We start from the raw sequence: 56,957 nt of genomic DNA on the forward strand, positions 1-56,957 counted from the left end.
TGCGACCGATTGCGTCCTGGAGCTCAACGTCATGGTGGTCCTCGGCCCAGTCATCGCCAATCAGTAGCAACTCTTCCTCCTGGTCAGGTACTTCACTGGTCGTGCAGCCTGCGGAAGACACGGCACGCGGCCTAATGGATCCAGTGCTCACGCCTTGCTCGGCGGGCACGCCACCCCATCAGCGGTCAGGGCCTTCCGGCCAACCAGCAGGGGCACGGTCTGACCACAGAACTCGCAGTGGTTCCGGCGATGAAAGTGCTCACCTGCTGGCGGCTACGGCACCGAGTCTCTACGACCCGACAGCTCCCATTAGGCGATGAGCGCGCGGGTCACCGCGGCGAGCCGGGCCCGGGCCGCCGGGTCGTAGGCCTGCTCATGGGCCCTGGCGTCCGTGAACCGGTCGAAGTACCGCCCCGTCACGGTGGCCAGAGCCGGATCGGTGATCAGCCGCACGACGGGCCGTACGCCCTCGTCGACCGGGACGGCGGGCGTGAACCCGTACTCACGCACTGCCCGGGTGTCCATCAGGTGCGCAGGGTGCAGGGCGTTGACGGTGACACCGGTGCCCGCGCCCTCGGCCAGCTCGGCCGCCAGGTCGAAGGTCGACATGATCATCGCGAGCTTGCTGCGGCAGTACGCGTCGAGCCCCTCGTAGTCACGCTCCACCATGACGTCATCGAAGTCGACAGGCGCCTGCCCCATCGAGGCGACGTTGACCACCCGCGCGGGTGCGGACGCGGTCAGCAGGGGCAGCAGCTCACGGGTCAGCAGATACGGCGCCACATGGTTCACCGCGAACCGCAGTTCGTACCCCTGCCGGCTCACCTCGCGCCGGTCCGGGGTGGCCCCGCCGCCGACCGCGGCGTTGTTGACCAGGACGTCGAGCCGGGGTTCGGTGTCGAGGATCCGGGCGGCCATGGCCCGGACCTGGTCGAGGTCGGCAAGATCGGCGAGCTGGGTCCGTACCTCCGTGCCCGGCGCCGCCGACCGTACTTCCGCGGCGACGTCGTCCAGCCGCCCGCCGTCCCGCCCATGCAGCAACAGGGTGGCCGCGGCTCCCCGGACGGCGAGATCGAGGACGAGACGGCGACCGAGCCCCTGAGTGGCACCGGTGACAAGGATCGTGCCGCCGAGTGCCGAGTCCGACGAAGAGATATCCATGGGCTGAGTTATATCAAGACCCTGATATGTCTTCCATGTGTGACAGATGTCCGTGGCTGTACGCTCACCGGCATGGGAATGACCGCCGACGAACGCCTCGGCGCGGACATCAAGCGCGCAGAGCAGGCCCTCATGACGGCCAAGAGTGCCGCGCTCAAAGGGGCGGGCCTCACGGTCGCGCAGTACGCGGCGCTGTTCGCCCTCGCCGACAACCCCGGTATATCGGGGGCCGCGCTGGCGCGCGCCTGTCTGGTCACCCCGCAGGCGATGGCAGCGGTGCTGAAACACCTCGAAGAACGGGGTCTGGTGGCCCGGTCGGCACACCAGTGGCATCAGAAGATGCTGGAGACCCGGCTCACCGAAGCGGGCCGGGAAGCGCTGCAACTCGCCGACGAGCAGGCGGTACGGATCGAACGCCGGCTCGCCGACGCGTTCACCCCGGAGGAACGCGACGCCCTGCGAGACCTGCTCGCACGCTGCGTCACCGCCATCCGGAACGATTGAGCGGCAGCGGCTACGCCACCCGATGCAGCACCAGGCAGAACGGGTGCCCGGCCGGATCGGCATAGATCCGCCACGGCCGCTCCGACCACTCCGCGTCCGCCGCCCCGGTCCCGCTCGCGCTCCCGTCGTCGAGCACGGTCGCGCCCGCCGCGACGACCTCCGTCTGCGCCGCGTCCAGATCCGGCACACCGAAGTCCAGATGGAACTGCTGGGGCCGCTCCGGGTCCGGCCAGTGCGGCGGCCGGTGGTCCGCCACCCGCTGGAACGCCAGGACGAGACCGGCGTCGGTGTGCAGCGTCGCCCAGTTCTCGTCGAGCGCCCACCGCCGGTCCGGCTCGTCGACCCGGCCGCCGAGGACCGACCGGTAGAATTCGGCCAGGCGTACGGGATCGGGGCAGTCGAGCACCACGCACTGAAGTTCGGCGATCATGCCGGGATCCTAAACCGGGCCCGGTGCCCTGCAGAGACCCTTTTCACCCGACCACCGCCCGCACGTCGCGCACCACGGACGCCGCCGTTTCCACCGCGGCCGTGTCCAGGCCGCGCAGCGCCCCACCGACCCGCTCGGTGAAGTCCGCCGGAGTCTCCGGCAGCAGCGCGGCCGCGGCCAGTGCCCCCTTCTCGTTCAGGCACCAGGTGCGGTGGTGGGCGTGGAGGGCCTGCGTCAGAATGCCGAACGCCCGCGACAGACAGAGCGCGACATGGAGCGTGTCCCCGGAGGAAGCCGACTTGCCTGCCGCCGCGACGGAGAAGTCCGCCTCCCACGCGGCGTCGCAGAGCGCCCTGCGCAGGGGCTCCGGATAGTCGCGCGTCTGCTGCTGAAGTTCCGTCAATTCGCGGTAGGGATCAGCCAGTACGCGACTGAGAGCGACCTCGCCCGGATAGCAGGGCGACCAGAAACCCAGCGGATGGCCGGGCTGGACGCCCACCTCGAAGCGGCCCTCGCGGCAGTCGGACCAGACGCTCTCGACCCGGTCCAGATCGCGCAGGATCCAGTCCACCGCCGTGCCGTCCACCCGCAGCCAGGCGCCGCCGTTGACCCAGGGACCCCAGCCGCCCGGGCCGGCCACCTCCACCCGGGAGCCCTGAGCCTGAGAGGCGAGTGCGGTGAGGGCGACCAGGTCGAGTGCCCCGCGGTAGTAGACGCCGAGATCCCAGTCGGAGTCCGGGCGATGCGTGGAGCGGGCGCGGCTGCCGCCGAGGGCGACGGCCCGGACGCCGGGCACCGCGGCCAGCCCGGCCGCCATGTCGGCGACCATCGATGCGTGAACCCGTTCTGCTGCCGATTCCGTATTCATCGGCCCGGACGGTACCCGCGGTCCGGCTGTCGGCGCAGCGGAATATCCTGGAGCTTCTTGCCATCGGCTGACGAAGGAGTCCGAAGGTGCCATCGATGCTCGATGCCGTCGTCGTGGGGGCGGGCCCCAACGGACTGACCGCCGCAGCCGAACTGGCCCGCCGTGGCTTCTCCGTTGAGGTGTTCGAGGCGCAGGAGGCGGTCGGGGGCGGTGCCCGTACCGAGGAGCTCACACTTCCCGGCTTCCGTCACGACCCGTGTTCCGCCGTTCACCCGCTCGGCATCGGCTCGCCGGCGTTCGCCGGGATGCCGCTCGCCCGGCACGGCCTGGAGTGGCTCCAGCCCGAGCTGTCGCTCGCTCACCCCTTCCCGGACGGCTCGGCCGCCGTGCTCACCGGTTCGGTGGGGGAGAGCGCCATGTCGCTCGGACCGCAGGACGCGGGGGCATACCGCAGGCTGCTCGCCCCGTACCTCGGGCACTGGGACACGCTCGCGGAGGACTTCCTGCGTACCCCATGGATCGGGCTGCCGCGCGATCCGTACCGCTGGGTCCGGTTCGGGCTGGACGCGATCCAGCCCGCCACGCTTCTCGCCCGCAGGTTCCGGGGCGCGAAGGCGCGCGGCCTGTTCGCCGGACTCGCCGCCCACGCCATAGCCCCCACCAGCGGCCTTGCGACCGGCGGCATCGCGCTGCTCTTCGCCGTCGCGGCCCACGAGAACGGGTGGCCGGTGCCGCGCGGCGGCTCACAGGCCATCTCCGACGCCCTCGCCTCGTACGTGCGTGAACTGGGCGGCACGATCCGTACCGGCATGGAGGTCAAACGCCTCGACGAGCTCCCGCCCGCCCGCGCCTATGTCTTCGACACCTCGCCGACCGCCCTCGCACGGATCGCCGGTCTGGGCCAGGCCTACCACGGCTACCGGTACGGCGCCTCCTGCTTCAAGATCGACTATGCGCTGTCGGGCCCCGTCCCCTGGACCGCGAAGGAGGCCCGGCGGGCCGGCACGGTCCATATCGGGCCCACGGCGGGCGAGATCGACAGCGCGATGCGGGCAGCCGTGGCGGGCCGCGACCCGAGCGTGCCGTTTCTGATCACCGCACAGCCCAGCCTGGTCGACCCGTCCCGCGCACCCGAGGGCCGTCATGTCTTCTGGGTGTACGGACATGTCCCGGCGGGCTGGGAGGGCGATGCCACGGAGGTCATCGAGAGGCAGCTGGAGCGGTTCGCCCCCGGCTTCCGCGATCTGGTGCTCGCCCGCGCCGTCGCGGGCCCGCCGCAACTCGCCGCGCGCAACGCCAATTACGTCGGCGGGGACATCGCGTGCGGTGCGTTCGCCGGTCTGCAGACGGTGATCCGGCCCAAGCTCGCCCGTGTGCCGTACGCGACGGCGCACCCGGCGGTGTTCCTGTGCTCGTCGGCCACGCCTCCCGGGCCCGGGGTGCACGGCATGTCCGGCCACCATGCGGCGAAGGCGGTGTGGCGGAGGCTGCGCGCCGAGTGAGACGGCGGGAGGGGGGCAGCCCCGGGCCGCCGTTGCGGTGTGCGGCAATCTTCAAGCGGTACCGTTCGTCGTCCGGCGAGAGCCTGAACTCGCACGTCTCGCGACGGCTCCGGGCGGTTCGAGACCACCGGGCCGCCCGGTCGCGGCATGATGGCCGACATGCGCACACCTTCGGCCGTCACCGTCACGCTGGTCCGCGGTGACATCACCCAGCAGTCCGTCGACGCCATCGTCAATGCCGCGAACTCCTCACTGCTCGGCGGCGGCGGGGTCGACGGCGCGATCCATCGGCGCGGTGGTCCGGAGATCCTCGCCGCCTGCCGCGAGCTGCGCGCCTCGCAGTACGGAAAAGGGCTACGGACCGGTCAGGCGGTAGCGACCACAGCCGGGAAGCTCGACGCCCAGTGGGTGATCCATACGGTCGGGCCGGTGTGGAGCAGCACCGAGGACCGTTCCGCGCTGCTGGCCTCCTGCTACCGGGAATCACTGCGGGTGGCCGCCGAGCTGGGTGCGCGGACCGTCGCCTTCCCCGCCATCTCGACCGGTATCTACGGCTGGCCCCTGGACGACGGCGCGCGGATCGCCGTTCGCACGGTTCTGGCCGAGGCCGGAGCTCCGGTGGAGGAGGTGCGTTTCGTGCTGTTCGACGCACATGCGTACGCGGAGTTCGAAGAGGCCCTGGCAGCGCAAGGCTGATGTCGGATTTCCGCCAGCCCGGCGTGCGCCGGGTGGCTCATGCTTGAGCCATGTACACCGACACCGAGCGCTGCGTACGGGCCGTTCAGTCCAAGGACGCCCGCTTCGACGGCTGGTTCTTCACGGCGGTCCTGACCACCCGGATCTACTGCCGTCCGAGCTGCCCCGTCGTGCCGCCCAAGGTCGAGAACATGACCTTCTACCCCAGTGCCGCCGCCTGCCAGCAGGCCGGTTTCCGGGCGTGCAAGCGGTGCCGGCCGGACACCAGCCCCGGCTCCCCGGAGTGGAACGCCCGCGCCGACTCCGTCGCCCGGGCGATGCGGCTCATCGGGGACGGGGTCGTCGACCGCGAGGGTGTGCCGGGGCTGGCCGCGCGGCTCGGCTACTCCGCCCGGCAGCTCGAGCGGCAGTTGCTCGCCGAGCTGGGTGCCGGTCCGCTCGCCCTGGCCCGCGCCCAGCGCGCCCAGACCGCCCGGCTGCTCATCGAGACGACCGAACTCCCCATGGCCGACGTGGCGTTCGCGGCCGGGTTCTCGTCCATCCGTACCTTCAACGACACCGTCCGTGAGGTTTTCGCGCTCGCACCGAGCGAGCTGCGCACCCGGGCCGCGCGGTCCGCGAAACCGCCGGCGACGCCGGGGGTGATCACGCTTCGGCTGCCGTACCGGGCCCCACTCAATCCCTCCAACCTCTTCGGTCATCTCGCCGCGACCGCGGTCCCCGGCGTCGAGGAGTGGCGCGACGGCGCCTACCGCCGGACGCTCACCCTCCCGTACGGGCACGGCATCGTCGCCCTCACCCCGCGCCCCGACCACATCGCGTGCCGGCTCTCGCTCACCGACCCGCGCGATCTCACCCTCGCCATCAGCCGCTGCCGCTGGCTGCTCGACCTGGACGCCGACCCGGTGGCCGTCGACGACCAGCTGCGGGCCGATCCGCTGCTCGCCCCGCTGGTCGACAAGGCGCCGGGGCGGCGGGTGCCGCGTACCGTCGACGGCGCGGAGTTCGCCGTACGGGCGGTGCTCGGCCAGCAGGTCTCGACCGCTGCCGCCCGCACCCACGCCGCCCGCCTGGTCACCGCCCACGGCGTCCCCGTCGACGACCCCGAGGGCGGTCTCACCCACCTCTTCCCGGCCCCGGAAGCGCTCGCCGGGCTCGACCCCGAGCAGCTCGCGCTGCCGCGCAGCCGTCGCACCACCCTCACGACCCTCGTCGGCGCGCTCGCCGACGGCTCGCTGCAACTCGGCACCGACACCGACTGGGAGAGGACCCGGGCCGAACTGATCACCCTGCCCGGCTTCGGCCCCTGGACCGTCGAGGTCATCGCGATGCGGGCGCTCGGCGACCCGGACGCCTTCCTCCCCACCGACCTCGGCATCCGGCGGGCGGCGGAGGAACTCGGCCTTCCGTCGACCCCCGCGGCGCTCACCGCACGCGCGGCGGCCTGGCGTCCCTGGCGGGCGTACGCGGTCCAGTATCTGTGGACCGTCGACGACCACCCCATCAACCACCTTCCCGTATAAGGTAGTTCACTCATGAATGCGACATGCACGCCGATCCGGCAGCATACGGTCGTCGACAGCCCGTACGGTCCGTTGACCCTCGTCGCCACCGACGGCGTCCTCTCGGGCCTCTATATGACCGGGCAGCGGCACCGCCCGCCGGAGGAAACCTTCGGCGACCCCGACCCGCGCCCCTTCACGGAGACGATCCGCCAGCTGGACGCCTACTTCGCGGGCGAGCTGCGGGAGTTCGACCTGCCCCTGCACCTGGACGGCACCCCGTTCCAGCGCAGCGTCTGGGAACAGCTCCAGGCGATCCCGTACGGCGAGACGCGGTCGTACGGGGAACTCGCCGAAAACCTGGGCAAGCCGGGTGCCTCACGAGCTGTGGGCCTCGCCAACGGCAAGAACCCGGTCGGGATCATCGTCCCCTGCCACCGGGTCATCGGAGCGTCGGGAGGCCTCACCGGCTACGGCGGCGGACTCGACCGCAAGCAGCGGCTGCTGGCCTTCGAGAACGGCACGGAGGGCGACACGCCGGCGCTCTTCTAGGGCATGTTTCGGGAGCCGGGGGAGTGTCGGTTCTGAAGGGAGGCTTTCGTCGCAGGGTGAGAGGCGGCCGAAGGCGGCCAACGGCCAAGGGGGCCCATGTATGACGCGGTACCTGATCTCGTTCGATGACGGCGCGATGACCTTCCCCGAGGAGGAGTTGCCCGAGGTCCCGGGTTCCTCGACGCCTTCGGCCACGTCTCCGACCGACGCACACGCATGGAGGACCTGCCTGGGCCGCTACCTGTTCAACATCAAGGCCAGCGGCCCCGGTCAGGGCCTGCGCCCCTTCCGGGACCCGGAGGCCATCGAGGACGACGCCGACGACGAAGGCTGAGCTCCTCCAAGACCGCCCAACGGCTTTCGAGCTCTTGGGGGTGCTGGGCGGCCGGGAGCTTCACCTATGTGTCATCGAGGTACCGGTCGGCTCTCTGCCTCGGTGCCGCCGTCGGCGAATGGATCGTCCGGAGCCAGGGAGCGGATGCGCGGTATGGGTGAGGGGAGCAGCCAGAGCAGCGACAGTACTCCTCCGACGGCGGCCGTGATCAGGGTGGTCCTGAGTCCGATGAGGGGGGCGAGCATGCCTCCGACGATGGCGCCGATGGGGCGTATGCCGTAGTTCACCGTGCTGTAGGCGCCCGCCACGCGACTGCGCATGCCGTCCGGTATCACCGCAGCTTGCAGGGAGTTGAGGTTGACATCGAACAGCATCACGCCGATTCCGGCGAGGAACTCTGCAACGCCCAGGGCCCCTGCGCGGGCCCATGTGGGACCGCTCGCGGTAGCGGCGATGGCGATGGGGGCCGGGAAAAGTACGGCGCCTGCCGCAATGCTGCGTCCCACGCCGATCCATCGCGAGATCTTCGGGGCTATCACCGCGCCCGCGAGAGCTCCGGTTGATCCGATTCCGAATGCCAGCCCGATGGTCCCTGCGGAAAGGCCGAGCACCCGGTCGGCGAACAGAACGGTCAAGCCGGTGCTCGACACGAAGGTGAAGAAGTTGAGGGTCGTCGCGCAGCCGAGGCTCGCCCGCAGTACCGGGTGACGAACTACGAAGACCAGCCCCTCTCCGGCCCGCCGCAGCAGCGAAGGTCCTGCCGTCCCACCGGCAGCGATGGCTGGTTCGTCGACCCGGATCGGCCCGAGCAGAGCAGCCGAGGCGAGGAAGGACAGGGCATCGGCGATCACAGCGACGGGCGCCGTCAGGGCCTGAACGAGGGCACCGCCTACGGCAGGGCCGACGACGGAGGAAGCGGATCGGCTGGCGCTGAGCTTGCTGTTCGCGTCGACGTAGGACGAGCGTGGCACGAGGTGGGCGAAGAAGGGCGGATAGGCGGTGTTGAACAGCACCGCCGCGGCGCCGGTCAGCAGCGCCACGGCATACAACTGGAGAAGTGTCACGGTGCCCAACAGGTATGCGGCGGGCAGGGTGAGCAGCACGCACGCGCGTATCAGATCGGCGAGGACCATCAGGCGGCGCTTGCGGACGCGGTGGTCGACCCAGGCGCCCAGCACGATGGCGAGGAGATTCGGGGCCCAGGCAAGCGCGGTCAGCCATGCGACCTCGCCGGCCGAGGCGTGCAGCGCCGCCACGGCGATCAGGGGTAACGCCAGTTCGGAGATCCGGTCGCCGAACTGCGAAACCGACTGCCCGGCCCAGAAGCGAACGAAGCGCCGATCCCGCCACAGTGATATCGAGGGGGTCGTGTCCTGTGGGGAGTTCATGCCGTGTCGCCCGCCCGCTCCTCGACGGCCTCCGGTAGGACGTAGCGCAGCAGCCGGACGCCGCGGCTGCCGCTCGGCCGCTGCTTCGGGTCGCGCGTCACATAGGGCGCGAGGACGCCTTCGATCGCGTCCTCGATGGCCGCGAGTTCCTCGGGGGACACCACTACGCGGGTGTTTGCCAGCCCCGCGGGCTTGCGCCACACCTGATCGAGTCCAGGTTCGGTCTCGGTCACCCACCGATGCGGCAGGCCGGCGGAGAGGGCGAACATCTCCCGGGACAGCACCCGGGCGGCGGACTGGCCCTCTTCGTCCTCCGGCATCTCGAATCGGAAGCCCCGTGCCGCAGCCTCCCACCGCCGCTCCCGGCGATCCGTTCCGGCCTCGGCGTCGCGGACCAGCCCAAAGCCCGCCAGGTGGCGTAGATGCCAGCTGGTCACGGACGGGGTGGCTCCGACATCCGGTGACAACTGCGTCGCCGTCGCCGACCCGTGCCGTTGCAGACGCTCGAGGATCGCAAGCCGTACTGGATGCGCCAACGCCCGCATGGCTTTCGGGTCAGTGATCTCGATATCGCCCAAGCGATTCCCATGCTCCATGTTGTGAGAGTATTCTCTCATAAAGTGTGAGAGTCAACTCTCATGCTTTGTCCGATGCCGGTGCTGGGCGGTTGAGCTGCGCGAGCCCCCTGGAGGCCTTGGCTGCCGCCCCACGGTTCGGGGCTCGTGGGCGCGGGCTGAGCGGCGACCGGCGGTACGCGGCTTGCCGGGTGGTGCGTCGACTGCCGGAGGGTAGGCCCGGGTGTCGACCGGCGGGCAAAAACCGGGGCGGCAGGTCGACGCGCTCACCACCCCCGGCGGCCGGCTCGTCTTCCACGTCGTCGCCGACCGGACACGGCGAAGCCCGGCGGACGCACGGGCGGCCGTCGGGCTTCGTGGTGGCTGCGTTACGGAACTGTCTCAGGCCGTGAAGATCTCGACGACCGACCAGATCGCCAGCCCCAGCATGCACAGCCCACCGATGCGCTGCACCGTCTTGAGCGGCACCCGCTTGGCGATGAAGCGTCCGGCGATCAGCGCCAGCGCCGAGACGGACATCAGAGCGGCTGCGGATCCGATGGCCGTGGACCAGGTGCCGTTGCTGGCGGCCAGGTTGGCCGTGGTGATCTGGGTGAGGTCACCCCATTCGCTGATGAACACCGCCATGAACGCGGTCGAGTAGACCGGCCAGAAGCCGGTCACGGTCCTGGTTTCGCTCTCCTCGTCGCCGTCGTCACCCCCGGCGCGCAGCAGCATGAACGCGCCGAACGCGAAGAGGGCCGCCGAGACGAGCTTGACGATCCAGTCGGGCAGCAGCCCGATCAGACCGCCGGCGCCGACGGCGATCGCGACATGCACGAGGAATGCGGATGAGGTGCCGAACCAGACGTAGAGCGGTCGCATGCGCGTGCCCATGGCCAGCGAGGCGAACATGGTCTTGTCGGGGAGCTCCGCGAGGAAGATCAGCCCGAAGGCGGTGACGATCGCCAGGGGGTCGAGATGCATTCCGGGTGGCTTTCTGTGAGAGCCGGGCCCGGGCCTTTCCGCGAAGCGCCACTCGGGCTTTTCGGAGGACCACTCGGCCCGGCATGACTGCAGCGCCCACAGGGTGCGGGCGCGTCATACCTGACCGAAGGTCTCGCCCGCCCGTAATGCTCTACGAGCCCGGCCACCGGGAACCCGGGGGCTCCAGTGTGTCGACGACCGGTTTGCGGGGCTACTCCCCTTCGCAGCCACCCACCTTACCTCACCGGTTCACTCGGTCGACGCAAAAGGGGTGCAGGTGTTCGATTGTGGAGGGTGTCAGGGTCGTAACCGGGCAATGCTTGCCCCATGGGGAGCGTCGTCCGGTGCGTGCGATCCCAAGGCGGATTCGGCCAACGCGGCGAGCGGGCGTGCTGGGCGGTGCGACCGGGCAAAGCCTGCCGGGAGGGGCGCTGGATAGAGTCCCACGGTGATCATCCGCGCCATCACCTGGAGCGTTCCCGCATGAGCCGCCGCACGCGCAAGGCCGCCGCACCCGCCCGGGGCGCGCCCCGCCCCACCGTGAGCGTCTGCCGCGGCTGCTGCTGCGGTACGCCGAAGATCCCGGACGTGGACCATGCCGGACAGCTCGCCGTGCTGCGCCGGTCACTCGGTGAGATCGCCACAGTACGCGCCGTCGAGTGTCTGGACGCGTGCGAGCAGGCCAATGTGATCGTCGTGCAGCCGTCGGCCGAGGGCAGGAGGGCGGGCGGCCGCCCACTCTGGCTCGGCCTGGTCAACGACCCGGACGCCGTCGCCGACATCGTCACCTGGGTCGAGGAGGGCGGCCCCGGCCTCGCGGACGCCCCCGACATTCTCGACCTCTACACGTTCCGGCCCTCGCGCCGCATCGCGCAGGAACTGGATCAGCCGTAGGGCTGTCCGAGCCCAGCCACATGAACCATCGGACACACCTCAGGGGGCGGTTCAGTGGCACAGGGTTGTGTCCACGACACTCTCGAGATGCTTCGTGGCTGCCCCGCCGGTTGTGCGTCCGTCAGGGATCACGGGGCAGCCCTCAGGCCTCGTTCTCCCAGGCGCGGTCGAGGAAGTCCGCCACGAGCGGGGCGATTTCCGGGAGGTGGTCCTCCAGTGCGAAGTGCCCGGTGTCGAAGAGGTGCAGTTCGGCGTCGGGCAGATCGCGCAGATAGGCGCGGGCGCCTGGTTCGGGGAAGAACATGTCGTTACGGCCCCAGACGATGAGCGTCGGTGGTGTGTGCTTGCGCAGCCAGGCCTGCCACCGCGGGTACAGCGTCACATTGGAGTGGTAGTCGAAGGCCAGGTCGAGCTGCGGCCGGGTACGACCGGGCAGATCCAGGAAGTGCTGGTCGAGGGTCCAGCCGTCCGGGGCGACGAGCTCCGGGTCGCCGGTGCCGCCCTCGTACTGGGCGCGGGTGGACGCGGGCGTGAGCAGCCCCCGGACGGTGTCCTCGGCTCCTTCGGCGTCCGGGCGCAATGCGATGAACTCCCGCGCGTTCTCCGACAGACCCTCGGCGTAGGCGTTGCCGTTCTGGACGACGAGACCGGCGATCCACTCGGGGTGGCGGACGGCCAGCCGGAACCCGACGGGTGCGCCGAAGTCGAAGACGTACATCACGAAGCGTGACAGTCCCAGCCGCTGGATGAAGCCCTCGGTGATATCGGCCAGCCGGTCGAAGGTGTAGGTGAAGCTGCCCCCGGTGGTGGTGGATGCGGGCGCTTCACTGTGGCCGAAGCCCGGGTAGTCGGGGGCGATGAGGCGGTAGTGGGCGCCGAGGGCGTCCATCAGCCGACGGAACTGGTGCGACGCCGACGGGAAGCCGTGCAGGAGCAACAGCACGGGCGCGTCCTCGGCAGGCGTCGCGGCAGGCACGGACTCTCGGTAGAAGACACGGACACCGTCGACCTCGACGTGCCGGTGACGTATGCGGGGGACAGCCTGAATCGTCACGTTCACATGCCTCCTCGTCAACCTGATGCATTAGTTCTAGGGTGCAGACCACTAATGCGTCAAGTGGATGAGATAGCATTAGATGTATGAATGGTCCTGAGCCTCTGACCGGTGAGCCACTCGCCCTGGACCTGGTCAATACGTTGCCGCACACGGTGGACGGCCCCCCGGTCGACCATCTGGCCGACGCCGCGGGCCTGCGGGTGTGGCTGGCGCTGCAGGCCGGCCGGCTGCCGGAGTCCGGGCGGATCGCGGAAGCCGACCTGGCGGCGATCCACCAGGTCCGCACGTACGCGGTCGAGGCGATCGGCCGGGCCCGCCAGGGCGAGCGGCCACCGCAGGACGCCCTGCGCGGTCTCAACGAGGCACAGCTCGCCGCCCCCGCCGTCCGGTACGCGGAATGGCGCGACGACCGCATGACGGTGGAGTCGCGCCGTTCCGGCGCCTTCGGGGCCCAGGTGGCCGCGGCGCTCGCCGAATCGGTGGTCGACCTGCTGGCTGACCCGGCCTTCGGTTCGGTCCGGGAGTGCGAGGCTGCCGACTGCACGATGCTGTTCCTGCCCGCCCACCCGCGCCGACGCTGGTGCTCGGCCTCGCGCTGTGGAAACAGGGCGCGCGTGGCCCGCTACTACCAGCGGCACAAGACCACGTGACCGTGACGGAGGTGAGGCGGCGCAGGCCGAACGGATGCTGCGCGCCCGGCGGTTCGGCCCGCTCCACGGGGTCGGCCGAGGCGCGCCGCAGGGCGCCGTCGACCGGCCGCGCGCGCGTCCCGCACACCATGCCCCGAGCGTCGTGTGCGACGTGAACGAGCGGTCTCAGGGCGAGACCTGTGCGCACAGCTTCGGTGAGCGCGACGCGTGGACGGCGGCGGTCCTCAGGGTCGCGCTCGCGCCGGATCGGGCCGTCGGTGGCGGCTCAGCCGCCGGCCCGCGTGCCCGCCTCGGCGGTCAGCCGCGCGAGCAGCGACGGCAGCGCGGTCCCGATGGGCTCGCGGATCGTCTCCTGCGCCAGTTCGTCGTACGCCGTCGGCTCGGCGTTCACCACGATCAGCCGTGCCCCGTGCTCGGCCGCGATCCCGGCCAGCGACGCGGCGGGCTGCACCTGCAGCGTCGTTCCGACCGCGATGAACACCTCGCACGCCTTCGCGATCGACATCGCCTCGCCCAGCACCACCGGATCGAGCCGTTCACCGAACATGACGGTCGCCGACTTCAGGATGCCGCCGCAGACCGTGCACGCCGGGTCCGCCTCACCCGCCTCCACCCGGGTCAGCGCCGCCGCCATCGGTGAGCGGGCGTGGCAGCGGGTGCAGACCACCTGACGTGCGGTGCCGTGCAGTTCGAGGACCTTGCGGGCGGAGAGGCCTGCCAGCTGGTGCAGCCCGTCGACGTTCTGAGTGATCACCCGCACGGGGACCCCGGACCGCTCCAGATCCGCCACGGCACGGTGGGCGGCGTTCGGCTCGGCGCGCCAGGTCGCGCTGGTGCGGCGCATCTGCCAGGAGCGGCGGCGGATTTCCGGATCGGCCATGTAGAAGTCGTACGTGACGAGCTTCTCGGCCTCCGGGTCCTTCCGCCAGAGCCCGTTCGGCCCGCGGTAGTCGGGGATGCCGGAATCCGTGGAGATCCCGGCGCCGCTGAGGATCGCGACGAGAGTCATACGACGAGCGTACGCAGCGGCGTCCGCCGCCCGCGAGGTGATATCGGCCGTGTCAGGTGGGAGTACTTCCTTGCCGCCCCGGGCGAGGAGGATCCGTCCCTGGGAGACCTGGTGTCGAACCGGTGTCGTCCACGACCCACACCTACGGACGTACGACGGTCTCCGCCCGGCAGGCTGGGACGGACCGTGTCCACCGGCCGGGCCGACGGCGTCAGCCCTCCAACCGTCCACGACACGCGGCAAGTTCCTCCGCCTTCATGCCGGCAGGAAACCACCGGACCCACCGCCTGCCCGATGACGTGACAAAGCCCTACCGGGCGGTGGGGAGGTTGAGCCCGGTGTAGACCTGGTTGAGGACGGTGGGCAGCAGGGCGTTGGCCGTGGTCCGGCCGTCGGGCGACAGGGTCAGGTTCGTCCAGATCACGAGCGTGACGTCGTTGTCCGGGTCGTGGCCCATGAAGGAGTTGAAGCCCGGGAGTTCACCGCCGTGGTAGTACATCGACGCGTTCGGGCCGAAGCGCTGGTAGGAGATGCCGTAGCCGTACTTCTGGCCGCCGGGCGCGGCCGGGTCCTCGGCCTGCGGGCTGTGGAGCCACCGCTGTTGGGATGCGGCGTTCAGGACCTTGCCCGTCACCAGTGAACGGATCCATGTGGACAGGTCCTCCGCGGTCGAGATCACTCCTCCGGCGGCGGCGGCGTAGGAGGGGTTCAGGTGGGTGTAGTCGATGGGCTGGAGCTTCCCTGTTCGTGCCGCTTCGCGCATCTCGGCGGGGTAGGGCTTGTCGGTCAGCGCGTAGGCCGCTCCGCCGTACATGTAGCCGTGTGCGTAGGGATCGGGGAGGGACCGGTCGTGGGAGTCCGGCAGTGACGTCCCCTTCATTCCGAGCGGGACGAACAGCCGGTCCCGCAACTGCTGGGCCAAGGGGCGGCCGCCGGCCTTTTCCGCGACCAGGCCCAGCAGGGCGTAGTTGGTGTTGTTGTATTCGTAGGATGCGCCGGGTGCGAAGTTCGGCGGGTGGCGGAACGCGATGGCCAGGACTTCCTGCGGGGTCCAGGCCTTCCCCGGGTCGGCGTCCAGAGCTGCCGCGAATTCGGGTGCACCGGTGTAGTCGTAGAGCCCGCTGCGCATCTTCAGCAGCTGGGCGATGGTGATGTTCCCGCCGTTGGGCACCCCCGCGACGTAGGCGGACACCGGATCGCTCAACCGGAGCCTGCCGTCCTGGGCGAGGAGGGTGATCAGCGCTGCCGTCATGGTCTTGGTGTTGGAGGCGATCCGGAAGTGGTCGCCCGTATCCGGAGGCTTGGTCGTGCCCAGCTCCGTCGTGCCGGCGATCGCGCGGAAGGTCCCCTGCGGGGTGCGGAGCAGGACCACCGCGCCGGGCACCATGAGCGTTTTCGCGGCGCGGTCCACGGCGGCCTGGAAAGCGGCCGGATCGATCGGCTTCAGGGCTGACGGAACGGGGGAAGGGGCGGTCACTGTCGCGGCGGGATTGGTCGACGGGTCCGCAGGCGCCATGGCGGTCGAGCCGGAGGGAAGGGTACCCCCCGCGATCAAGAGGGCTACGCACGGTGCCAGCAAAGCCGTGCGGCATGCGGGGCGCGAGGTTCTGGGACGAACTCCTCCCAGGCGCGTGCCGTTCGAAGTGTCGTCAACCGCTCGGGAGGTCCTCATGCACTCATCACAGCCGTTGTGTTCTGCGGCCCAGTGCCGCTGCCAGGCGTGATGCGGCAGGACCCAACAACCCCACCATGTGGGCGGAATCACCCAATTTTAGCAGTTTCGTCCAGAGTTCGCCCGCGAGCGGCAGCGGCACGGAAGCCGGATGCGAGGCCGGGGTCGGCCTTGCGGCCGCGCTTCCGGCGGTGCCGACAGCTTCCCCAAGGGCGTGACTCACCGTCAGAACAACGGGATGCAGGGGCACATGCTGCTGATAGGGATGACTGACCGTAGTTCAGGAAGTCAGGAAGCGACGGGCCTGCCGTCCTCCAGCTCCACGGCGCCCGCCCCCGAGTCGAGCACCTCCAGCGCCGCCCGGACCCGGTGTCCGAGCGAACTGGGAAGATACCGGTCGAGTGCGCCGCGTTCCACCAGCTTCCAGGAGAGGAGCTCCTCCTCCTGCAGCCGGATCGCCGTCAAGTGCGCCTCGTCCAGGACCCCGCCGTCGTACAGATAGGCGGCGATCGGGGGCCGCTCGGGGCTGCGCGCCCAGTCGATCGCGAGCAGCCGCCCCGGTTCCAGATCGAGCCCGATCTCCTCGACCGTCTCGCGGCGCGCGGCCTGCCGCGGGGTCTCGCCCTCGTCGGACTCGATCGTGCCACCGGGCAGGGCCCAGCCGTCCCGGTAGTTCGGCTCGACGAGCAGCACTCGTCCTGCACCGTCCCGGAAGACAGTTGCCGCGGCGGCCAGCACCTTGGGGAGCCCTGCGATGTACGTGGCGTAGTCAGTGGTGGTCACGTGCGCAGCGTAATGGGGGCGACGCGTCCGCCGTTCCGCAGGTCCAGGGCCCGGACACCCATGGGCAGAAGGTCGGTGCTCCGGATAGGGTCGGGGCGGCGCGACTGCCTGTTCGAAAGCAAGGGATGCAAGGTGACGGACGGAGCAGTGATGGAGACCGCCCGCGTGCTCGTCGCGGCGGACAAGTTCAAGGGCTCGCTCACAGCGGTACAGGTCGCGGAGCGGGTGACGGCCGGGCTGCGGCGCGTCGTACCCCAGGTGCAGGTCGAGACCCTGCCCGTGGCGGACGGCGGCGACGGCACGGTGGCGGCGGCGGTGGCCGCCGGATTCGAGCGACGCGAGGCGCGGGTGACCGGGCCGCGCGGGGAGACCGTGACCGCGGCGTACGCCCTGCGGGGCACCACCGCGGTGGTGGAGATGGCCGAGGCCTCCGGCCTCCAGCACCTTCCGGCGGGCGTGTTCGCCCCCCTGACGGCCACGACGTACGGCTCCGGCGAGCTGCTGGCCGCGGCGTTGGACGCGGGCGCCCGGACCATTGTGTTCGGGGTCGGCGGCAGTGCCACCACGGACGGCGGCGCGGGCATGCTCGCCGCACTCGGCGCCCGCTTCCTCGACGCGGACGGCAAGCCCGTCGGCCCCGGGGGCGGTGGCCTTGCGGCGCTGGCCGAGGCGGATCTGTCCGGCCTCGACCCGCGGCTGGCCGACGTGGACCTGATCCTCGCCAGCGACGTGGACAACCCGCTGACCGGCCCCAAGGGTGCCCCGGAGGTCTACGGGCGGCAGAAGGGCGCGACCGAGGACGACATCGCGACCCTCGACGCGGCCCTCACCCACTACGCGTCCGTGCTGGGCCCGGACCACGCGAAACTGCCCGGGGCGGGTGCGGCAGGCGGTATCGGTTACGGGGCGCTGGTCGCTCTCGGCGCCCGGTTCCGCCCCGGCATCGAGGTCATGCTCGACGTCCTCGGCTTCGCCCCGGCGCTGGCCCGCGCCACGCTGGTGATCACGGGGGAGGGCTCCCTCGACGAGCAGACCCTGCACGGCAAGGCTCCGGCGGGCGTCGCGGCGGCGGCTCGCGCGGCGGGCCTGGAGGTGGTGGCGGTCTGCGGCCGCCTCGCGCTGCCCCCGGAGGCGCTGGGACACGCGGGCATCCGACGCGCGTACGCGCTCACGGACCTGGAGCCGGACCCTGCCGTGTGCATGGCGCAGGCGGGACCACTGCTGGAGCGGGTGGCGGAGGGGATCGCGCGCGACTTCCTGTCGTGAGCAGAGCCCCTGTCGAGCTGAGGTGAGTCGAGCTGATCGGGCGGGGCGGGCCGCCGCGGGCGGGCCGCCCCGGGTGCTGATTGCGGAGGCGACGGCTGTCACCTCGCCGCGTTGTCGGAACGCCGGAATACACCCAGTACGAGGACGCCCCCCGCCTTGCGATGCACCACATCCGACGCCGCGCGCCGATCCACCAGGGATGACGGGACAGCCCTCAGCCGATCAAGTCGTAGGCCGTGGGTTCGAGTCCCACCCGTCCGGCGGCCCCCGCCTCGCGCGTCCTTCCCGCTCGGGGCACCGAGGTGCGCCGCAGGTCGGCCGGGGCGCATCCTGGCTGTGTGACCTCGTACGGCCTGCCCCCGTACCCTCCGCCCGAGAACGTGGCGGCGACGGGGAGGGCGAGCGGCGGCGGGGTGCCGGACGAATTGTCCCTGGTGCTCGCGCAGGCCGCAGTGAGCGCGATCGAGTCCGCCGGTGGATATGCCGGTGGCGTATATCTGCGCTCCGGTTACCCCGAGCTGCTGCGCCTCTCCGTGCTCGCCGGGCTGCCGACCCAGCTGTTCCACCCCTGGTGGCGCATGCATGTGAACCGGCCCTTCCCCGTGGCCGAGGTGTACCGCTCGGGGAAGCCGGTCCACCTCGCCGACGTCGAGGAGGGCATGCGCCGGTTCCCGCAGCTGATGGCGGGCATGCCGTTCCCGTTCGGTTCGCTGTACGTGCCCGTCTTCGGTGGCCCGGAGAAGTTCGGCGTCCTCGTGGTGCTGCGCCCGGCCACCCCTGGCAAATCCGTCTCGCACGCCGACCGGCGCGCGCTCCGCGACGTCGCCCAGCGGCTCGGCGCGGAGCTCGCCGGACTGGCGGCCGGGGGCACCAAGGTCGTATGGGACGGCGAGCCGGTCCCCGTGCAGCTACCCTCCGTCACCGTGCCACCGGTACGGATCGGACACTTCGACTGGGACCTCGAAACCGGTGCCGTCGACGCCGACGCGGAGCTGTGCGGGATCCTCGGCACCGAGCCCGCGCGGTTCCCGGGCACCATCGACGCCCTGACGGCACTGCTGGCACCGGAGGACGTGTACGGACTGTGGACCCTCGCCCGCCGGGCGGCGAGCACGGGTGGACCGGTCGTACGCAGGATGCGGTTGCGCGGCCCCGACGGCCGGACCAACCTCCTGGAACTCTCCAGCCGCTGGGCCCGGCCACCGCGCAGCGGCGCGGCCGGGACGCTGACCGGATTCCTGGTGGACCTCGGGGCCGGACCGGTCATCGCCGAGGCCGCCGACCGGCTCCCGCGCGGCATCTTCTCGCTCGACCGGCTCGGACGGATCACCTACGTCAACCACCTGGCGGAGGAACTGCTCGGCCGGCAGCGGGGCGAGCTGGTCGGAAGCCTCCTGTGGGAGGCCCTGCCGTGGTTCGGGCATCCCGCGTACGACGACCACCACCGAGCCGCACTGCTGTCCCACGAGCCCGTGCACTTCCTCGCGCGCCGCACCGAGCGGGACTGGCTGGCGGTGTCCCTGTACCCGGGCCACGACGGCGTGACCGCCGCACTCTCCGCCACGGAGGAGCCCTCCTTCCCACCGGACGCCGCCGGACCGGGCGAGGTCCTGGGTTCCCCGCTGGAGTCCTCGGCCGGGGTGTACCGTCCCGTCGCCCTCGCAATCGCGCTGACGGAGGCCGTCACCGCCCGCCAGGTGTCCGCGGTGGTCACCCAGGAACTGCTCCCCGCGTTCGGCGGCAGGCAGCTGGCGATCTACCTGCTGCACGAACGCCACCTCTACCTGGCCTGGGAGACCGGTTTCCCGCACGGCTTCCTGAACAGCTTCGACGGCGTCGCGCTCGACGCCCATCTGCCCGGCGTCGAGACGCTCACTTCCGGCCACCCCATCTTCTTCGAATCCATGCAGCGCCTGGCCTCCGCCTACCCCGGCATACCCCTGGACGCGAGCGTCGGCGCCCGCGCCTTCCTGCCGCTCATCGCCTCCGGGCGGCCCGTCGGCTCCTGCATCCTCGGCTTCGACCAGTCGCGCGGCTTCAGCCCCGAGGAACGCACGGTTCTCACCGCGCTCGCCGGACTCATCGCCCAGGCCCTCAAACGAGCCCAGCGGTACGACACCGAGTCCGCCGTGGCCCGCGGCCTGCAGAACGCCCTGCTGCCGCACCGCCTGCCCGTACTCGACCAGGTCGACACCGCGGGGCGGTACCTCCCCGGCACCCAGGGCATGGACATCGGCGGCGACTGGTACGACGTCATCGAGACCGACCGGGGTCTGGCCCTGGTCATCGGGGACGTCCAGGGGCACGGCGTCGCCGCTGCGGCGACGATGGGCCAACTCCGCAGCGCCGTACGCGCCTTCGCGCTCAGCGGGCACGAACCGCAGGAAGTGATGAGCGGCACCAACCGACTGCTCATCGACCTCGACCCGGGCCAGATCGCCAGCTGCTGCTACATCGTCCTCGACCCCGCCACCGGTCGGACGCAGTTCGTCCGGGCCGGGCACCCGTATCCCCTGCTCCGCCACCCCGATGGCACGACCGAGGTCCTGGAGCTCCCCGGCGGCGTGGTGCTCGGCGTCACCCCCGACGCCACCTATCCCGTCAGCAGCCTGCGGCTGCTCCCGGGCGCGATCCTGGCGCTCTACACCGACGGACTGGTCGAGCAGGCGGGGGCCGACATCGACGACGGAGTCGAGCGGCTGCGCGGCATCATCGAGGCAGCCGATGCGCCGTCCCTCGTCGGCATGGCGGACCTGGTGATCAGGGAGGCGAGACGGGAGCCCGACCGTCCCGACGACATCGCCGTCCTGCTCGCCGCCCGCTGGGTCCGCGCGCAGCGCGCGTAACGGGTGCCCGGCCGGACATGCGAGAGGGCCCGGGTGCTGGGGAAGCACCCGGGCCCTCGTCGTACGTTCTGTGCGGCTTCGCCGCGCGGCCCTAGGGCAGCTGAGCCGCCCGGGCCTCGCGCCGGTTGTCGCGGAAGGTGTTCACCCGTCGCGCCGTCGCGAAGAGCGGGATGACCGCTCCCAGGACCACCTGCAGGGCGCAGCCGGTCTGCAGGAGCAGGTGACCACCGGGGGCGTCGAACGCCCATGCGGCGAGCAGACCCATCGCGGCCACGATCCAGCTGAGCATCGCCACCGCGAGGACTCCCCGCGGCTTCGGGTACTCGACCCGGCTGACCATCAGCCACGCCACCCCGATGATCGCGAGCAGCGTCGGTACGAAGGGCAGCTCCAGGAGCACGATCGAGACGACCGTGAGCGCTCCGAAGGGGCTCGGCATGCCCTGGAACATGCCGTCCTTCATGGTCACGCACGAGAATCTGGCCAGTCTCAGCACCACGGCCAGCAGGACGACGATCGCCGCGAGCGCCGACACCCGCTGGTATGCGTCGTCCGCGACCATGCCGTACACCAGCACGAAGTACGCCGGGGCCAGGCCGAAGCTGATCAGGTCCGAGAGGTTGTCCAGCTCCGCGCCCATCGGCGAGGAGCGGAGCTTGCGCGCCACCAGCCCGTCGAAGAGGTCGAAGACCGCGGCGAGGAGCATCAGGATCACGGCGGTGGCCGCGGAGTGCCGGGCCATGCCGCTCTCGTCGCTGCCCGTGAGGTGCGGGATGAGGATCCCCGTGGTGGTGAAGTACACCGCCATGAAACCGCACGTGGCGTTACCGAGAGTAAGGGTGTCCGCTATCGACAGCCGCAGAGAGAGCGGCATGTCCTCGGCGTCGTCCTCGCACTCGCTCTCCGGCACCCAGCCGGCCTGTGTGTCGGGATCAATCACGGTCAATTCGAGTCACCCCCGCGGTGGTGGCCTGGCCGACCTCGACCGCGACATCGATACCTTCCGGAAGGTAGATGTCGACCCGGGAACCGAAGCGGATCAGGCCGATGCGCTCGCCCTGCTCCACCTTGGTGCCCTGCGGGAGGTACGGGACGATGCGACGGGCAACCGCACCCGCGATCTGCACCATCTCGATGTCGCCGAGTTCGGTGTCGAAGTGCCAGACGACGCGCTCGTTGTTCTCGCTCTCCTTGTTGAATGCCGGGACGAACCCACCGGGGATGTGCTCGACCGATGTCACCGTGCCGGCCAGGGGCGCGCGGTTGACGTGGACATTCAGCGGGCTCATGAAGATCGCGACGCGGGTGCGTCCGTCCTTCCACGGCATGATGCTCTGCACCACGCCGTCGGCCGGAGAGATGACCCGACCCTGGGTGATCTCGCGCTCGGGGTCGCGGAAGAACCACAGCATGCCCGCCGCGAGGGCGGTGGTGGGCACGGCCACGGCGGCCCAGCGTCCGGACTTGCGGGCCCGGGCGAGGCTGAGGGCCGCGGTGGCGACGGTCGGGAGGAGCCACGGCGAAGCTCCGCGCGCAAGGCGGACCCCGCCGCGTGGTGCAGAGGTTTGGCTGTCGGGCATGGATGACCTTCGTAGCGGATGAGGCCGCGCTGGCAACGGGGGACGGCGGCTTTTCCGGCGATGTTATCGGTTGCGAGCCGCAACTGGGCAAGCCAGCAGCCGAGTCGGACGGCTGGAAGGCACCGGCAGAGGATGACAGGGTGTGATCTTCTTCGCGGCCAAATCACCTCGAAGGGGACAATCAGCCCTGGAACCGGTACTCCTCGAGGAGTCGGCGCCCAATGATCATTTTCTGGATCTCGGCGGTACCTTCACCGATCAGCAGCATCGGGGCCTCCCGGTAGAGGCGCTCGATCTCGTACTCCTTGGAGAAGCCGTAGCCGCCGTGGATGCGGAAGGCGTCCTCGACGACTTCCTTGCAGTACTCGGAGGCGAGGTACTTCGCCATCCCTGCCTCCAGGTCATTTCGCTCCCCGGAGTCCTTTTTGCGTGCTGCATTGACCATCATTGCATGGGCGGCTTCGACCTTGGTGGCCATTTCGGCCAGCTTGAACTGGATGGCCTGGTGCTGGGCGATCGGCTTTCCGAAGGTGTGGCGCTGCTGGGCGTATGAGACACCCAGTTCGAATGCACGCTGCGCGACACCGCAACCACGCGCAGCCACATTTACCCGGCCGACTTCGACGCCGTCCATCATTTGGTAAAAACCGCGGCCGGTGGCGCCACCGAGTACACGATTGGCCGGAATGCGCAGTCCGTCCATGATGAGTTCGGTCGTGTCGACGCCCTTGTAACCCATCTTGTCGATCTTTCCGGGGATGGTGAGCCCCGGCCGGACCTCACCGAAGCCCGGCTCCTTCTCCACCAGGAAGGTCGTCATCGACTTGTGCGGGGCCGTGCCCTCGGGGTGGCCTTCGTCACTCCGGCACAGTACGGCGACGAGCGAGGACGTGCCGCCGTTCGTCAGCCACATCTTCTGGCCGTTCAGGACGTACTGGTCGCCATCCCTGACGCCCTTGGAAGTGATCGCCGAGACGTCGGAGCCCAGTGCCGGCTCGGACATCGAGAACGCGCCCCGGATCTCGCCCAGCGCCATTCGGGGCAGGAACGTGTCCTTCTGCTCCTGGGTGCCGTGCTGCTTGAGCATGTACGCCACGATGAAGTGCGTGTTGATGATTCCCGACACGCTCATCCAGCCGCGGGCGATTTCCTCCACGCAGAGCGCGTATGTGAGAAGCGACTCACCCAGACCCCCGTACTCCTCGGGAATCATCAGCCCGAACAGGCCCAGTTCCTTGAGCCCCTCGACGATCTCCGTCGGGTACTCGTCGCGGTGCTCCAGCTGGGTCGCGACAGGAATGATCTCCTTGTCGACGAAATCCCGGACCGTGGAGAGGATTTCCTGCTGGATGTCGTTCAGACCGGCGGTCTGGGCGAGTCGCGTCATGACTACTTCTCCACGTTCTTCTGCGAAGGCTGGTTCAGCTCCGGGCGGCCGGGCTGCTCGCCGCCGCGCTCCTTGATGTACGTCTCGGTGGGGACCATCACCTTGCGTCGGAACACGCAGACGAGCGTCCCGTCCTGCTTGTACCCCTTGGTCTCCACATGGACGATTCCGCGGTCACTCTTGGACTTTGACGGAGTCTTGTCGAGGACGGTCGTCTCGCCGTAGATCGTGTCGCCGTGGAAGGTCGGCGCGACATGCTTCAGAGACTCGATCTCCAGGTTGGCGATCGCCTTTCCGGAGACGTCCGGCACGGACATGCCGAGCAGCAACGAGTAGATGTAGTTGCCCACTACAACGTTCTTGCCGAAATCGGTCGTCCTCTCCGCGTAGTTGCTGTCCATGTGCAGCGGGTGATGATTCATGGTCAGCAGGCAGAAAAGGTGGTCGTCATACTCGGTGACCGTCTTTCCGGGCCAGTGCTTGTACACCGCACCGACCTCGAACTCCTCATAGGTGCGTCCGAACTGCATGATCAGGCCTCCGGCGCTTCGAACTTGGAGGTGCGCTGCATACCGGCCGCGCGGCCCTTGCCCGCGATGACGAGCGCCATCTTCCGGCTGGCCTCGTCGATCATCTCGTCCCCGAGCATCGCCGAACCCTTCTTGCCGCCCTCTTCCGAGGTGCACCACTCGTATGCGTCGAGGATCAGCTCGGCGTGGTCGTAGTCCTCCTGCGAGGGCGAGAACACCTCGTTGGCCGCGTCGACCTGACCGGGGTGCAGCACCCACTTGCCGTCGAAGCCCAGCGCCGCTGCACGGCCCGCGACCTCGCGGTACGCGTCCACGTCACGGATCTGCAGGAAGGGGCCGTCGATCGCCTGGAGGTCGTGCGTACGGGCCGCCATCAGAATGCGCATCAGGATGTAGTGGTACGCGTCCGCCCCGTAGCCGGGCGGCTGCTGACCGACGACCAGGGTCTTCATGTTGATCGACGCCATGAAGTCGGCCGGGCCGAAGATCAGCGTCTCCAGGCGCGGCGAGGCGGCGGCGATGTCGTCGATGTTGACCAGGCCCTTGGCGTTCTCGATCTGCGCCTCGATGCCGATCTTCCCGACCTCGAAGCCCATCGTCTTCTCGATCTGGGTCAGCAGGAGGTCGAGCGCGACGACCTGCTGGGCGTCCTGCACCTTCGGCAGCATGATGCAGTCGAGGTTCTGGCCGGCGCCCTCGACGACCGTGATCACATCGCGGTACGTCCAGTGCGTCGTCCAGTCGTTCACGCGGACGACCCGGGTCTTGCCCGTCCAGTCGCCGTTGTTCAGCGCGTCGACGATGTGGTGCCGGGCGCCCTCCTTGGTGAGCGGGGCGCAGGCGTCCTCGAGGTCCAGGAAGACCTGGTCGGCCGGGAGGCCCTGGGCCTTCTCCAGGAACCTCGGGTTCGAGCCCGGCACAGCCAGGCAGGAGCGACGCGGACGCAGACGGTTCGGGAGGTGCGCGGCGGAGCCGCTCCCCGGAAGGGTGGTGGCGGGAGACGGGTGGGCGGGCTGGGTCATGCGGGGACCTCCAGGGGGTCGAGCTTGTTCGCTTTCCGGATCTCGTCGACGATACGGCCGATGATCTCCGTGATACCGAAGTCCTTCGGGGTGAAAACGGCGGCGACACCCGCCTCGATCAGCACGGCGGCGTCGGCAGGCGGAATGATCCCGCCCGCGATCACCGGGATGTCGTTCGCGCCGGCCTCGCGCAGCCGGTTCAGTACATCCGGCACGAGCGCGGCGTGCGAGCCGGACAGGATCGACAGACCGACGCAGTGCACGTCCTCGGCGAGCGCCGCCGAGACGATCTGTTCGGGGGTCAGCCTGATCCCCTGGTAGACGACCTCGAACCCGGCGTCACGGGCCCGTACGGCGATCTGCTCGGCGCCGTTGGAGTGACCGTCCAGGCCCGGCTTGCCGACCAGCAACCGCAGCCGTCCGGCGCCGAGGTCCTCGGCGGTGCGGGCGACCTTCTCCCGTACGAGAGCGAGCGGCGTGCCGGCCTCCGCGGTGACGGCGACCGGGGCGGACGAGACGCCCGTCGGGGCACGGAACTCGCCGAACACGTCGCGCAGCGCCCAGGACCACTCGCCGGTGGTGACACCCGCGCGGGCGCATTCCACGGTCGCTTCCATCATGTTCTCGGTGCCGGCCGCGGCCTTCTTCAGTGCCGCGAGGGCCTCGGAGGCGCGCGCCTCGTCACGGTTGTCGCGCCACTCGTGGAGCGCCGAGACCACCCTTGCCTCATTGGCGGGGTCGACCGTCATGATCGCGCCGTCGAGGTCCGCCGTGAGGGGGTTCGGCTCGGTCGTCTCGTAGATGTTGACGCCGACGATCTTCTCCTCACCGCCCTCGATCCGGGCCCGCCGCTGCGCGTGCGAGGAGACCAGCTCCGACTTCAGATAGCCGGACTCGACGGCCGCCATCGCGCCGCCCATCTGCTGGATCCGGTCGATCTCCGCAAGGGACTCGGTGACCAGGGAGTCGACCTTGGCCTCGATCACATGCGATCCGGCGAAGATGTCCTCGTACTCCAGCAGATCGCTCTCGTGCGCGAGGACCTGCTGGATGCGCAGCGACCACTGCTGGTCCCAGGGCCGGGGGAGCCCCAGCGCCTCGTTCCAGGCGGGCAACTGCACGGCCCGGGCGCGGGCGTCCTTGGAGAGGGTCACGGCCAGCATCTCCAGGACGATGCGCTGGACGTTGTTCTCCGGCTGCGCCTCGGTCAGTCCGAGGGAGTTGACCTGGACCCCGTAGCGGAAGCGGCGCTGCTTGGCGTCGGTGATGCCGTACCGCTCGCGGGTGACCTGGTCCCAGATGCGGCCGAAGGCGCGCATCTTGCACATCTCCTCGATGAAGCGGACGCCGGCGTTCACGAAGAAGGAGATGCGGGCGACCACATCGCCGAACTTCTCCTCCGGCACCTGGCCCGAGTCGCGCACGGCGTCCAGGACCGCAATGGCCGTCGACATGGCGTACGCGATCTCCTGGACCGGAGTGGCCCCCGCCTCCTGCAGGTGGTAGCTGCAGATGTTGATCGGGTTCCACTTCGGGATGCGGTTGACCGTGTACGTGATCATGTCCGTGGTCAGCCGCAGCGAGGGACCGGGCGGGAAGACATGCGTCCCACGCGAGAGGTACTCCTTGACGATGTCGTTCTGCGTGGTGCCCTGGAGCTTCGTGGCGTCGGCGCCCTGCTCCTCGGCGACCACCTGATAGAGCGCCAGCAGCCACATCGCGGTGGCGTTGATCGTCATCGAGGTGTTCATCTGTTCCAGCGGGATGTCGTGGAACAGCCGCCGCATGTCACCGAGGTGCGAGACGGGCACGCCGACCCGGCCGACCTCGCCGCGGGCGAGGATGTGGTCGGGGTCGTAACCCGTCTGGGTCGGCAGGTCGAAGGCGACCGAGAGACCCGTCTGGCCCTTGGCGAGGTTGCGCCGGTAGAGCTCGTTGGACGCCTCGGCGGTCGAGTGACCGGCGTACGTCCGCATGAGCCACGGGCGGTCCTTCCGGCGGCCCGTCATGTCAGACATTCCTGAAGCGGTTGATGGCGTCGATGTGCTGCTCGCGCAGCTCCTCGTTGCGCACACCCATACCCTCGCGCGGGGCCAGCGCGAGGACGCCGACCTTGCCCTGGTGCAGGTTGCGGTGCACGTCGTACGCGGCCTGGCCGGTCTCATCCAGGGAGTAGACCTTCGACAGCGTCGGGTGGATCTTGCCCTTGGCGACCAGCCGGTTGGCCTCCCACGCCTCGCGGTAGTTGGCGAAGTGCGAGCCCACGATCTTCTTCAGCGACATCCACAGGTAGCGGTTGTCGTACTCGTGGTTGTAGCCCGAGGTCGAGGCGCAGGTGACGATCGTGCCGCCCTTGCGGGTCACGTACACCGAGGCGCCGAACGTCTCGCGGCCCGGGTGCTCGAAGACGATGTCGACGTCCTCGCCGCCGGTCAGCTCACGGATGCGCTTGCCGAACCGCTTCCACTCGCGAGGGTCCTGGTTGTGCTCGTCCTTCCAGAACCGGTAGCCCTCGGCGTTGCGGTCGATGATCGCCTCTGCGCCCATCTTCCGGCAGATGTCCGCCTTCTGCTCGCTGGAGACGACACAGATCGGGTTGGCGCCACCGGCCAGCGCGAACTGCGTGGCGTATGAACCGAGTCCGCCGCTGGCGCCCCAGATCAGCACGTTGTCGCCCTGCTTCATGCCGGCGCCGTTGCGCGAGACGAGCTGGCGGTAAGCGGTGGAGTTGACCAGGCCCGGAGCCGCGGCCTCCTCCCAGCTGAGGTGCTGCGGCTTCGGCATCAGCTGGTTGGACTTGACGAGCGCGATCTCGGCGAGGCCGCCGAAGTTGGTCTCGAAGCCCCAGATCCGCTGCTCGGGGTCGAGCATCGTGTCGTTGTGGCCGTCCGAGGACTCCAGTTCGACCGAGAGGCAGTGTGCGACGACCTCGTCGCCCGGGTGCCAGGCGTTGACGCCGGGGCCGGTGCGCAGGACGACGCCCGCCAGGTCGGAGCCGATGATGTGGTACGGCAGGTCGTGGCGCTTGGTGAGCTCGCTGAGCTTCCCGTAGCGCTCCAGGAACCCGAAGGTGGAGAGCGGCTCGAAGATCGAGGTCCAGACGGAGTTGTAGTTCACCGAGCTGGCCATGACGGCGACCAGCGCCTCACCGGGCCCGAGCTCCGGAACCGGCACCTCGTCGAGGTGCAGCGACTTGCGGGGGTCCTTGTCGCGCGTGGCGAGCCCGGCGAACATCTCCGTCTCGTCCTTGTGCACGGTCACCGCGCGGTACGACTCAGGGATGGACAGGGCCGCGAAATCTGCGGCGGTGCTGTCCTGCGATTGGATCGCGTCCAGGATTTCCTTCACGGTGTGCCTCCGGGATGGGGTCTCCCCTGCTCGAGCGGAGCCGAGAGCTTGGGGAATTCGTCGAGGGACGCTTGAGAGTCCCTGCCAACGGGGGGTGCGGTGCGGTGTGGAGGTGCTGCCGTCGGTTCGGCTGTAAAGCTTCGGCTTGCTCTGGTGGAGCAGAAGGGTTTGCCTGTGACGCAGGCGCCCGGGCGCGCAGGCACATGGCTTGCGGGGACAGCCGGCGTACGTGAGATCTCTGTACGCCGGCCGCCCGGACCACTTCAACGTATGGCACTCCGTGACACCTGGCAAGGCACTCGGTGCCAACAATTTCTCTCAGCTGTCATCCGCTGGGCACGCATGAGCGGCGACGGGGCCGTTTCGCGCCGTTCTGTCCTGCTGAGTCCGGTCAGGCCCGGCGCCGGTACACATACGGCGTGGTGGTGGTCAGGACCCGGAAACCGAGCCGCTGGAGGATCGGCCTGCTCAGGTCGGTCGCGTCGACCTGCAGATACCGGAAGCCACGCTCGGCGGCGATCCGGGCACGGTACGCGACCAGCGCCCGGTAGATACCCCTCCCGCGCCACGGCTCCACGGTTCCGCCGCCCCAGAGCCCCGCAAAGCCGGTGCCCGGGTACAGCTCCATCCGGGCCGAGCTCACCGGCTCGTCGCCCACCATGGCCAGCACCCCGACGAAGCTGTCGGGGGCCGCGGCCAGCCGCGCCAGCACCTGGTGCCGCAGCCGCGACCCGTCGGAGCCGAACGCCCTCTCATGGGCCGCCGCCATCAGCTCCACGCCGGCCGCATCCGTCACCGTGCGCAGCGTGACCCCCTCGGGGAGCTCCACGGCCGTCGGGAGGTCCGCGACGGGGGCGACCAGGAGGGTCTCCGGCGGCTCCGCGACGAAGCCGGCGCGCACCAGCCGCTGCCCCAGGTCGGCCGGCCGGTCGTGCGCGTACAGCTTCCATTCGAATGCGTCGCGGCCGAGCGCGGTGAAGTGCTCCACCTGCTCGGCGATCGCCGCATCCGCCCGTACGGCGTCCAGACCCGGGGACGACCAGACGACACCGTTCCAGTCGTCGGCCGCCCCGGCCTGCCGTACGACATCGGCGGTGCGCTCGACGCGGACGCCGGGCCCGTCGGGGCGGGCGTGCTCGCGCAACTCGCGGTCGAAGAGAGTCAGCAGGATGTCGCGATCATGAGTCATCCGCCCACCGGAACACGGCGGTACGGGCGCGGCAACCGGGTTTCTCCGCCCGGACGCGCGAACGCCGGACGGGCTCGACTGCGAGCCCGTCCGGCGACGGTGGAGCGGCCGGCCAACAGGCCCCCGCTCAGCGGTCTTTGAGCGCCTGCTGGATCGTGCGCATCACTTCGTCGAGCGGTGCGTCCGTGCGCGCCACCGCGACGAGCACCTCGCCCTCGGTGCTCACCGAAGCGGCGGGCGCCGGCATCGGTTCGGCCCCGGCGATGCGCCCGGCCCCGATGCCCGTCCCGAACGTGTCCCGGACGATCGCGAAGGCGTGGTCGAGCTGGGCCTCCACATCGCCCTGGCCGCCCGCCCTCAGCCAGCGGCGCAGCACATGGTTGTGCGCGGTGACGACGGCCGACGCCGCGACCTCCGCCAGCAGCGGGTCGTCGTTGCCGACATGGTGGTCGCGCTCGTCGAAGTGGCCCAGCAGATAGCGAGTGAACAGCCGCTCGTAACGGGCCACCGAGGCGATCTCGGCCTCCCGCAGCGTGGGGACCTCACGGGTCAGCTTGTAGCGGGCCACCGAGACGGCGGGCTTGGCCGCGTACATCTTCATGACTTCTTTGATGCCGCGGCAGACGGTGTCGAGCGGGTGCTCGTGCGCGGGGGCGGCATTGAGGACGGCCTCGGCCCGGACGAGGGTGTCGTCGTGGTCGGGGAAGATCGCTTCTTCCTTGGAGCGGAAGTGCCGGAAAAAGGTCCGCCGGGCGACTCCCGCGGCGCCCGCGATCTCGTCGACCGTCGTGGCCTCGTACCCCTTCGTGGCGAAGAGCTCCATCGCCGCGGCGGCCAGTTCGCGTCGCATTTTGAGCCGCTGGGCGGCGGCGCGCGTTCCTGCGGCACTCTCCGGGGCGTCGGGCGCGGCGGAGACACGGGGGGACCTGGCGGACTGGGACATGGTGTGAACGTACTGCATCAGCGCAGGAGAGCGCGCCTGCGGGGGCGGACCGCACGGCCGTGCGTCCCGCGTCGCGGGCTGTGCGGGCGGATCGAGCAGCCCTCCCCACCCGGCTCCCGGCCCGGGAGCCGCCGGTGGTGCCCCGGCCGGGCGTTCACGCCCGGCCGGAGCACCGGTCCGTCGTTCGGACACCTGCCGGTCCTCAGCGCCGGGCATATTCGCGGAAGCCGCGCCCCGTCTTGCGGCCGAGGCAGCCGGCGGCCACCAGGTGTTCCAGCAGCGGCGCCGGTGCCAGGCCCGGGTCGCGGAACTCGCCGTGCAGCACCTTCTCGATGGCGAGCGAGACATCGAGCCCGACGACGTCCAGAAGCTCGAACGGGCCCATCGGGTAGCCGCCGCCCAGCTTCATCGCGGCGTCGATGTCGTCGAGGGTCGCGTAGTGCTCCTCGACCATCTTGATCGCGTTGTTGAGGTACGGGAACAGCAGCGCGTTCACGATGAACCCGGCCCGGTCCCCGCAGTCCACCGGGTGCTTGCGGATCTTCCGGCACACCTCACGGACGGTTGCGTGGACGTCGTCCGCGGTCAGCACCGTACGGACCACCTCGACGAGCTTCATCGCGGGCGCCGGGTTGAAGAAGTGCATCCCGATGACGTCCTGCGGACGCGAGGTCGCCCGCGCGCACGCCACGACCGGCAGCGACGAGGTGGTGGTGGCGAGCACCGCGCCCGGCTTGCAGATCTTGTCCAGCGTGCCGAACAGCTGCTGCTTGACCGCGAGATCCTCGGCGACCGCCTCGACCGCGAGGTCGACATCGGCGAACGAGTCCAGCGAACCGGCAGCGGTGATCCGGCCCAGGGTCTCGTCCCGCGCCTGCGCCGTCAGCCGCCCCTTGGTGACCGAACGCTCCAGCGACTTGGCGATCCTCCGCTTCGCGGTGTCCGCCTTCTCCTGGCTGCGCGCGGCGAGCACCACGTCGTAACCGGCCTTCGCGAAGACCTCCGCTATGCCCGAGGCCATCGTCCCGGAGCCCGCGACGCCCACCGACCGGACCGTGCGCCCGGCCTGTGCTCCGGCGCTCTCCAGCGGCGTCTGCGTGTCCGGCACCACGGTCTGGCTGCCCGGCGCCATGTAGGTGTAGAAGCCACGGCCCGCCTTGCGGCCGGTCAGACCGGCCTCGCTGAGCTGCTTGAGGACCGGAGCGGGGGCGTGCAGCCGGTCGTGCGACGCGGAGTACATCGCCTCCAGGACGGTACGGGCGGTGTCGACGCCGATCAGGTCGAGCAGCGCGAGGGGGCCCATCGGCAGGCCGCAGCCCAGCTTCATGGCCGCGTCGATGTCCTCACGGGAGGCGTAGTTCGCCTCGTACATCGCGGCGGCCTGGTTGAGGTAGCCGAAGAGGAGTCCGTCGGCGACGAAGCCCGGCCGGTCGCCCACCGCAACCGGTTCCTTGCCGAGCTCGCGGGCGAGCTCCGTGACCGCTTCGACGGCCGGCGGCGCGGTCAGCACCGAGGAGACCACCTCGACCAGCTTCATCGCGGGCGCCGGGTTGAAGAAGTGCAGGCCCAGCACGCGCTCGGGGTGCTGCGACTCGGCCGCGAGCCGGGTCACCGACAGGGCGTTCGTGCCGGTCGCCAGGATCGTGGTGGGGGAGACGATCGCGTCGAGCTCACGGAAGAGCTGCTGCTTGATCTCGTACGACTCGGGAACGACCTCGATGACGAGCTGCGCGTCCGCCACGGCCTGCAGGTCGGAGAAGGTGCGGAACCGGGCCAGCGCGTCCAGACGCTCCCCCTCGGTGATCCGCTCCTTCTTCACGGCGCGGGCGGTGGAGGCCTCCAGGGCGGCGACGGCCTGACGGGCGGCCGCGTCGCTGACGTCGATACCGATGACCTCGCGGCCGGCCCTGGCCAGGACCTCGGCGATGCCGATGCCCATGGTGCCGAGACCGACGACGGCGATGGTGGAGAGAGGGGTGTCCATCACGGGACTCCAGAGAATGAGTGACGACTGAGTGGGCGCACGGCGCGCACGGATCGGCTGGGACCGAAAGGGTCCAACCAGCGCATGGCGTGCGGGAATTGCGTGTCGAGGTGTTCCTGGCCGGAGGTGCGGGAGGCACGCCCGGACGGGAAAGGGGCGACGGACTCTGTCCCGGAGTCGCGTCTCACAAAGCTGCCGAACCGACAAGCACTCCGAGTGGCTGCGTCACCAGGCCACTGGAGTCGGCGGGGAGTGTGTCCCGCTCACATGAGATTAACCGGCGAGTAACGAGCGCGCCAGCCCCGAGTCGCTGTGCGCCGGCTCACACTCACCGTGGCCGCCGATACCCTCAGGGTCATGGACGAGGAGTTCCGGTCGCTGACCGACCGGCTGGCGGACGAGGCGGGGGAGTCGGCGGCCTACCGCAGGCTGCTCGCCACCGACGACGACGAGGAACTGGCCCGAGTCCTCGTCGAAAGGGAGCGCCCGCTCTGGGCGCGTGAGATCGCAGCGTTCCGGCTCGGCTGCGGCGGGGACCGACGGGCCTTCGAAGCACTGGTTCTGCTGCTCAACCACCGCGACCCGGAGCGTTGCGTCTCCGCGGCCCACGCCCTGGTGCGCCTGGGCGACCCCCGCACCCCGCGTGCCGCCGCCGCACTCGCGACGAACACCCTGCGCACCGCGTACGCCCTGCACCCGGTCCGCCTGCTCACCGCCCTGCGGGCCCCCGAGTCCGTCCCGGCGCTGATCAGCACCCTGGAGCGGCTGCTGGGGCCGGACGAGCCGCACTGGCGGGTCGCGCTGGCCTGTGTGGAGGGTCTGGGGCAGCTCGGCGACGCGCAGGCCCGCCCGGTCCTGGAGGCGGCGCTGCCGCACCCGAGGCTCGGCGGCGCCGCCGAGGAGGCGATCAGCCGGCTGCCGACGGGCTGAGGGGGCGTACGTAACGCACCTCGGGCACGAGAACGCCGCCGACCCGGAAGGGTTCCTCGACGCCGTCCGGTGCGAAGCCCGCACGCTCGTAGAAGCGGCGGGCCGGCGCGTTCTCCTTGAGAACCCAGAGCGCCAGATCGGGGAACCCGTCCGCGGTGGAGCGAGCCAGGATCTCCGTCATCAGGGAGCGGCCCACTCCGGTCCCGAGGTGCTCGGGCAGCACGTAGATGGCGTACAGCTCGGCGCGGGCGAGCCGCCTGCCGTCCGCGCGGTACGGGCCGTAACAGGCCCAGCCGATCACACCCCGGCCCGGCCGCTCGGCCACCACATTGACGACCGTGTTGCGCTCGGCGAAGAAACCGCGGCGCCGCTGCGCGTCCTCGGCGATGTCCATCGCGTCCAGATACGCCTGCGGGACCAACCCGGCGTACGCGGCCTGCCAGCCGCGCACCCGGACCGTGGCGACGGCCTCGCAGTCGTCGACGGTCATGGACCGGACGGACAGATCGGGGGCGTACGCGGAGGTGGGCCGTGTCGTCATGCGGACCATGGTGGCGTACGCCCCCGAGGGCGTGCGATCGGGTCACGGGGCGCGCGGTCCCCTCCCGTCAGCCGTGCAAGCCGAGCAGCCCGTGCACGATGTTGCCGCTGCTTTCCGCGCGCTTCGCCGACTTCGCCTTCGCCGCCTCGGCGGTCAGCGGCTTCGGGTCGGGTGACGTCGGGCAGACCGCATCCGCGTCCGCGCGGCTGCCGTCGCCGCGCGGGACGGTGCCCTTGGCGAGATAGTCCGTCAGGTACTTGTCCAGGCATGCGTTGCCGCTCAGCGTGACACCGTGGTTGCCGCCGCCTTGCTCGACGACCAGGCTGGAGCCGCGGAGCCGCCGGTGCAGGGTGACCCCGCCCTCGTACGGTGTGGCCGCGTCCTCCGTGGCCTGGAAGAGCAGCACCGGCGGGAGCGCGTGGTTCGAGACCCGCACCGGATTCAGCGGCTCCACCGGCCAGGATGCGCACGGTGCGTTGTACCAGGTGTTGCTCCAGGCGTAGAAGGGTGCTTTGGCGTGCACCTTCCAGCTGTCGTTGCGCCAGGTGTTCCAGCTCAGCGGCCACCGGGAGTCGCGGCACTGCACGGCCAGGTAGACGGAGTAGCCGTTGTCGCCCTTCGCGTCGACGGCACCGAGCTGGTCGTACGCGGCGACGAGCGCGTCCTGGTCCTTGTGGTTCACGTACGCGGCGAACGCGTCGGCCAGGTAGGGCCAGTAACCGTTGTAGTAGCCGCCCGGCAGGAAGGTGTCCTCCAGCTCGCTCGGACCGACCTTCCTGCCCGCGGGCTGTTTCCGCACCGCGTCGCGCATCCGGTACCAGGCCGCCTCGACCCGCGCCGGGTCGTTGCCGAGCCGGTACGTCTCGTCGTGCTTCGCCACCCACGCGGCGAACGCCTTCTGGCGGGCGTCGAACGCGTAGTTCTGACCGATGTTGTCCTCGTACCAGACGCCGTCCGGGTCGACGTTCGAGTCGAGCGCCAGTCGGCGCACCCGCTGCGGGAACAGCTTCGCGTACACCGCGCCCAGGTACGTACCGTACGAGTACCCGAAGTAGTTGATCTTCGGGGCGCCGGTGGCCTGCCGGATCACATCGAGGTCCTTGGCGGCGCTGACCGTGTCCATGTACGGCAGCAGATCGGGGTACTTCCTGCCGCACTCCTCCGCGAAGTTGCGCGCCCGGTCGCGGCTGGTGCGCTCGTCGGCGAGGGTCTGCGGCACCGATTCGGGCCGCACCGGCTTGAAGTACTTGGGTACGCAGTCCAGCGCCGGGGAACTCTGCCCGACCCCGCGCGGGTCGAACCCGATCACGTCGTACTGCGCGGCGACGTCCTTCGGGAGCGAAGAGGCCACGAACCCGGCCATGGTCAGTCCGCTGCCACCGGGACCCCCGGGGTTGACGAACAGCGGGCCCTGCGAGGTCCTCGCGGTGTGCCGGATCCGGGACAGGGCGAGAGTGATCCGTCGGCCCGACGGGTCGTCATGATTGAGCGGTGTACTGACCTTTGAGCACTGCAGTTTCGGATACATCTTGGTGCCGCAGCCGGTCCAGCGGAGTTGCGCGGCATGCGGTGCGACGCCGATGGCGACCGCCGGGGACGGCACGGCGGTCACCAGACCGGCGACCGTCGCGCCGACGGCGATCAGAATTCCTGAACGATTCGTCATATGGCCTCCCGTGGTGGAGGGAATGCGGCTGCGTGTGGCACAGCCCCCGCCGCATGCTCCCCACATTCGGACACGGAAGGACATGATGGGGTGAGAGTTGACCCGTTTGCCGGGGTGGTGACGGAGGCTCAGAGAAGGGTCAGCTGGGTGGACCCGGGACCGTCCGGCGGTGACTGCCGGTCGAGCCGTTCCCGCTGGACGGAGATCCGGCGTGCCTCGCCGCGGCGCGTCGGTCCGATGCCGAACTCGGCCGCCAGCTCGTGGACCCGGCGTGTGATCGTGCGCTGGTACCAGGTGGGTGCGTATGCCCCGTCCGCGTACATCTGCTGGTACCGCCGCACCAACTGGGGATGGCGCTGCCCGACCCACTGCATGAACCACTCCCGGGCGCCGGGCCGCAGATGGAGGACGAGCGGGGTCACCGAGCTCGCCCCGGCGTCGGCGATCGCGCGGACGGTGGCCCGCAGCTGGTCCGGCCGGTCACCGAGGAACGGGATGACGGGTGCCATCAGCACACCGCAGTCGATGCCGTTCTCGCTCAGGGCGCGCACGACGTCCAGCCGGCGCTCGGGGGACGGCGTGCCGGGCTCCACCGTGCGCCACAGCTCCGGATCGACGAAGCCGACCGAGACGGAGATGCCGATCTCGGTGACCTCCGCGGCCTGTTTGAGCAGCTCCAGATCGCGCAGGATCAGCGTGCCCTTGGTCAGGATCGAGAACGGGTTCGCATGATCACGCAGGGCTGTGATGATGCCGGGCATCAGCCGGTAGCGGCCCTCCGCGCGCTGGTAGCAGTCGACATTGGTGCCCATCGCGATGTGCGCGCCGTGCCAGCGGCTGGAGGCGAGCTCGCGGCGCAGGAGCTCCGGGGCGTTGATCTTGACGACGATCTGGGAGTCGAAACCGAGCCCGGTGTCGAGGTCCAGGTAGCTGTGGGTCTTGCGGGCGAAGCAGTAGACGCAGGCGTGCGTGCAGCCCCGGTACGGGTTCACGGTCCATTCGAACGGCATCCGCGATGCGCCCGGTACCCGGTTCACGATCGAGCGGGCCCGGATCTCATGGAAGGTGATCCCCCGGAATTCAGGGGTGTCGAAGGTGCGCGTGGTCACCGCGTCCGCGGCGAAGAGCGTGCCCGGCCCGGCCTCGCGGGTGTTCTCGACCAGATTGTCCCAGCGCATGGACGCCTCCTCGGTAGCACTGGAGAGAGAATAGAACACTTGTTCCCTTGATCGTTTTCTCCCCTTCGTCCCGGACCGGATTTTGAGCGGCGTGCCGGAGGTGATTGGCTCAGCACACCCCCGAACAACCGAGTGCTGGAGGAACAGCCATGGCGCAGGTCGAAGCCACGACAGAGCGGATCATCGCGGCGGACGCGGAGACGGTGTTCGACGCGCTGGCCGACTACCAGGAGGTCCGGGGCAAGGTCCTGCCCGGCCACTTCAGCGAGTACGAGGTCCGCGAGGGCGGTGACGGTGAGGGCACCCTCGTCCACTGGAAGCTCCAGGCCACCAGCAAGCGGGTCCGCGACTGCCTGCTCGACGTGACCGAGCCGACCGACGGGCAGCTCGTCGAGAAGGACCGCAACTCGTCGATGGTCACCACGTGGACCGTCACCCCGGCCGGCGAGGGCCGGTCCAAGGCCGTCGTCTCGACGGTCTGGAACGGCGCGGGCGGCATCGGTGGTTTCTTCGAGAAGACCTTTGCGCCCAAGGGGCTTGGACGCATCTACGACGAGCTGCTGCAGAACCTGGCGACCGCGGTCGAGAAGTAGCCTCATCCAGCGCTGACCGGCCTCACCGGTTCGGGTGGTCTTCCCGGCCGGTCGGTTGTGCGCCGTAGTGGCTCCCACCGGGGGATAAGCCCCCCGAGCGCGCCGCCGGCGCCCCCCGTCGCGTTTGCCCTCCCTTGTCGTGCAATGCGAGAAATGGGCGGCGCGGATGCGACGAGGGGAGCGGCACGTGGCGGGTGGAATCACTCTGGTGAAGGACGAGCCGGACGGTGCGGAGGGCGAGGTCGAGGCGGCGACCGCGGATCCGCACGGTGTGCAGACCGTCGCCCTGTCCGGTGCGGTGGCTCCGCCCTCGCCCCCACCGGGTCCCGACGCCGCGGAGATCAGCCCCCGCCGGATCCGACTGGTCTTCCTCGGACTGATGCTCACCCTGCTGCTCGCGGCGCTCGACCAGATGATCGTCGCCACCGCCCTGCCGAAGATCGTCGGTGAGCTGCACGGCCTGGAGAAGATGTCCTGGGCCGTCACCGCCTATCTCCTCGCCTCCACCATCGGGCTGCCGATCTACGGCAAGCTCGGCGATCTCTTCGGCCGCAAGAGCGTCTTCCAGTTCGCCATCGTCGTCTTCGTCGTCGGCTCCGCGCTGGCCGGCTGGTCCCGGACCATGGACGAGCTGATCGCCTTCCGTGCCGTCCAGGGCATCGGCGGCGGCGGGCTCATGATCGGGGTCCAGGCGATCATCGCGGACGTCGTACCGCCCCGCGAGCGCGGCCGTTTCATGGGGCTGATCGGCGCCGCCTTCGGTCTCGCGTCCGTCGCCGGACCGCTGCTCGGCGGCTTCTTCACCGACCACGCGTCCTGGCGCTGGTGCTTCTACATCAACGTCCCGTTCGGACTGGTCACGCTGGCCGTCATCACCGTCGTACTGAAACTCCCCAAACCCGCCGTCCGGCCCCGGCTCGATGTGCTCGGCGCGCTGCTGCTGGCCGCCGCCTCCACCTGCGTGGTGCTGCTGACCAGTTGGGGGGGTACGGAGTACGCCTGGGGCTCGCGCACCATCCTCGGGCTGGCAGCCGGGGCCGCCGGAACGGCTCTGCTCTTCCTGGTCGTCGAGCGCCGCGCGCCCGAACCCGTGATCCCGCTGAGGCTGTTCCGCGACTCGATCTTCAACGTGACCGCGCTCGTCGGCGCGGTCGTCGGCGTCGCGCTGTTCGGCGCCGCCAGCTATCTGCCGACGTTCCTGCAGATGGTCGACGGCGCCACCGCCACCGAATCCGGGCTGCTGATGCTCCCGATGATGGGCGGCATCGTCGGCGCGTCCGTCGTCTCCGGCCAGCTGATCTCCCGTACCGGCCGCTACCGCGTCTACCCGATCCTCGGCAGTGCGATCTCGGTCGCCGGCATGTGGCTTCTCTCCCGTCTCGAAACCGACACCCCACGCGTCGAATACAGCATCGCGCAGGCCGTCCTCGGCATCGGGATCGGCCTGATCATGCCGGTGCTCGTCCTTGCCGTGCAGAACTCCGTACCACCCGCCGACCTCGGCGCCGCCACCAGTGCGAACAACTACTTCCGGCAGATCGGCGGCAGCGTCGGCGCCGCCGTCTTCGGGACGCTCTTCGCGGGCCGTCTCGCCGACGCCCTCGCGGTCCGCCTCCCGTCCGGCGCCGACCTCCCCGACCCCGAGTCGATCACCCCGCAGCTGGTCCACGCCATGGAGCCGGCCCTCCGCGACAGCTACATCCAGGCGTATGCCGACGCGATGCCGCGGATCTTCCTCTACCTCGTGCCGGTGCTCGCACTCGGCCTCGTCATCGCCTTCTTCCTCAAGGAGAAACCGCTGGTGTCCCACCACAGCCCGGAATCCGCAGCCGCCGAGTCCGCCACCCCCATCCCCGCCGCCCGCACCACCCACGCCCCTCCACCGCCCGTCTACCTGTCGGGCGTCCCGGTGTGCGGCTGTGTCCAGCACCCGGACGGTACGAAGGTCCCCCGCGCCGCCCTCACCCTGATCGACATCCAGGGGAAGCAGGTCGGCCGCGGCGCGAGCGGCGACGACGGGCGGTACGCGCTGAGCGTGCCCGGCTCGGGTTCCTACGTCCTCATCGCGGCGGCCGGAGGACACCAGCCGCAGGCCGTCAGCGTCACCGTCGGCGAGCGGCCCGTCGAGCTCGACGTGGTGCTCGGCGGTGCGGGCCGGCTGGCCGGGACTGTCGTCACGGCCGACGGGATCCCGGTGCGGGATGCCTCCGTCACGCTCACCGATGTACGCGGCGAGGTGGTCGCGTCCACCCGCAGCGGCCGTGAAGGCGGCTATGTGATCTCGGAGTTGGTGGCCGGAGAGTACACCCTTGCCGCCAGCGCCCCCGCCTTCCGGCCCGCCGCGCTGCCGGTCAGCGTGCAAGCGGCCAGGGAGACCCGGCAGGACATCGAGCTGGCCGGGGGCGCGGTGCTGCGCGGCGTCGTACGCGCGAGCGGCGGACGGCCCGTCGAGGACGCCCGGGTCACGCTCCTGGACGCGGCGGGCAATGTCGTCGACACCCTGACGACCGGGCCCGACGGGGCGTTTCGCTTCGTGGACCTGTCGACCGGCGAGTACACCGTCATCGCGGCGGGGTACCCGCCGGTGGCCACTGTCCTCCAGGTCGCGGGCGGCGGGCGAACCGAGCGTGACCTGCAACTCGGTCACGAGGACTGACGCCGCGTCCCGGCGCCGCGTTGCGCGCGGTGGCGCGCGGTGGTGCGCGGGCGCACAACCTCCGGGGGATTCCGCCGATGACCGGCGGGCGCCGGACGCGGGGACGTACCGTGGAGTCGCATACCGCAGAACCTTGCGGTGGGGAAGGAGCCTTCCACCCATGGACCTGGATATGCCGCCGCACAGGGCACCACAACCGCGTGAAGCAGTCGCGGGGCGGGTTCCGCTCGCCGTGGTGGTCGTCGACATGGACGGCCTCGTGTCGCACTGGTCGACCGGGGCCCGACGGCTCTTCGGCGTGGCCAGGGAGGATGCCATCGGCTGCCCGGCCGGTGAACTCCTCCCGGTCTCCGGGGCGTTACCGCAGGAGTCGGAGCCCGGGCCGTCCGGCGGTACGTACGGTGACTTCGGCCCGGAGCTCGACGGTTCGCTGAGCGGCACCGTCGCCTACCCGGCAGCGGGGCGGGCCAGGGTCGACCAACCGGAGCGCGGCCGGATCGACATCCTGTGGTGGGCCTACCCGCTCGTCGGCCCCGCCGCCGAGCGGCTCCTCGTCCTCGCCGCGGACGCCGTGCCCCTGCACAGCGGTGACGAGGGCGGCGCCCCGGACAGCGAGACGATCGCCCCCGGCTTCGCGCTCCACACCGACTTCCCCGGCTACCGGGACCTGGCCGGCCGCCTCCCCGAGATCCTGCCGAACATGAGCGTCCACGAAGCGACCCGGATCGTCTCCCAGGTACTCGAACTCGGCTATCCGATCCTGGAGTTCAGCCGCCATGCGCGGGTCCCGGTGACCCCCGACTGGGGTGTACCGCGCCGCAGTGCGCGCAGCCGGCCCGATGATCCGGAGACCACAGCCGACGGGGCTCCGGTACCGCGCGCCGTGCGCCGCCCCGAACTCGACCTGGAGTACGCCGCCGTCCGCGAACGGCTGGAGTTCCTCAACGAGGTGAGCGGGCGCATCGGCACCTCCCTCGATCTGGAACGCACCATCCGCGAGGTCACCAGCGCCGCCGTCCCCCGCTTCACCGACTTCGCGGGTACGCATCTGCGCGCCGCGGTCCTCGCCGGTGAGGGCTTCCCGGACGGGCCGCCCGACGTCACCACCGTCTGGCACCGGGTATGGGTCGAGCACAACGACGAACCCGGCCGCTGGGACGACACCGTCCCGGTCGGTGAGTCCATCGCCTTCCCGCAGCACACGCCGTTCTTCCAGTGCATGGTCACCGGCGAACCCGTCCTCGTCCCGTACGTCGGCGAGGAGATGAGCAACCGGATCTCGGGCGAGTTCGAGAAGCGTGACCTGCGGCCGCTGATCACCCACCGATCCCTGCTGATCGTCCCGCTCAAGGCGCGCGACGTGGTGCTCGGCTTCATGGTCCTGATGCGCCGTCCCGGCCGTGAGCCCTTCGACGACATGGACCGCACCACCGGCGCCGAACTCGCCGCCCGTGCCGGGCTCGTCCTCGACAACGCCCGCATGTACACGTACCAGGAGAATGTGGCCGACACCCTCCAGGACAGCATGCTGCCCCAGGTCGAGCCCCGCATGGCCGGCTGCGACATCGCCACCCGCTATCTGCCCGGCACCCGGCTCGGCAGGATCGGCGGCGACTGGTTCGACTCGGTGAAGCTGCCCGGCTCCCGAACCGCGCTGGTCGTCGGGGACGTCATGGGACACGGTCTCAACTCGGCCGCGATGATGGGTCAGTTGCGCACCGCCGTGCTGACGATGGCGACCATGGAGATGCCACCTGCCCAGCTGCTGCGCAACCTCGACGACCTGGCGCAGCGCCTCGGCGAGCAATATCTCGCAACCTGTCTCTACGCCGTCTACGACCCGATCAGCTCCGAGCTCCAGATCGCCAATGCCGGGCACATCCCGCCCGTGCTGGTGCGCGCCGAGGACGGCCGGGCCGAGCTCCTCGACCTGCCGACGGGGGCGCCGATCGGAGTCGGCGGTGTCGCCTTCGAGACCGCGACCATACGGGTACGGCCCGGCGACCGCCTGGTGCTCTGCACCGACGGGCTGGTCGAGGTGCGCGGCCAGGACATCGGTGCCGGACTCGCCACGCTCTGCGCCTCCGCGGCGCACCCCGCCGCCTCGATGGACGATGCCTGCGACACGATCATCCGCGCCCTGAACCCGAAGGGCGGCCGCAAGGACGACGTGGCGCTGCTGATGGCCCGGCTGAACGGCATCCCGGACGACGACGTCGCCGAATGGCAACTCGCCCTGGACGCCCGGGAAGTGGCACGAGCCCGGAGCCTGGTGCGCGGCAAGCTCCTCGACTGGGATCTGCCGGACGCGGTGGAGTCGGCCGTACTGATGGTCAGCGAGCTGGTCACCAACGCCGTGAACCACGGGCGCATCCGCCACATCGGGCTGCGTCTGGTCCGGACCGGCGCCCTGCTCTGTGAGGTCAGCGATGACGAACCGGCCCCTGCCACCCTCCTCAGCGCCTCCGCCCACGACGAGTCGGGACGCGGGCTGATGGTGGTGAGCAACCTCGCCCGGGAGTGGGGCACGAGCACCACGGCACATGGCAAGACCGTGTGGTTCGAGCAGCCACTCGTCCGATTTCCCCGCCCCCGGTCGAACACCGGGTGAAAAGAGGTGCGTCGAGCGGCGGATGATGCCCGCTCTCTTGCCCCGGACGCTGCCGGGACGGTAGTCCGTTGCCCAGCGAATGACTGTGGGTGCATGCACCGGACTTGGGAGTACGTATGGACGTGTCACAGGGCTACCGCGAAGCGTGGGAAGGCTACTGGTCGTCGACCTCCGGCGTACCCGGCGAGGCGATCTGGGACTCCGACCCGTCCCTCAACTCGGTACCCCACAGTGAGCTGCTGCTCCCGTACGCCGACACCGCGCTGCCCGTCGTCGACCTCGGGTGCGGCAACGGCACCCAGACCCGCTACCTCGCCACCCGGTTCCCCCGCGCCATCGGCGTGGACCTCTCGCAGGCGGCGATCGGGCACGCACGCCGCGCGGACTCCGTGGGCATCGCCGAGTTCGAGCAGCTCAACCTGGTCGACGGGGACGCGGTACAGGCCCTGCGGGAACGGATCGGCGACACCAACGTCTATATGCGGGCGGTGATCCACCAGAGCGAGCCGGAGGCACGTCCCGCTGTCGCGGCAGCCGTCGCGACGCTCCTGGGGGCGCGGGGGCGGGCCTTCGTCGCCGAGCTGACCCCGGCGTCAAAGACGGTGCTGCAGCAGGCGGCCCAGGCGCCGGGCGGCCCGCCCGAGAAACTACGACGGGTTTTCGAGCACGGGCTCCGGCCGGCGAGCGCCACGGAGGAGGAGGTGCCGGAGCTGTTGCGGGCGGCGGGGCTGACGACGCTCGCGAGCGGCCCCACGGCGCTCGCCCAGACCGAGCACCTGCCGGACGGTACCCGCATCGACCTGCCCGCCCGCTGGTTCGTCCTCGCCGCCGACCGGTAGGGCCGGCGGCGAGGACGCACGGTGCGGCGGGGGACAGCCCTAAGAGGAGCTCACAAAGTGGGAGTCCGATCAGCTCGCGGCGTCTGGTGCGTGCGATCGCAAGGCGCTGGAAGGTCCTCGTAGCGGAGCTACTAGGGCGTTTCGGCAACGCAGCGAGCGTGCGTGCCAGGCGTCGCGAGCCGGGCGCCCATTTTGTGAGCTCCTCTAAGGCAACAGGCGCGGCCCCCGTTTCGCCGCGATGTCCTCGACCCAGCCGAAGAGGGCCACGGCCGCCGCGATCAGCGCCCAGGCGACCCCGAACTGGAACCACATGCTGTCCAACGGCAGATCCCGTTCGAAAGCAGGCACGTTCCACATCAGATCGATCAGCGGCACGCTCGTCATCAGGGCGACCTCGTGCCACAGATAGATCGTCACGGCACGGGCGTTGAAGACCTTCACGATCCGGTCGGCCACGCGATGGCGGGCGATCCCGGCGAAGTCGGGACGGAAGCGGAGCAGCAGCAGGACGAACCCGGCGGACCACAGCGCCTGGGCGAGCGGGATGTCGTCGAGATCGTAGGAACCGTCGACCCGGTGGTGGAAGGCCCACCAGGCGCCCGCCGCCAGCAGTGCCGAGGCCACGGGGACGACGACGGCGGGGCGCATCCGGTCGAGGACGCCGTCACGGTGGGCGAAGCCGAGCAGCCAGCAGAACAGGAAGACCGACAGATCGCTGAGCGCACTGCCCAGCCGCCCGTCCGGCACGCCGCCCACGGTCTCCAGGACCACGACGGGCACGAGCGACAGCGCGAGCACGGGCAGCGGGGCGGACCGGAAGATGCGCAGCAGCACCGGCGACATCAGCACGAACCACAGATACGTCCGCAGGTACCAGAGCACCGCCCAGGCCTGCTCGCCCCACGCGTTGCCCGGCGGATCGCCGACCGGCAGCACCCAGTACAGGACATCCGGGCCGGGCAGCCAGCCGTGCAGCAGCATCGCCGTGCCGAGGACCAGCGCGAACGCCCAGAGCGGGATCAGCAGTCTGCGCAGCCGCCCGCGGAGGACGTGCGACGCGGGCCGCTCGAGCGAACGCGCCATGAGCGAGCCGGCGAGTGCGAACATCACGCCCATGGAGGGGAAGGCCAGCCCCAGCCAGGGCCACTCGAAGGTGTGGTACGTGATGACACGGACCAGTGCGAAGGCCCGCAGTGCGTCGAACCATCGGTCGCGGCCCGCACTTCGGCCGGGGAGCGGTGCGGGAGAGGGCGGGGCGGTTTCCCCGGCCGGGGGCCCCGGTTCCGTACCCTCCGCCGAGTGCTCGGCCGGTCGTTGCATCGGGATTCCGGTCGGCAGCGCGCCCTTGCGGTGTGCGCCCGCCATCAGCGCACCCCCGTGCCGGAGGCCGGTGTGCCGACCTCACCGGTGCGCTTCAGCTTCTGCCACCGCAGCCGGCCGCCCGTCGCCGCGGTCACGCACGAGTGGATCAGCACCAGATACATCAGCTGCCGGTAGGCGACCTGTTGCAGAGGCAGCATGAGGAGATACCGGAACCGCTCGCGGTCGAGGCGGAAGGCGTAGGCCGCGCAGACCAGTTGGACGAGGAGCACCGCCAGCCAGGCGAGCAGGGATCCCCTGAAGTCCACAAAGATCATCGCGTAGACCGTGAACACGTCGATGAGCGGCGCGAAGACGGGGGTGACGATCTGGAAGAGGACGACGAGCGGCATGCCGACCCGGCCGAACCGGCCCGACGGCCCCCGGTCCGTCACCGACTTCCGGTGCTTCCAGAGCGCCTGCATCGTGCCGTAGCTCCAGCGGTAGCGCTGCCGCCACAGCTGCCCCAGCGTTGCGGGCGCCTCGGTCCAGGCGCGCGCGTGTTCCGCGTAGACGACCCGCCATCCCGCGCGGTGCAGGGCGATGGTGATGTCGGTGTCCTCGGCGAGCGTGTCCTCGCTCATCCCGCCGACCCCCAGCACGGCTGCGCGGCGGAACGCCCCGATCGCGCCCGGGATGGTCGGCATGCAGCGCAGCAGGTCGTACATCCGGCGGTCGAGGTTGAAGCCCATCACGTACTCGATGTGCTGCCAGGCGCCGATCACGGTGTTGCGGTTGCCGACCTTGGCATTGCCCGCGACCGCACCGACCTCCGGGTCACCGAACGGCTGCACGAGCCGCTGAACGGTGTCCGGTTCGAAGACGGTGTCGCCGTCCATCATGACCACGATGTCGTGACGCGCATGCCGCACACCGTTGTTCAGCGCCGCGGACTTGCCCACGTTCGCCTGGCGGATCACCCGCACGTTCGGCAGCCCCAGGGACTCGGCGATCTCCGCCGTGCCGTCGGTCGAGCCGTCGTCGACGACCACGATCTCGATGGGATGGGTGCTGGCGGCAAGGGAGTTGATGGTGTTTGCGATGCACTCCTTCTCGTTGTACGCGGGCACGATCACACTGACCGGTTCGGTGATTTCGGGGCCCCAGACGAACCGGCGTCTGTTGCGCTGCCGGTAGTGGCGCCGTGCGAGGACGAGCATCATCGCGAACCTGCCCAGCACGGCGACGCCCACGACCGCCAGCACCACGGCGAGACCGGGCACGGTCCACTCCGCGACGGCGACCGCGCCGAGCAGGGCGCGGCCCTCCCAGAGGGTGGACGTGTCGGCCGTGCGGTGCGCGGCCTGCTCGGGGTTGCTCTGCGGTGAGGCGGCCGTACTGCTCCCCGGGGCCGGCGCGCCGGCCTGTGCGCCCTGCTGTCCTTGTGCCTGTTGCCCCTGTGCCTGTTGCTGGGCGCCGCTGACCGTGGTGAAGGTGTAGCCCTTCGCCTTCATCTTCTTGATGTACTGCGGCAGCGCTTCGAGGGTCTGCTCGCGGTTGCCGCCCGCGTCGTGAAGGAGCACCGAAGCGCCCTTCCCGCTCTTCGGGGTGGCCCATTTGATGATCTTGGATACGCCCGGCTGCTGCCAGTCCTCGCTGTCCGTGTCGATGAAGACGCTGGTGTAGCCCATCGCGCCGAGCCGCTTGTAGACGGGCCAGCTGTAGTTGTCGATCGCGTCGTTCGTCGACGAGTACGGGGCGCGGAAGAGGGTCGTCGTGATGCCCGCGGCGCCTGCCAGAGCGAGCTGTGTCTGCGCGATCTCCCGCTTGACGCGGGCCGCGCTCTGGTACGACAGATCGACGTGGGTGAAGGTGTGGATGCCCACCTCGTTGCCGTCGTCGACCATCCTGCGCACCACGTCCGGATACCGCGAGATCATCGAGCCGACCAGGAAGAACGTGCCGGGCACCTCGTTGTCGTCCAGGATGTCGAGCACCTTCTGGGTCCACTCGGGGTCCGGGCCGTCGTCGAAGGTGAGCACGATCGTCTTGTCCGGCACGGACCGGGTCCGCGCCGTGCCGCCCTCGAAGCTGAGGAAGGGCCCGCCGTCGAGAACGCTGTCCGGCACCTTGCTCGCGCTCGCGTCGGAGCGGACACGCTGATCGTTTCCGACCTCGGCCCGCAGATAGCCGTCGAGCAGCATCACGGAGACGAGGCCGAGCAGGAGCAGAAGAGCGATGACCACGCGCGGCTTGGGGACGGCCTGGCGGCGGACACGTTCGATCCGGCTCGGCGTGGCATGCCGTCGCTTCGGCGGTACGGGGGAAGGCGCCGCGGTGGGGAGGCTTCCGCGGTCCGGCCGCTGGTCAGGCTGCCGGTCGGAGGCCGGGCCGTGTGCCCGGTCCGTCTCCATCAGCCGGTTCCGGTGGTGACCGACACGGACGCGGCGGAGGCCGGGCCCGTGACGGAGGCCGACACGGACGGTGAAGCCGTGGGGCGTTCGCCGGCCGGCGGACCGCTCGGTGGTGCGCCCGCACCTCCCGGAGGCGTGTTTCCGCCGGGGCCGCCCTGGGCGGAGGGTGCGCCACCGAACGGGATCAGCTCCGAGGGCGACATGGAGATGCCGCCCATGAAGGCGAGGCCCAGCACGGCCACGTAACCGACACAGGCGACGCCCAGTGCGATACCGGCGCGCCGGAACAGGCGGGCGCGGCGCCCGGAACTGTCCACGAAGACGGGGCCTTCGTGGGCTTCGGTCCCGGTCCCGGCCGCGGCCCGGGACCTCGGCGTACCGGCGTGTTTACGGCGGCCGCCGCGGGGCGGATCTTTCTCGATGGCGGTATCGACATGCATGAGCGCATGCTGACGAACTGCGATGTGCGAAGTCTGAGGCATTCCTTGCCGAATGCTGTGACAACGCGGGAAGTCTGTGAGTGAACTGAGAACACCGCCGCTCGCCCGGCACCTTCCGTCGCGCCGACGCGACGTCATGACCCGTGCAGTGCCTGGTGGATGAGACGTTTTCGGACATGCTGCCGTGTGTGCGGGGTGATATGCGCCGCGTTCGGGCGCCTGGCGATGTGTGAGAGGTTTTCGGTGTTCCCGCTTTTCATCGTTGCTGTGTCGGGACAATTCTCACGAGAGCAGGTGCAATCTTTATGCGCATGTCACCGAAGCGCTCTCCGGGCGGCGCGGCGCGCCGCGCGAAGCGGGCGACCGCCGCCGTCGCCGGACTCGTCGCGCTCGGGCTCGCCTGCTCGGCCTGTACGACGGGGTCGGCGGCGAACCAGCACGGTACCTCGTCCCCCCGTCCCGGCGGCCCCGCGGCCTCCACCGCCTACACCCCGTACGTCAGCGCCACGACCGCGGCCGATACCGACTCCGTCGGCTCCCCCGACACGTACAACCTCGCCTTCGTCGTCGCCGGCGGCAACACCTGCACCCCCCTCTGGGGCGGCACCGCCGAGGCCACCAGTGCGTCGGTGACCTCACGCGTCGCCCGGCTGACGTTGACCGGCGCGGACGTCCGGGTCTCGTTCGGCGGGGCCGCGGGGACCGAGCTGGCGCTCGCGTGTGACAGCGCGGAGGAGCTGGCCGACGCCTACGCCAAGGTGCTCGACGCCGTCGGTGCCACCAAGGCCGACTTCGACATCGAGGGCGACGCACTCACCGATCGGGCGTCGATCACCCTCCGCGACAAGGCGCTCCGCCTCCTGCAGAAGCGGCGGCACCTCGATGTCACGTACACCCTGCCTGTGATGCCGGACGGCCTGGAGTCCACCGGTACGGGCCTCCTGAGCGACGCCGTCGAGCAGAAGGTCGACATCTCCGCAGTGAACATCATGGCCATGAACTACAGCACGTCCCACGACGGCGACATGAGCGACTACGCGCGACAGGCCGCCGAAGCCACCCATGACCAGCTCACCGAGGTACTCGGGCTGTCGGACACCGAGGCCTGGAAGTCGCTCCATATCACGGTGATGCCCGGTGTCAACGACGTGGCAGGGGAGACGTTCACCCTCGCCGACGCCGCATCCCTGCGCGCTTTCGCCCGTCGGACCGGCATGGGCGCGCTCTCCATGTGGGCCACCTTCCGCGACCAGGAGTGCACCGACGAGGACACGTCGACGGCGAGTGACACCTGCAGCGGAGTCCAGCAGAAGCCGGGAGCGTTCGCGAGCGCGCTGGGGGGATGACCGCCGTCAGTGCCCGGCGTCACTCGGTACGTCACCGTGTGCGTCACCGCGCACCAACGCCATCAGCGCCCGGGCGCCCGGGCTCATCGCCCCGGCGGCCGGAAGCACCACGACGCTCTCGTAGTACGGCTGCTCAGGACCGTCCAGTTCCACCGCGACCAGCCCCAGGGCCTCCGGCTTACGCGAGAAGTGGTGCGGTACCACCGCGATCCCCAGCCCTTCGTGCACCAGCTCCAGCAGGCTGTGTACATCCGTCACCTCCAGCCCCACCGTGCGGCGCACCCGCGCCGTGGCGAACGCCTCGTCCGCGGCGCGGCGGGGACCCCAGTCCGGATGGAAGTCGATGAAGGACTCACCCGTCAGCTCGTCCCACGCGACGCCGTCCGCCGCCCGTGCGAACCGGTGCCCGGGAGCGCACAGGACGACCATGCGCTCCCGGGCCAGCGGGATCAGCTCGCCCCGCCACTCCGCGGCACTGACGGCCGCCGCGAACGCGACATCGAGCCGGCCGCCCGCCACCCCGTTCACCAGACTCGTCGTGCCCTCCTGGCGGAGCCGGATCTCCATCTGCGGGTGGGTCCGGTGGAAGGCCGCGAGCAGCTGCGGCACCCGGACACCGGCCACGCACTGTTCGACCCCGACCGTCAGTGTGCCGCGCAGCAGTCCGCGTACCGCATCGACGGCGTCCCGCGCCGCCCGGGCGCCCGCCAGCGTGCGTTCCGCCTCCACCAGCAGGGCGCGACCCGCCTCGGTCAGCCGCACCGTGCGTGTGGTCCGGCTGAACAGCGGCGTCTTCAACTCCTGTTCCAGGGAGCGGATGGAGGCGGACAGCCCGGACTGCGACACGGCGACGCGCTCGGCGGCACGGGTGAAGTGCTGCTCCTCGGCGACGGCGATGAAATGTTCGAGCTGGCGCAATTCCATGATTGAGAAACCTAGACGATGAATCCAACCTGAATCTCCTGTTGGACTGCTGGATCATTGTCGGGGAGCCTGAGGACCGCGCGTTTCCCCGCGTACCCGCCCTCCCCTCCCCGTGGAGCCCTGCATGTACATGCCGTCGCCCGATCGCTACCAGGCCATGCCGTACCGGCGCACCGGACGCAGCGGTCTGCGGCTCCCCGCTCTCTCGCTCGGCCTCTGGCACAACTTCGGGAGCGACCGGAGCGCGGAGACCCAGGGCCAGATCCTGCGCAGGGCGTTCGACCTCGGCATCACGCACTTCGACCTCGCCAACAACTACGGCCCGCCTCCCGGCGCCGCCGAGACCGCCATGGGACGCGCCTTGAGGACGGACTTCGCCCGGCTCCGGGACGAGATCGTGGTCTCCACCAAGGCGGGCTACCTGATGTGGGACGGGCCGTACGGGGAGTGGGGCTCCCGCAAGTACCTGCTCGGGTCGCTCGACCAGAGCCTCACCCGGCTCGGACTCGACTACGTCGACATCTTCTACTCCCACCGGCCCGACCCGGACACGCCGCTCGAAGAGACGATGGGGGCGCTGGACTCGGCGGTACGCCAGGGCAAGGCGCTCTACGTCGGTCTCTCCAACTATTCGCCGGAGCAGACCCGGGAGGCGGCCCGCATCCTCAAGGAGCTCGGCACGCCGCTGCTGATCCACCAGCCGCGCTACTCGATGCTGGACCGCTGGGTCGAGGACGGACTGCTCACGACGCTGGACGACCTGGGCGTCGGTTCCATCGCGTACTCGCCGCTGGAGCAGGGCATTCTCTCCGACCGCTATCTGAAGGGGATCCCGGCGGGCTCCCGTGCGGCGGGCAGCAGCCCCTTCCTGACGCCCGAGTCGGTGACCCCCGAGCTGGTGGCCCGACTGCGCGCGCTCGACCTGGTCGCCTCCGAGCGCGGGCAGACCCTGGCGCAGATGGCGCTGGCCTGGGTGCTGCGGGGCGGGCGTGTGACCTCCGCCGTAGTCGGGGCGAGCAGCGTCGCTCAGCTGGAGAACAGTGTCGAGGCGGTACGCAACCTGGAGTTCGGCGACGAGGAACTCGCCAGGATCGAGAAGCTGTTGAAGACCTCCTGAGGTTCCTCGTCGGACCCGGCCTCCGTCGTCGGCGCCCCGTCGTAGGGGGCGCCGACGACGGAGGCCGACCACTGGCGCCTTCCATGGTCGGCATGCGGGCGTGAGCCGTCTTCACCCGGACGGCCGAACGATGCCACACCACTGCACCCTTGGCCGCGCGCTACCGGCCGGGCCCGGAAACGCTGAGTGCGGTGACCTCTGACGGATCTGCGTCTGACGGGCAAGGTGGCCGTGGTCACCGGCGCCGGCAGGGCATCGGCCTTGCCGTGACCCGGGCGCTCGCGGAGGAAGGAGTGAAGGTGGTTGCGGCGGCCCTGACCGACTTCTGCAAGGCCCTGTCCAAGGAGGTCGGTCCGCGAGGGGTACGGGTCGACACGGTCAGCCCCGGGCCGGTCGAAACCGATCTCCGGCTGGGCCGGGACGGCGTGGCGGCCACGGTCGCAGCCTCGTCGGGCGCCTCGACGGAGGACGTCATCCAGGGGGCCGCGGCCCAGTCGGTGACGGGCCGGTTCACCCGCCCGGACGAAGTCGCGGACCTGGTCGTGCTGTTGGCGAGCGAGCGTACGGGCAACGTCACCGGATCCGACTTCGTCATCGACGGCGGGCTCATCACCGCGGTGTGACCCGAGGGACCCCCGCGTCGCCCACGGACGGGCCACGCCATGCCGGTTGCGGCCCGGGCACGGGACCCGGGCTGATGGAGGCACGGCACCCGGGTCCCCTCGCCGACCGGCCGTCCGACCGACCCCGCACTGGACTGGACCTCTGGAGCTGATAACACCTCTGGCCTGGGACTCCGCCGCCGCGTACGGTGTTGCCGCATGAAGATCTCCCTTCGCGAACGGCCGCTTCGGGAGCCTGTCGGGCGTTCCTCCGGGGCGGAGGCCGGCAACCGCTGTCACGGCCGGAGCGCATGCCTGCTGACCTGCGAGAGGACCGATACACCGTGAAGATCCTCATCAGTGCGGACATGGAAGGCGCCACGGGCGTGACCTGGCCGGCCGATGTGCTGCCCGGGACGCCGCAGTGGGAGCGCTGCCGATCGATGTTCACCTCCGATGTCAACGCGGCGGCCCTCGGCTTCTACGACGGAGGCGCCGACGAGGTGCTGATCAACGAGGCCCACTGGTCCATGCGCAATCTGCTGCTGGAGCGGCTCGACGAGCGGGTCCAGATGCTCACCGGGAGGCACAAGCCCCTCAGCATGGTGGAGGGCATCCAGCACGATGACGTCGACGCGATCGCCTTCGTCGGCTACCACACGGGAGCCGGTACGGAGGGCGTGCTCGCCCACACATACCTCGCCAACTCCATCACCGGCGTCTGGCTGAACCGGGTCCGCGCCAGCGAGGGGCTGCTCAACGCGCATGTCGCCGCGGAGTACGGCGTGCCCGTCGTCCTCGTCACCGGCGACGACCTGACCTGCGTGGACGCCGAAAGATACGCCCCCGCCGCCCGCAAGGTCGCGGTGAAGGACTATGTGTCGCGATACGCCGCGGTGTGCCGGACCCCCGCACGTACCGCGGCCGATATCCGCGCGGCCGCCAAGGAGGCCACCTCGCTCGCCGGACGCCTCGAGCCGGTACAGGGCGGCCCGTTCACGGTGGAGCTGGAGTTCGATGCCGAGCATCTGGCCGCGGCGGCCACCGTCGTTCCCGGCGTGGCGCCCAGTGGTGAGCGGCGCGTCGCCTACACCGGCGCGACGATGTACGAAAGTATTCGCACGTTCAAGGCGGTGACGACGATCGTGTCGTCCGCCGTGGAGGAACAGTATGGCTGAGGCGACCGCCCCCCAGGAATCCGTCGACGACCTGGCCCTCGACGAATCCGTGACGTTCACGTCCGAACTGATCCGGATCGACACGACCAACCGGGGCGGCGGCGACTGCCGGGAGCGCCCGGCCGCCGAGTACGTCGCCGAACGGCTGGCCGCGGCCGGACTGGAGCCCCAGCTGCTCGAACGCACCCCGGGCCGCACCAACGTGGTCGCCAGGATCGAGGGCACCGACCCGTCCGCCGACGCGCTCCTCGTCCACGGGCATCTCGACGTCGTGCCCGCCGAGGCCGACGACTGGACCGTGCACCCCTTCTCCGGGGAGGTCCGCGACGGTGTCGTCTGGGGCCGCGGCGCCATCGACATGAAGAACATGGACGCGATGGTCCTCGCCGTCGTCCGGGCCTGGGCCAGGGCCGGTGTCCGGCCCCGCCGTGACATCGTGATCGCGTACACCGCCGACGAGGAGGCCAGCGCGGAGGACGGCTCCGGCTTCCTCGCCGACCGGCACCCCGAACTCTTCGAAGGGTGCACGGAGGGCATCAGCGAATCCGGCGCCTTCACCTTCCACGCCGGACCGGGGATGCCGCTCTACCCCATCGCCGCGGGCGAGCGCGGCACCGGATGGCTGAAGCTCACCGCCCACGGCAAGGCCGGGCACGGCTCCAAGGTCAACAGGGCGAACGCGGTCACCGCGCTCGCCGCGGCCGTCGCCCGGATCGGCACGCACGAATGGCCGGTGCGGCTCACCCCGACCGTACGCGCCGCCCTCACCGAGATCGCCGCCCTGCACGGCATCCGCGCCGATGTCGACGCCCCCGGGTTCGACGTGGACGAACTGCTCGGAAAGCTCGGACCGGCCGCGGCCCTGGTCGAGCCGACCGTCAGGAACAGTTCCAACCCGACGATGCTCGAAGCCGGGTACAAGGTCAATGTGATCCCCGGCCATGCCCTCGCCTACATCGACGGCCGGACGGTGCCCGGTGGCGAGGACGAGTTCCACACCACCCTGGACCGGCTGACCGGACCGGACGTCGACTGGGAGTTCCACCACCGCGAGGTCGCTCTGCAGGCACCGGTCGACTCACCGACGTACGCGAAACTGCGGGCCGCCGTCGAACGCTTCGACCCGGACGGCCACGTCGTGCCGTACTGCATGTCGGGCGGCACGGACGCCAAGCAGTTCTCCCGGCTCGGCATCACCGGCTACGGCTTCTCACCGCTGAAGCTCCCGGTCGGCTTCGACTACCAGGCGCTCTTCCACGGCGTCGACGAACGCGTGCCCGTCGAGGCACTGCACTTCGGCGTCCGCGTACTCGACCACTATCTGCGCACGGCCTGACCCGCACGGGGGGATTGAACATGGTGTCCACAGGGGCCTACGGAACATGGCCGTCGCCGATCGACGCACGGCTGGCCGCCTCGCACGACGGCCGCCCGGAGTACGTCGGTGCGGTCGGCGACGAGGTGTGGTGGACGGAGCCGCGCCCGGCCGAGGCGGGCCGCCGCGCCCTGGTCCGCCGTCGGGCGGACGGGACCACCGAATCCGTGCTGCCCGTTCCGTGGAACGTCCGCAGCCGCGTCATCGAGTACGGCGGACTGCCCTGGGCCGGGGCCGGGCGTGCCGACGCCGGACCGCTGATCGTCTTCGTGAACTTCACCGACCAGCGGCTGTACGCGTACGCGCCGGACGGGCCCGACGAGCCATGGCCGCTCACCCCGGTGTCGGCCGTCGGCGACGGACTGCGCTGGGTCGACCCGCAGCTGCACCTCGACCGGGGAGAGCGGGGCGAAGTGTGGTGCGTCCTGGAGGAGTTCACCGGCGAGGCACCCACCGATGTGCGCCGGGTGATCGCCGCCGTACCGCTGGACGGATCGGCGGCCGACGACCGCGGCGCGGTACGCGAACTCTCCGACGGCCGGCACCGCTTCGTGACCGGGCCGAAGCTGTCGCCCGACGGGCGGCGTGTGGCGTGGATCGCCTGGGACCATCCGCGGATGCCGTGGGACGGCACCGAGGTGATGCTCGCCGACGTCACCGACGACGGTACGTTCCGCAGCGCCTGGAGCTTCGGCGGTGGACCCGGGGAATCGGTGCCGCAGATCGAATGGACCACCGACGGACAGCTCCTGTTCGCGAGCGACCGCAGCGGCTGGTGGAACCTGTACCGCGCCGATCCGCACCGGGGCACGGTGGCGCTCTGCGCACGGGAACAGGAGTTCGCCGGGCCGCTCTGGAAGATCGGGCTCAGCTGGTTCCGTCCGCTGGAGAACGGACTGATCGCCACCATCCACGGCAAGGGCACCACCACCCTCGGCATCCTCGACCCGGAGACCGGCGAACTCGCCGACACCGCCGGTCCCTGGACCCAGTGGGCCGAGACACTCGCCGTTCACGGCAGCCGGGTCGTCGGCGTCGCCGCGGGCCCGCAGAGCGCATACGAGGTCGTGGAGTTGGACACCGCGACGGGCCGCACCCGGATCATCGGCGCGCAGCACCGCGACGATGTCGATCCCGCCTATTACCCCGAACCTCGACAGCGCACCTTCACCGGGCCCGACGGCCGCGACATCCACGCCCACATCTACCCGCCGCGCAACCCTGAACGGGGCGACCCGGAAGGCGAGTTGCCGCCCTATGTGGTGTGGGCGCACGGTGGCCCCACCGGGCATGCCGCGCTCGTCCTCGACCTGGAGATCGCCTACTTCACCTCGCGCGGCATCGGCGTCGCCGAGGTCAATTACGGCGGCTCCACCGGTTACGGCAGGGCCTACCGCAACCGGCTGCGCGAACAGTGGGGCATCGTCGACGTGGAGGACTGCGCCGCCGTAGCCCGGGCGCTGGCAGCCGAGGGAACGGCCGACCCGGACCGGCTCGCCATCCGCGGCGGCAGCGCCGGCGGCTGGACCACCGCCGCCTCGCTGACCAGCACCGACGTGTACGCCTGCGGCACTGTCATCTATCCCATCCTCGACCTGACCGGCTGGGGCACCGACGAGACCCATGACTTCGAGTCGCAGTACCTGGAGTCCCTGATCGGTCCGCTCGCCGAGGTCCCGGACCGCTACCGCGCGCGGTCGCCGATCAACCGCACCGACCGGCTGACCACTCCGTTCCTGCTGCTCCAGGGGCTGGACGACGTGATCTGCCCACCGGTCCAGTGCGAGCGGTTCCTGACCGCCGTCGAAGGGCGCGGCATCCCGCACGCGTATCTCACGTTCGAGGGGGAGGGCCATGGATTCCGGCGTGCCGACACCATGATCGCCGCACTGGAGGCCGAACTCTCCCTCTACGCCCAGACCTTCGGCATCGACCGCCCCGACGTGCCACAACTGGAGCTGAAGAAGTGACGCTGACTCCTCTGACCCGCGCCGCCCGTCTGCGACCGGGTGCCAGGGTCGCCGTCGTGTCGCCCAGCGGTCCGGTGCCGGACGACCGCCTGGAGGCGGGCCTGGACGTGCTGCGCGGCTGGGGCCTGGAGCCTGTCGAGATGCCCCATGTCCGCGATCTTCACCCGGAGTTGGGCTACCTCGCCGGTACGGACGTGGCGCGTGCCCGCGACCTCGAACAGGCGTGGTGCGACCCGTCGTTCGATGCGGTGCTGTGCGCCCGCGGCGGGTACGGGGCGCACCGCATGGTCGACCTGGTCGACTGGGCGGCGATGCGCGCGGCCGGACCCAAGGCGTTCGTCGGCTACAGCGACATCACCGTGCTCCATGAGGCGTTCGCCCAGCGCATGGGGCTCGCGACGCTGCACGGCCCGATGGTCGCCGCGGAGACCTTCCTCAAGGACCCGGACACCCAGGAGTCGCTGCGGGCCACCCTGTTCGAGCCGGAGTCGGTGCGGACCCTCGGCCTTCGGACGGCCGGGGTGCTGGCGCCCGGCCGGGCCCGTGGCATCACGTACGGCGGCTGTGTGAGCCTCCTCGCCGCCGACATCGGCACTCCGTACGCCCGGACGTCCGCCCGGGGCGGACTGCTGATGATCGA

The 56,957-nt window shown here is 70.3% G+C and carries 49 protein-coding genes (1 of these 49 running past the window's edge); 22 read left to right on the forward strand and 27 right to left on the reverse strand.

Annotated elements, in window-relative coordinates; all coding sequences use genetic code 11:
* Window positions 1-309 precede the first annotated feature (309 nt).
* Window positions 310-1,161 carry an SDR family NAD(P)-dependent oxidoreductase gene (locus ACFU8W_RS17985; protein ID WP_384037840.1) on the reverse strand — a complete coding sequence of 284 codons (852 nt, stop codon included), beginning with the start codon at window positions 1,159-1,161 and terminating at the stop codon, window positions 310-312.
* Between the two features lie 72 nt (window positions 1,162-1,233).
* Between ACFU8W_RS17985 and ACFU8W_RS17990 the strand changes: the two genes are divergently transcribed.
* Window positions 1,234-1,665, forward strand: coding sequence for a MarR family transcriptional regulator (locus ACFU8W_RS17990; RefSeq protein ID WP_345511302.1), 432 nt, complete (start codon window positions 1,234-1,236; stop codon window positions 1,663-1,665).
* Window positions 1,666-1,675: 10 nt separating this feature from the next.
* Here ACFU8W_RS17990 and ACFU8W_RS17995 read toward each other — a convergent pair whose 3' ends face one another.
* Both ACFU8W_RS17995 and ACFU8W_RS18000 read right to left on the reverse strand, forming a co-directional pair.
* The gene (locus ACFU8W_RS17995) at window positions 1,676-2,095 is read right to left on the reverse strand and encodes a VOC family protein (protein ID WP_384037843.1); all 420 of its coding nucleotides are present in this window, start codon (window positions 2,093-2,095) and stop codon (window positions 1,676-1,678) included.
* A 43-nt stretch (window positions 2,096-2,138) separates the two neighbouring features.
* Window positions 2,139-2,963 (reverse strand): nucleotidyltransferase family protein, encoded by an 825-nt coding sequence (locus tag ACFU8W_RS18000; RefSeq protein ID WP_384037846.1) that lies wholly within the window; start codon window positions 2,961-2,963, stop codon window positions 2,139-2,141.
* 86 nt (window positions 2,964-3,049) lie between these two features.
* Here ACFU8W_RS18000 and ACFU8W_RS18005 point away from each other — a divergent pair, with 86 nt between their 5' ends.
* From ACFU8W_RS18005 to ACFU8W_RS18025, 5 genes are all read left to right on the forward strand, one after another.
* Complete coding sequence (locus ACFU8W_RS18005; protein ID WP_345511298.1) at window positions 3,050-4,465, forward strand: NAD(P)/FAD-dependent oxidoreductase; 1,416 nt, start codon at window positions 3,050-3,052, stop codon at window positions 4,463-4,465.
* Window positions 4,466-4,624: 159 nt separating this feature from the next.
* The gene (locus tag ACFU8W_RS18010; RefSeq protein ID WP_266979624.1) at window positions 4,625-5,161 is read left to right on the forward strand and encodes an O-acetyl-ADP-ribose deacetylase; all 537 of its coding nucleotides are present in this window, start codon (window positions 4,625-4,627) and stop codon (window positions 5,159-5,161) included.
* Between the two features lie 50 nt (window positions 5,162-5,211).
* Complete coding sequence (locus ACFU8W_RS18015; RefSeq protein ID WP_384037851.1) at window positions 5,212-6,684, forward strand: AlkA N-terminal domain-containing protein; 1,473 nt, start codon at window positions 5,212-5,214, stop codon at window positions 6,682-6,684.
* 12 nt (window positions 6,685-6,696) lie between these two features.
* A complete protein-coding gene (locus ACFU8W_RS18020) occupies window positions 6,697-7,215 on the forward strand; it encodes a methylated-DNA--[protein]-cysteine S-methyltransferase (RefSeq protein ID WP_384037854.1) in 519 nt (172 codons plus the stop codon).
* Between the two features lie 100 nt (window positions 7,216-7,315).
* Window positions 7,316-7,549 (forward strand): hypothetical protein, encoded by a 234-nt coding sequence (locus ACFU8W_RS18025; protein WP_384037857.1) that lies wholly within the window; start codon window positions 7,316-7,318, stop codon window positions 7,547-7,549.
* 71 nt (window positions 7,550-7,620) lie between these two features.
* Here the strand turns inward: ACFU8W_RS18025 and ACFU8W_RS18030 are convergent, their stop codons facing one another.
* The 3 genes from ACFU8W_RS18030 to ACFU8W_RS18040 all read right to left on the reverse strand — a co-directional run bounded on the left by ACFU8W_RS18030 (window position 7,621) and on the right by ACFU8W_RS18040 (window position 10,478).
* Complete coding sequence (locus tag ACFU8W_RS18030; protein WP_384037860.1) at window positions 7,621-8,937, reverse strand: MFS transporter; 1,317 nt, start codon at window positions 8,935-8,937, stop codon at window positions 7,621-7,623.
* Complete coding sequence (locus ACFU8W_RS18035; RefSeq protein WP_384037863.1) at window positions 8,934-9,533, reverse strand: ArsR/SmtB family transcription factor; 600 nt, start codon at window positions 9,531-9,533, stop codon at window positions 8,934-8,936. Before ACFU8W_RS18035 ends, ACFU8W_RS18030 begins: the two co-directional genes overlap by 4 nt.
* 360 nt (window positions 9,534-9,893) lie before the next feature.
* Complete coding sequence (locus ACFU8W_RS18040) at window positions 9,894-10,478, reverse strand: TMEM165/GDT1 family protein (RefSeq protein WP_266979615.1); 585 nt, start codon at window positions 10,476-10,478, stop codon at window positions 9,894-9,896.
* A 483-nt stretch (window positions 10,479-10,961) separates the two neighbouring features.
* On the opposite strand from ACFU8W_RS18040, the gene ACFU8W_RS18045 reads away from it, so the two are divergent.
* Complete coding sequence (locus ACFU8W_RS18045; protein ID WP_384037867.1) at window positions 10,962-11,372, forward strand: (2Fe-2S) ferredoxin domain-containing protein; 411 nt, start codon at window positions 10,962-10,964, stop codon at window positions 11,370-11,372.
* A gap of 142 nt (window positions 11,373-11,514) precedes the next feature.
* Here the strand turns inward: ACFU8W_RS18045 and ACFU8W_RS18050 are convergent, their stop codons facing one another.
* Window positions 11,515-12,426: an alpha/beta fold hydrolase gene (locus ACFU8W_RS18050; protein WP_384037870.1), complete on the reverse strand. Its 912-nt coding sequence runs from the start codon at window positions 12,424-12,426 to the stop codon at window positions 11,515-11,517.
* A gap of 86 nt (window positions 12,427-12,512) precedes the next feature.
* Between ACFU8W_RS18050 and ACFU8W_RS18055 the strand changes: the two genes are divergently transcribed.
* Window positions 12,513-13,079: a CGNR zinc finger domain-containing protein gene (locus tag ACFU8W_RS18055; protein WP_384037873.1), complete on the forward strand. Its 567-nt coding sequence runs from the start codon at window positions 12,513-12,515 to the stop codon at window positions 13,077-13,079.
* A gap of 265 nt (window positions 13,080-13,344) precedes the next feature.
* Here ACFU8W_RS18055 and ACFU8W_RS18060 read toward each other — a convergent pair whose 3' ends face one another.
* The 3 genes from ACFU8W_RS18060 to ACFU8W_RS18070 form a co-directional block, all read right to left on the reverse strand.
* Window positions 13,345-14,088, reverse strand: coding sequence for an NAD-dependent deacetylase (locus tag ACFU8W_RS18060; protein ID WP_384037876.1), 744 nt, complete (start codon window positions 14,086-14,088; stop codon window positions 13,345-13,347).
* A 310-nt stretch (window positions 14,089-14,398) separates the two neighbouring features.
* Window positions 14,399-15,604, reverse strand: coding sequence for a serine hydrolase domain-containing protein (locus ACFU8W_RS18065; protein ID WP_384037879.1), 1,206 nt, complete (start codon window positions 15,602-15,604; stop codon window positions 14,399-14,401).
* Between the two features lie 444 nt (window positions 15,605-16,048).
* Window positions 16,049-16,543: an NUDIX hydrolase gene (locus ACFU8W_RS18070; protein ID WP_345511287.1), complete on the reverse strand. Its 495-nt coding sequence runs from the start codon at window positions 16,541-16,543 to the stop codon at window positions 16,049-16,051.
* Window positions 16,544-16,693: 150 nt separating this feature from the next.
* Between ACFU8W_RS18070 and ACFU8W_RS18075 the strand changes: the two genes are divergently transcribed.
* Together ACFU8W_RS18075 and ACFU8W_RS18080 are read left to right on the forward strand one after the other, a co-directional pair.
* A complete protein-coding gene (locus ACFU8W_RS18075) occupies window positions 16,694-17,809 on the forward strand; it encodes a glycerate kinase (protein WP_345511483.1) in 1,116 nt (371 codons plus the stop codon).
* A 338-nt stretch (window positions 17,810-18,147) separates the two neighbouring features.
* Window positions 18,148-20,655 (forward strand): SpoIIE family protein phosphatase, encoded by a 2,508-nt coding sequence (locus tag ACFU8W_RS18080; protein ID WP_384037882.1) that lies wholly within the window; start codon window positions 18,148-18,150, stop codon window positions 20,653-20,655.
* 91 nt (window positions 20,656-20,746) lie between these two features.
* Here ACFU8W_RS18080 and pssA read toward each other — a convergent pair whose 3' ends face one another.
* The 10 genes from pssA to ACFU8W_RS18130 form a co-directional block, all read right to left on the reverse strand.
* Entirely contained in the window at window positions 20,747-21,601 is an 855-nt protein-coding gene (gene pssA / locus ACFU8W_RS18085) for a CDP-diacylglycerol--serine O-phosphatidyltransferase (protein ID WP_345511286.1), read from the reverse strand.
* The gene (locus ACFU8W_RS18090; RefSeq protein ID WP_327243404.1) at window positions 21,588-22,235 is read right to left on the reverse strand and encodes a phosphatidylserine decarboxylase; all 648 of its coding nucleotides are present in this window, start codon (window positions 22,233-22,235) and stop codon (window positions 21,588-21,590) included. Before ACFU8W_RS18090 ends, pssA begins: the two co-directional genes overlap by 14 nt.
* 181 nt (window positions 22,236-22,416) lie before the next feature.
* The gene (locus tag ACFU8W_RS18095) at window positions 22,417-23,622 is read right to left on the reverse strand and encodes an acyl-CoA dehydrogenase family protein (protein WP_345511285.1); all 1,206 of its coding nucleotides are present in this window, start codon (window positions 23,620-23,622) and stop codon (window positions 22,417-22,419) included.
* Window positions 23,623-23,624: 2 nt separating this feature from the next.
* Window positions 23,625-24,152, reverse strand: coding sequence for a MaoC family dehydratase (locus ACFU8W_RS18100; protein WP_384037886.1), 528 nt, complete (start codon window positions 24,150-24,152; stop codon window positions 23,625-23,627).
* Window positions 24,153-24,154: 2 nt separating this feature from the next.
* Entirely contained in the window at window positions 24,155-25,174 is a 1,020-nt protein-coding gene (locus tag ACFU8W_RS18105; RefSeq protein WP_384037889.1) for an HpcH/HpaI aldolase/citrate lyase family protein, read from the reverse strand.
* Window positions 25,171-27,183 (reverse strand): protein meaA, encoded by a 2,013-nt coding sequence (locus tag ACFU8W_RS18110; RefSeq protein ID WP_345511281.1) that lies wholly within the window; start codon window positions 27,181-27,183, stop codon window positions 25,171-25,173. The genes ACFU8W_RS18105 and ACFU8W_RS18110 overlap by 4 nt, the downstream gene beginning before the upstream one ends.
* A gap of 1 nt (window position 27,184) precedes the next feature.
* The gene (gene ccrA / locus ACFU8W_RS18115) at window positions 27,185-28,522 is read right to left on the reverse strand and encodes a crotonyl-CoA carboxylase/reductase (protein WP_345511280.1); all 1,338 of its coding nucleotides are present in this window, start codon (window positions 28,520-28,522) and stop codon (window positions 27,185-27,187) included.
* 391 nt (window positions 28,523-28,913) lie between these two features.
* Window positions 28,914-29,711: a GNAT family N-acetyltransferase gene (locus ACFU8W_RS18120; protein WP_345511279.1), complete on the reverse strand. Its 798-nt coding sequence runs from the start codon at window positions 29,709-29,711 to the stop codon at window positions 28,914-28,916.
* A gap of 127 nt (window positions 29,712-29,838) precedes the next feature.
* The gene (locus ACFU8W_RS18125; RefSeq protein WP_384037893.1) at window positions 29,839-30,654 is read right to left on the reverse strand and encodes a TetR family transcriptional regulator; all 816 of its coding nucleotides are present in this window, start codon (window positions 30,652-30,654) and stop codon (window positions 29,839-29,841) included.
* Between the two features lie 202 nt (window positions 30,655-30,856).
* Window positions 30,857-32,638: a 3-hydroxyacyl-CoA dehydrogenase family protein gene (locus ACFU8W_RS18130; RefSeq protein WP_384037896.1), complete on the reverse strand. Its 1,782-nt coding sequence runs from the start codon at window positions 32,636-32,638 to the stop codon at window positions 30,857-30,859.
* 357 nt (window positions 32,639-32,995) lie between these two features.
* On the opposite strand from ACFU8W_RS18130, the gene ACFU8W_RS18135 reads away from it, so the two are divergent.
* Complete coding sequence (locus ACFU8W_RS18135) at window positions 32,996-33,568, forward strand: adenylosuccinate lyase (protein WP_326793001.1); 573 nt, start codon at window positions 32,996-32,998, stop codon at window positions 33,566-33,568.
* Here ACFU8W_RS18135 and ACFU8W_RS18140 read toward each other — a convergent pair.
* The 3 genes from ACFU8W_RS18140 to ACFU8W_RS18150 all read right to left on the reverse strand — a co-directional run bounded on the left by ACFU8W_RS18140 (window position 33,546) and on the right by ACFU8W_RS18150 (window position 36,953).
* Window positions 33,546-34,109 (reverse strand): GNAT family N-acetyltransferase, encoded by a 564-nt coding sequence (locus ACFU8W_RS18140; protein ID WP_384037900.1) that lies wholly within the window; start codon window positions 34,107-34,109, stop codon window positions 33,546-33,548. The genes ACFU8W_RS18135 and ACFU8W_RS18140 overlap by 23 nt on opposite strands.
* Before the next feature lie 67 nt (window positions 34,110-34,176).
* Entirely contained in the window at window positions 34,177-35,775 is a 1,599-nt protein-coding gene (locus tag ACFU8W_RS18145) for an alpha/beta hydrolase (RefSeq protein WP_384037903.1), read from the reverse strand.
* A 128-nt stretch (window positions 35,776-35,903) separates the two neighbouring features.
* A complete protein-coding gene (locus ACFU8W_RS18150) occupies window positions 35,904-36,953 on the reverse strand; it encodes an Rv2578c family radical SAM protein (protein WP_384037905.1) in 1,050 nt (349 codons plus the stop codon).
* 149 nt (window positions 36,954-37,102) lie between these two features.
* Here ACFU8W_RS18150 and ACFU8W_RS18155 point away from each other — a divergent pair, with 149 nt between their 5' ends.
* The 4 genes from ACFU8W_RS18155 to ACFU8W_RS18170 all read left to right on the forward strand — a co-directional run bounded on the left by ACFU8W_RS18155 (window position 37,103) and on the right by ACFU8W_RS18170 (window position 43,652).
* Entirely contained in the window at window positions 37,103-37,546 is a 444-nt protein-coding gene (locus ACFU8W_RS18155) for an SRPBCC family protein (RefSeq protein WP_384037908.1), read from the forward strand.
* A gap of 187 nt (window positions 37,547-37,733) precedes the next feature.
* Entirely contained in the window at window positions 37,734-40,202 is a 2,469-nt protein-coding gene (locus tag ACFU8W_RS18160) for an MFS transporter (RefSeq protein WP_384037911.1), read from the forward strand.
* A 160-nt stretch (window positions 40,203-40,362) separates the two neighbouring features.
* Complete coding sequence (locus ACFU8W_RS18165; protein ID WP_384037914.1) at window positions 40,363-42,813, forward strand: SpoIIE family protein phosphatase; 2,451 nt, start codon at window positions 40,363-40,365, stop codon at window positions 42,811-42,813.
* A 116-nt stretch (window positions 42,814-42,929) separates the two neighbouring features.
* A complete protein-coding gene (locus ACFU8W_RS18170) occupies window positions 42,930-43,652 on the forward strand; it encodes a class I SAM-dependent methyltransferase (RefSeq protein WP_384037916.1) in 723 nt (240 codons plus the stop codon).
* Between the two features lie 204 nt (window positions 43,653-43,856).
* Here ACFU8W_RS18170 and ACFU8W_RS18175 read toward each other — a convergent pair whose 3' ends face one another.
* The 3 genes from ACFU8W_RS18175 to ACFU8W_RS18185 are packed head-to-tail and all read right to left on the reverse strand — an operon-like array spanning window position 43,857 to window position 47,805.
* The gene (locus tag ACFU8W_RS18175; protein ID WP_384037919.1) at window positions 43,857-45,017 is read right to left on the reverse strand and encodes an acyltransferase; all 1,161 of its coding nucleotides are present in this window, start codon (window positions 45,015-45,017) and stop codon (window positions 43,857-43,859) included.
* Window positions 45,017-47,365 carry a bifunctional polysaccharide deacetylase/glycosyltransferase family 2 protein gene (locus ACFU8W_RS18180; RefSeq protein WP_384037922.1) on the reverse strand — a complete coding sequence of 783 codons (2,349 nt, stop codon included), beginning with the start codon at window positions 47,363-47,365 and terminating at the stop codon, window positions 45,017-45,019. Before ACFU8W_RS18180 ends, ACFU8W_RS18175 begins: the two co-directional genes overlap by 1 nt.
* Window positions 47,365-47,805, reverse strand: coding sequence for a hypothetical protein (locus tag ACFU8W_RS18185; protein WP_384037925.1), 441 nt, complete (start codon window positions 47,803-47,805; stop codon window positions 47,365-47,367). Before ACFU8W_RS18185 ends, ACFU8W_RS18180 begins: the two co-directional genes overlap by 1 nt.
* A 311-nt stretch (window positions 47,806-48,116) precedes the next feature.
* Here ACFU8W_RS18185 and ACFU8W_RS18190 point away from each other — a divergent pair, with 311 nt between their 5' ends.
* Window positions 48,117-49,151: a chitinase gene (locus ACFU8W_RS18190; RefSeq protein WP_384037928.1), complete on the forward strand. Its 1,035-nt coding sequence runs from the start codon at window positions 48,117-48,119 to the stop codon at window positions 49,149-49,151.
* 6 nt (window positions 49,152-49,157) lie between these two features.
* Here the strand turns inward: ACFU8W_RS18190 and ACFU8W_RS18195 are convergent, their stop codons facing one another.
* The gene (locus tag ACFU8W_RS18195; RefSeq protein WP_345511265.1) at window positions 49,158-50,075 is read right to left on the reverse strand and encodes a LysR family transcriptional regulator; all 918 of its coding nucleotides are present in this window, start codon (window positions 50,073-50,075) and stop codon (window positions 49,158-49,160) included.
* A gap of 124 nt (window positions 50,076-50,199) precedes the next feature.
* On the opposite strand from ACFU8W_RS18195, the gene ACFU8W_RS18200 reads away from it, so the two are divergent.
* From ACFU8W_RS18200 to ACFU8W_RS18225, 6 genes are all read left to right on the forward strand, one after another.
* Window positions 50,200-51,192, forward strand: coding sequence for an aldo/keto reductase (locus ACFU8W_RS18200; protein ID WP_384037931.1), 993 nt, complete (start codon window positions 50,200-50,202; stop codon window positions 51,190-51,192).
* Between the two features lie 299 nt (window positions 51,193-51,491).
* Window positions 51,492-51,815 (forward strand): SDR family oxidoreductase, encoded by a 324-nt coding sequence (locus tag ACFU8W_RS18205; RefSeq protein ID WP_384037934.1) that lies wholly within the window; start codon window positions 51,492-51,494, stop codon window positions 51,813-51,815.
* A 323-nt stretch (window positions 51,816-52,138) separates the two neighbouring features.
* Window positions 52,139-52,972: a M55 family metallopeptidase gene (locus ACFU8W_RS18210; protein WP_345511261.1), complete on the forward strand. Its 834-nt coding sequence runs from the start codon at window positions 52,139-52,141 to the stop codon at window positions 52,970-52,972.
* On the forward strand, window positions 52,965-54,308 hold the full coding sequence (locus ACFU8W_RS18215; protein WP_384037937.1) for a M20/M25/M40 family metallo-hydrolase: 1,344 nt from the start codon (window positions 52,965-52,967) through the stop codon (window positions 54,306-54,308). Before ACFU8W_RS18210 ends, ACFU8W_RS18215 begins: the two co-directional genes overlap by 8 nt.
* A 20-nt stretch (window positions 54,309-54,328) precedes the next feature.
* On the forward strand, window positions 54,329-56,317 hold the full coding sequence (locus ACFU8W_RS18220; RefSeq protein WP_384037940.1) for a prolyl oligopeptidase family serine peptidase: 1,989 nt from the start codon (window positions 54,329-54,331) through the stop codon (window positions 56,315-56,317).
* Window positions 56,314-56,957, forward strand: partial view of an LD-carboxypeptidase gene (locus tag ACFU8W_RS18225; RefSeq protein ID WP_384037943.1) — the 5' portion only. Its footprint extends 301 nt past the window's final position; 644 of the gene's 945 nt are visible here — the first part of the coding sequence; its start codon is at window positions 56,314-56,316; the stop codon falls past the right edge of the window. The genes ACFU8W_RS18220 and ACFU8W_RS18225 overlap by 4 nt, the downstream gene beginning before the upstream one ends.

Origin of the sequence: Streptomyces sp. NPDC057565 (genome assembly GCF_042801455.1) — a bacterium.
Taxonomy (GTDB): Bacteria; Actinomycetota; Actinomycetes; order Streptomycetales; family Streptomycetaceae; genus Streptomyces; species Streptomyces yanii.

Coding starts and splice junctions, on each gene's coding strand:
- ACFU8W_RS17985 (WP_384037840.1), bottom strand. CDS start 1,161: ATGGATATCTCTTCGTCGGACTCGGCACTCGGCGGCACGATCCTTGTC.
- ACFU8W_RS17990 (WP_345511302.1), top strand. CDS start 1,234: ATGGGAATGACCGCCGACGAACGCCTCGGCGCGGACATCAAGCGCGCA.
- ACFU8W_RS17995 (WP_384037843.1), bottom strand. CDS start 2,095: ATGATCGCCGAACTTCAGTGCGTGGTGCTCGACTGCCCCGATCCCGTA.
- ACFU8W_RS18000 (WP_384037846.1), bottom strand. CDS start 2,963: ATGAATACGGAATCGGCAGCAGAACGGGTTCACGCATCGATGGTCGCC.
- ACFU8W_RS18010 (WP_266979624.1), top strand. CDS start 4,625: ATGCGCACACCTTCGGCCGTCACCGTCACGCTGGTCCGCGGTGACATC.
- ACFU8W_RS18015 (WP_384037851.1), top strand. CDS start 5,212: ATGTACACCGACACCGAGCGCTGCGTACGGGCCGTTCAGTCCAAGGAC.
- ACFU8W_RS18020 (WP_384037854.1), top strand. CDS start 6,697: ATGAATGCGACATGCACGCCGATCCGGCAGCATACGGTCGTCGACAGC.
- ACFU8W_RS18025 (WP_384037857.1), top strand. CDS start 7,316: ATGACGCGGTACCTGATCTCGTTCGATGACGGCGCGATGACCTTCCCC.
- ACFU8W_RS18030 (WP_384037860.1), bottom strand. CDS start 8,937: ATGAACTCCCCACAGGACACGACCCCCTCGATATCACTGTGGCGGGAT.
- ACFU8W_RS18035 (WP_384037863.1), bottom strand. CDS start 9,533: ATGGAGCATGGGAATCGCTTGGGCGATATCGAGATCACTGACCCGAAA.
- ACFU8W_RS18040 (WP_266979615.1), bottom strand. CDS start 10,478: ATGCATCTCGACCCCCTGGCGATCGTCACCGCCTTCGGGCTGATCTTC.
- ACFU8W_RS18045 (WP_384037867.1), top strand. CDS start 10,962: ATGAGCCGCCGCACGCGCAAGGCCGCCGCACCCGCCCGGGGCGCGCCC.
- ACFU8W_RS18055 (WP_384037873.1), top strand. CDS start 12,513: ATGAATGGTCCTGAGCCTCTGACCGGTGAGCCACTCGCCCTGGACCTG.
- ACFU8W_RS18060 (WP_384037876.1), bottom strand. CDS start 14,088: ATGACTCTCGTCGCGATCCTCAGCGGCGCCGGGATCTCCACGGATTCC.
- ACFU8W_RS18065 (WP_384037879.1), bottom strand. CDS start 15,604: ATGGCGCCTGCGGACCCGTCGACCAATCCCGCCGCGACAGTGACCGCC.
- ACFU8W_RS18075 (WP_345511483.1), top strand. CDS start 16,694: ATGGAGACCGCCCGCGTGCTCGTCGCGGCGGACAAGTTCAAGGGCTCG.
- ACFU8W_RS18090 (WP_327243404.1), bottom strand. CDS start 22,235: ATGCCCGACAGCCAAACCTCTGCACCACGCGGCGGGGTCCGCCTTGCG.
- ACFU8W_RS18095 (WP_345511285.1), bottom strand. CDS start 23,622: ATGACGCGACTCGCCCAGACCGCCGGTCTGAACGACATCCAGCAGGAA.
- ACFU8W_RS18100 (WP_384037886.1), bottom strand. CDS start 24,152: ATGCAGTTCGGACGCACCTATGAGGAGTTCGAGGTCGGTGCGGTGTAC.
- ACFU8W_RS18105 (WP_384037889.1), bottom strand. CDS start 25,174: ATGACCCAGCCCGCCCACCCGTCTCCCGCCACCACCCTTCCGGGGAGC.
- ACFU8W_RS18110 (WP_345511281.1), bottom strand. CDS start 27,183: ATGACGGGCCGCCGGAAGGACCGCCCGTGGCTCATGCGGACGTACGCC.
- ACFU8W_RS18120 (WP_345511279.1), bottom strand. CDS start 29,711: ATGACTCATGATCGCGACATCCTGCTGACTCTCTTCGACCGCGAGTTG.
- ACFU8W_RS18125 (WP_384037893.1), bottom strand. CDS start 30,654: ATGTCCCAGTCCGCCAGGTCCCCCCGTGTCTCCGCCGCGCCCGACGCC.
- ACFU8W_RS18130 (WP_384037896.1), bottom strand. CDS start 32,638: ATGGACACCCCTCTCTCCACCATCGCCGTCGTCGGTCTCGGCACCATG.
- ACFU8W_RS18135 (WP_326793001.1), top strand. CDS start 32,996: ATGGACGAGGAGTTCCGGTCGCTGACCGACCGGCTGGCGGACGAGGCG.
- ACFU8W_RS18140 (WP_384037900.1), bottom strand. CDS start 34,109: ATGACGACACGGCCCACCTCCGCGTACGCCCCCGATCTGTCCGTCCGG.
- ACFU8W_RS18145 (WP_384037903.1), bottom strand. CDS start 35,775: ATGACGAATCGTTCAGGAATTCTGATCGCCGTCGGCGCGACGGTCGCC.
- ACFU8W_RS18150 (WP_384037905.1), bottom strand. CDS start 36,953: ATGCGCTGGGACAATCTGGTCGAGAACACCCGCGAGGCCGGGCCGGGC.
- ACFU8W_RS18155 (WP_384037908.1), top strand. CDS start 37,103: ATGGCGCAGGTCGAAGCCACGACAGAGCGGATCATCGCGGCGGACGCG.
- ACFU8W_RS18165 (WP_384037914.1), top strand. CDS start 40,363: ATGGACCTGGATATGCCGCCGCACAGGGCACCACAACCGCGTGAAGCA.
- ACFU8W_RS18170 (WP_384037916.1), top strand. CDS start 42,930: ATGGACGTGTCACAGGGCTACCGCGAAGCGTGGGAAGGCTACTGGTCG.
- ACFU8W_RS18175 (WP_384037919.1), bottom strand. CDS start 45,017: ATGGCGGGCGCACACCGCAAGGGCGCGCTGCCGACCGGAATCCCGATG.
- ACFU8W_RS18180 (WP_384037922.1), bottom strand. CDS start 47,365: ATGGAGACGGACCGGGCACACGGCCCGGCCTCCGACCGGCAGCCTGAC.
- ACFU8W_RS18185 (WP_384037925.1), bottom strand. CDS start 47,805: ATGCATGTCGATACCGCCATCGAGAAAGATCCGCCCCGCGGCGGCCGC.
- ACFU8W_RS18190 (WP_384037928.1), top strand. CDS start 48,117: ATGTCACCGAAGCGCTCTCCGGGCGGCGCGGCGCGCCGCGCGAAGCGG.
- ACFU8W_RS18195 (WP_345511265.1), bottom strand. CDS start 50,075: ATGGAATTGCGCCAGCTCGAACATTTCATCGCCGTCGCCGAGGAGCAG.
- ACFU8W_RS18200 (WP_384037931.1), top strand. CDS start 50,200: ATGTACATGCCGTCGCCCGATCGCTACCAGGCCATGCCGTACCGGCGC.
- ACFU8W_RS18215 (WP_384037937.1), top strand. CDS start 52,965: ATGGCTGAGGCGACCGCCCCCCAGGAATCCGTCGACGACCTGGCCCTC.
- ACFU8W_RS18220 (WP_384037940.1), top strand. CDS start 54,329: ATGGTGTCCACAGGGGCCTACGGAACATGGCCGTCGCCGATCGACGCA.